The organism is Kribbella albertanoniae, assembly GCF_004348455.1.
Classification (GTDB): Bacteria; Actinomycetota; Actinomycetes; order Propionibacteriales; family Kribbellaceae; genus Kribbella; species Kribbella albertanoniae.
In genome coordinates this window covers 1-40,909 of the sequence record NZ_SMKA01000043.1, presented here as the reverse complement: position 1 = coordinate 40,909, position 40,909 = coordinate 1, and the positions used below count along the sequence as shown (strand labels likewise).

The window sequence follows — 40,909 nt, the reverse complement described above, 5'->3', positions numbered from 1 at the left end:
GGGTGCCTGAGGCTGAGGGGTATGGGGTTGTTTTGCGGCAGAGTGGCGATTCGACTGCGCGGGCGCGGCTGGTTGGGGCGCTGGTGCTGGTGGTGGCTGCTTTGACGGCTACTGCTCTGAGTGTCGGGTGGATCTGGACGCGGGCTGATGCGGTGATGCCGGTCGACCTGCCTTCCGGGAATCCGGGGCTGCGGACGGTGAACCCTTCGATCAAGCCTTCCGCGACGCCGCCTCCGAAGGGGCAGGTGCTCGGGTCGCTGATCGTTGCTGCCAACAAAGACACGATGCCGATCATGGGGTCGGCGTGGACGACGACCGGGGAGCGGTCCGGCCAGTACGGCGGGGCTGCGATCTGGCTGACTGTGCACGACAACTACAACAACAGTGCCGACTGGGGGAACTTCGTCTCGTTCGGGCAGCTGATACCGACGTTCAAGTTCGCCAGTACGCCGGCCGGGCTGAAGTCGGCTGCGACGCAGGCGGGGTCGCGCGCGATCGTCGGGCTGTACGGCGAGGGCGCGAAGATCTCCGGTACGACGCACAAGGCGATCACCGTGGACGGGCGCAAGGGGCACGAGATCACCACGCGGGTGGCGGTCAGTGCGCCGAAGCTGAAGGAGACGTTCTCGACCGTGCTGATCGCGGTCGTCGATCGCGGTGACGGTACGGCGGCGGTGTCGATCGGTGACATCGCCGGTACGACGCCGACCTGGATCCAGGTGTGGCGGACGAAGGTCAGCCAGATCAAGATCAGTCGTTGAGAGCCGGCGGGATGCTCATCCCGCCGGCCCCAGCAAGCAACAGCTAGCCGCGCACGGTTGCGCAGGCCGTGATCCAGCGCTCCAGGACGTCCTTGGCCGCGCCCGAGTCGATCGCCTCGGCGGCGCGGTCCATCCCGGCCCGGATCCGGGCGGTGATCGGGCCCTCGACCGGGGTGTAGGCCGCGAGTGCGGCGCCGGCGTTCAGCAGGACGACGTCGCGCACCGCGCCGGCCTCGCCGTCGAGCAGGGACCGGACGACCTTGGCGTTGAACGGCGCGTCCGCACCCTTCAGCGCGTCCGCCGAGACCGGCTCGATGCCGAGGTCGCGCGGGTCGACCGTGAACGGCCCTTCCACCTCTCCGCCACCGACGTTCCACACCTGCGACGTCGTACGGGTGGTGAGCTCGTCCAGTCCGTCGTCGCCATGGAAGACCAGTGCGTCGATGCCGCGCCGAGCCAGTACGCCGGCCATCAGTCCGGCGACCCGGGCGTCGCCGACGCCGACCGCCTGGGCGGAGGGATCACCTGGGTTCGCCAGGGGGCCGAGGAAGTTGAAGGTGGTCGGTACGCCGAGCTCCCGGCGCGGTACTGCGGCATGCCGCAGCGCGGGGTGGAACGCGGGCGCGAAGCAGAAGGTGATCCCGACCTGCTCCCCCACTTCGGCGACCTGCGCCGCGGTGAGGTCGAGGGGAATCCCGAGCTCCTCCAGTACGTCGGCCGCTCCGCACGCCGATGATGCGGCGCGGTTGCCGTGTTTGACGACCTTCGCACCGGCGCCGGCCGCAACGATCGCGGACATCGTGCTGATGTTCACCGTGTGCGCCTGGTCGCCGCCGGTACCGACGACGTCCAGGGTCCGGCCGGGGACCGTGATCCTGGTCGCGAAGTTGCGCATGGTCGTGACCAGGCCCTCGACCTCGCTGACCGTCTCGCCCTTGGCGCGCAGCGCGATCACGAAACCGGCCAGCTGGGCCGGGGACGCGGCCCCGGACAGGATCTGCTCCATCGCCCACGCGGTGGCGGTGGCCTCCAGGTCCTCGCCCCGCAGCAGCGGGTTGAGAACGACAGGCCAGGTGTAGGCGGTCATCGCCGGGATCAGGTGGTGGCGGGCAGCTTGGCGACCACGGCGCGGAGCAGCTCCGCGGTGACCTCGGCGAGCCGGACCGGGTCGATCGGGTGCGAGACCGCGGCCTCGGCGCGCGACCAGGTGGCCAGCCAGGCGTCCTGCGGACGGCCGGTGATCACCAGGATCGGCGGGCAGTTGAAGATCTCGTCCTTGAGCTGCCGGGCGATGCCCAGTCCGCCGGCCGGCACCGCTTCGCCGTCCAGGATGGCCAGGTCGATGCCGCCCTTGTCCATGGTCTTGATCACGGCCGGCTCGGTCGCGCACTCGACGTACTCGAGGGCGGGCAGATCGGCAGCCGGGCGCTTGCCCAGCGCCAGCCGGACGGACTCCCGCGTCGTACGGTCGTCGCTGTAGACGAGAACCTTCAGCGGACGCTCTGAGCTCATCGATTCATCCCAAGCTGTGAAAAAGACGACTGGACAGCTGAATGCTACCGGGGTGCCTGTTCGGCCCGGCGCGCCTGCTCCTCCAACCGGTCCAGCCGGCGGTCCTCACGGCGCGCCTCACGCTGCGAGTCGCGCACCCATTGGACGAACAGAACCGCGAAGAACACCAGGCCGACGATGTCGCCGGAGCCCCACAACAGGCCGCCGGCGATGAACTGGTCGTGCAGTGGTGACGGCGGCCAGGAGCGTTCGAAACTCGTGTACCAGTCCTCGGCGATCAGCGTGTTCGCGGACATGATCGTGATGCCGAGGAACGCGTGGAACGGCAACGTGAGGAACGTCATGATGAGCCGGAACGGGTAGATCACCCGCCCGGGGACCGGATCGACGCCCAGCAGCGGCCAGAAGAACAGTGATCCGACCAGGATGAAGTGGAAGTGCAGCAGGTCGTGCAGCACGGTCGAGCGCAAGGTGGCGTCGTAGATCCCGCTGAAATAGAGCACCCAGGGGCTCAGGACGAACAGCGTGAAGCCGATCAGCGGGAAGCAGGCGACCTTCGCGAACCGGGAATGCAATACGGAGAGCAACCATTTCCGGGGCCGCTGGGGCAGCGTCCGGAGCGCCAGCGTGACCGGGGCGCCGAGCGCCATCATCAGCGGCGTCAGCATCGACAGGATCATGTGCTGGGCCATGTGCACGCTCAACAGGACCGTGTCATAGGTGCCTAGCGCCGATTGGGTGGCGATCACCGCACTGCCCAGCCCCAGTCCGACGAAGGCGACCGTGCGCCCCACCGGCCATTTGTCACCGCGTTTGCGGAGCTGGCGGACGCCGTACAGATAGAGCGCGCCGGTCGCGATGATCACGGCGAGTAACACCGGCTCGAAGGTCCAGGCCGTCAGCAGACGCAGTGGTGTGAACGGCGCGATCTGGTCACCGGGCGCGGCGTGGAGGGGAAGCACCTGTCCACAGTAGAAGCATCGTTGTGCGACATGCATGGGGGTGGTCGTAGTAGTTCGCAGATGGACCGACATAATGACGGCGTGGCCACTGCAACTGCGCTCCCAGCGTCTCGTGAACACGGACACCACGACCGTCCCAGCATGGTCAGTGTCGGCACGATCGTCTGGCTAGCGAGCGAACTGATGTTCTTCGCCGCTCTGTTCGCGGCGTACTTCACGATCCGGTCGGTGACGACCGCGACCGCGGCGCCCGGGACGGAGACGCTCTGGGACGCGTCGACGGAGATGCTGAACATCCCGTTCGCGCTGACCAACACGCTGATCCTGGTGCTCTCCTCGGTGACGTGCCAGTTCGGCGTCTTCGCGGCCGAGCACGGCCGGGTCGGCCGGGTCGGTTCCGCGGCGAACTTCCTCAAGTGGGGGATGCGTGAGTGGTTCATCCTCACGTACCTGATGGGCGCGGTCTTCATCGCCGGCCAGGTGACGGAGTACGCCACGCTGATCCACGAGGGCATCACGATCTCGTCCTCGCCGTACGGTTCGGTGTTCTACCTGACCACCGGATTCCACGGCCTGCACGTGACCGGCGGCCTGATCGCCTTCGTCTTCGTCCTGGCCAGGACCTACATGGCCCGCAAGTTCACCCACGAACAGGCCGTCTCGGCGATCGTCGTGTCGTACTACTGGCACTTCGTCGACGTGGTCTGGATCGCCCTGTTCGCGACCATCTACCTGCTCAAATGAGTGAGAAGAGAACCTCCTTGTCACCGGCGCGCTTTCTCTCCGCGCGACGACGGCACCGGTCCGCCGGCCTCGTCGTGCTCCTGTTCGGCCTCCTGGCAGTGGGCTCGGCGTACGCCGCGTTTGCCCCTGGCAGCGCGGTGGCCGACAACTCGGCCCAGTCCCAGCAGATCGAAGAGGGCAAGAAGCTCTTCGCGGTCGGCTGCTCCAGCTGTCACGGCCTGAACGCCGAAGGCAGCGGGAACGGCGAGGGCGACATGGCCGGCCCGTCGCTGATCGGTGTCGGCGCGGCCGCCGTCGACTTCCAGGTCGGTACCGGCCGGATGCCCGCGATGCAGCCGGGTGCCCAGGTCCCGCGCAAGACTCCGACCTACACGCCGGAGGAGATCGAGGCACTGGCCGCGTACGTCGCCTCGCTCGCCCCGGGCCCGGCGGTTCCGGCGACCGACTCGTACGACATCAGCAAGGTCACCGACGAGCAGGTCACCCGTGGTGGCGAGCTGTTCCGGACGAACTGCACGGCCTGCCACAACTTCGCCGGCAAAGGTGGCGCGCTGCCCAACGGCAAGTACGCGCCGTCGCTGATGAACGTCGACCCCAAGCACATCTACGAGGCGATGCTCACCGGTCCGCAGCAGATGCCGGTCTTCTCCGACCAGGTGATGCTGCCGGAGGACAAGCGCGACATCATCGCCTACCTGCACGCGCTGCAGGAGCAGAAGGACCCGGGCGGCTTCGGCCTCGGCCGGCTCGGCCCGGTCTCCGAGGGTCTGTGGGGCTGGCTGGTCGGTATCGGCCTGCTGGTCGCGGTGGCGGTCTGGATCGGCGCCAAGGGTGTGAAGGCCAAGGGCCACGGTGCACCCGGAGCCAAGGCTGAGGGGGCGAAGGCCGAATGAGTGACAAGAATCTGCCCGTGAAGGCGGACGACGAGCAGCACGGCGCGGTCGAGGTGGCCGAGCCGATCGCGGATCCGGGTCTGGAGCCGCACGAGTACCGGATCACCGATATCGACCCGAAGGCCGCCGACCGGGCGGAGCGTCAGGTCGCGACGATGTTCACGCTGGCCGGCCTGCTCTTCCTGGGCGCCTGCGTCGGGTACTTCGCGATCCCGCGGGACGCGATCCTCGAGTTCGGGCCGCTGACCGGCAACGCGAACAACATGACGCTGGGCCTGTGCCTGGGCCTCGGGCTGTTCCTGATCGGCGCCGGCGCGATCCAGTGGGCCAAGCAGCTGATGGTCGACACCGAGGTCATCGAGCTGCGGCACGACGCGAACTCCTCGCCGGAGCAGAAGGCCGACATCATCGAGGGCTTCAACGAGGGTGCGGCCGAGTCCGGCTTCGGCCGGCGCAAGCTGATCCGCCGGTCGCTGCTCGCCTCGATGGGTCTGCTCGGTCTGCCGGCCATCGTCCTGCTCCGTGACCTCGGTCCGCTGCCGGGCCGCAGCCTCTACAACACCATCTGGGCCAAGGGCGTCCGGGTCGTCAACGACGTCACCGACCGCCCGATCAAGCCGTCCGACCTGGTGGTCGGGCAGCTGGTCAACGCGCAGCCCGCGAACCTCACTCCGATCCAGGAGGAGAGCCCGGTCGAGTACCAGAACGCCAAGGCCAAGGCCGCGGTGATCGTGGTCCGGATCGAGCCCGCCAAGATCCGTACCAAGCCCGGTCGCGAGAACTGGGGGATCGACGGCATCCTGTGCTACTCCAAGATCTGCACCCACGTGGGCTGCCCGATCTCCCTGTACGAGCAGACCACGCACCACGTGCTCTGCCCGTGCCACCAGTCGACGTTCGACCTGGCCGACAGCGCGAAGGTGATCTTCGGGCCTGCGGCTCGGCCGCTGCCTCAGCTACCGTTGGCAGTGGACGCAGAGGGCTACCTGGTCGCGCAGAGCGGCTTCACCGAGCCGGTCGGCCCGAGCTTCTGGGAACGAGGGTGACACCAGTGTCTGATACCAAAGAGAAGGCTCCCGCGACGGCGGAGTTCCCGCCGCCGGTCAAGTGGCTCGACGACCGCCTCGGCGTCGGCAAGATCGGCCGGAAGAACCTGCGCAAGGTCTTCCCGGACCACTGGTCGTTCATGCTCGGCGAGATCGCGCTGTACAGCTTCATCATCCTGATCCTGACCGGCATCTTCCTGACCTTCTGGTTCAAGCCGTCGATGGCCGAGATCGAGTACCAGGGCTCGTACAGCCTGCTCAAGGGCCTGCACATGTCCGAGGCGTACGCCTCGACGCTGGACATCTCGTTCGACATCCGGGGCGGTCTGCTGATGCGGCAGATCCACCACTGGGCGGCCGTGCTGTTCATCGCCGCGATGATGGTGCACCTGCTCCGCACCTTCTTCACCGGCGCCTTCCGCAAGCCGCGGGAGCTGAACTGGGTGGTCGGCTTCGGGATGCTGTTCCTCGGCATCATCGAGGGCTTCATCGGCTACGGCCTCCCCGACGACCTGCTGTCCGGGACCGGGTTGCGCATCACCCAGGGCATGATCCAGGCCTCACCGGTGATCGGGACGTACCTGAGCTTCTTCATCTTCGGCGGCGAGTTCCCCGGCGACGACATGGTGTCGCGGTTCTTCACCGTGCACGTGCTGCTGATCCCGGGCCTGATCCTGGTGCTCGTCACCTTGCACCTGTTCCTGGTCGTGTACCACAAGCACACCCAGTACGCCGGTCCCGGGCGGACCGAGAAGAACGTCGTCGGCTACCCGCTGATGCCGGTCTACATGGCCAAGGCCGGTGGCTTCTTCTTCGTCGTGTTCGGCGTCACCGCCCTGATGGGCGCGCTGCTGCAGATCAACCCGGTCTGGCTGTACGGTCCGTACAACCCGGCCGAGGTGACGGCGGGTTCACAGCCGGACTGGTACATGGGCTGGCTGGAAGGCTCGGTCCGCATCATGCCGGGCTTCGAGTCCCATTTCTGGGGCGTCACGCTCAGCTGGAACCTGCTGATACCGGCGCTCCTGATACCACCCGCGTTCGTCACACTGGTCGCGCTGTATCCGTTCATCGAGAGCTGGATCACCGGCGACAAGCGGGAGCACCACATCCTGGACCGGCCGCGCAACGTGCCGACCCGGACCGGTATCGGTGCCGCCTTCATCACCTTCTACGGCCTGCTGTGGATCGGTGGCGGTAACGACCTGGTGGCCACCCACTTCGACGTCTCGCTGAACAAGGTGACCTGGTTCCTGCGGTTCGCGGTGTTCCTCGGTCCGGTGCTCGCCTTCTGGGTGACCCGGCGGATCGCGATCTCGCTGCAGCGCGCCGACGAGGAGCGGCTGCTGCACGGTCTGGAGTCGGGCATCATCGTCCGCTCCCCCGACGGCGGCTACTCCGAGCGGCACACGCCGATCTCGAACTACGAGGCCTACGAGCTCACCGCGCACGACCGCCTCGTCCCGTACGAGGTCGGTCCGGAGACCGACGACAACGGGGTTCGCGCCCCGCGCCGCGCACTGAACAAGCTCCGCGCGAAGCTGAGCCACTTCTACTACGCGGACGCGGTGCAGAAGCCGACCGCGGCGGAGATCGAGGACGCGCACTCGCACGGTCACGACGACGACGTGCACGAGCTGACCGACACGGAAGCCTTCCACGAGGTCACGCCGGACAAGCACTGAACTCAGTAGCTCGAGAAACGCCCTGGCTTCGGTCAGGGCGTTTTTCGTTGTGGTCTAACTGGTTGCGAGTCATTGCGGTGTGCCGAACTCTTCTTACATGCCGCCCCAAGTATCTCGACGACGTGCTCTCCAGCTGGCCGGTGCTGCGACTGCTGCCGGCCTGACATCCAGTACTGCGTCCTCCAGTACGGCGGCCGCCGCGGCCGCCGCGCCTGCCCAGGCGCAGGCTCAGGCTCAGGTGGCGGGTGTGCTCGGGGAACCGAGTATTCAGGAGGCGCTGCGCTGGTGGGCGCCTCAGCGGGGTGTGTGGACGCCGGTGGGGTGGAAGTCGCACCTGTTCCGGTTCGACATGTTCTACAACGGCACCATGGTGTGCCAGCCGGCGGTGGCGTTGCCGGTCGGTCATCCCAAGCCGTATCTGGACGTCTACAAGGGCAAGGACTTCCAGGTGACGCCCGTGATGCCGGATCGCGGGAAGATCCCGCCGATGCCGACCGGGCAGTACTACCTGTACAAGGGCGACTTCGGGGTCGGCATCCAGGGCTGGCAGCAGGACAAGCACACTCCAGTGCTGTGGACCGAGCACCGGCGGCAGGAGGGCGTCGTACTGCGTCAGTCGGTGTTTGCGCATCTGCGCGGTGCCCCTGACGTTCAGACCGCGCTGGAGCCGATCTACGCGTGGACGCGGTTCTCGATCGAGCAGGTGAGTGAGGTGCGGCCGCCTGCGTCGTTCACGTTCGTTCTGCGGCTCAGCAAGGCGTACATCAAGCACCGGATCGATCCGCCGCAGCAGCAGGACGCCTTCGTCACTATGGAGGTCATCCCGTCCGCAGCGCCGCTCGACACCAGTCTGCGGATCGAGCAGGTCTTCAACCCCGGACCGGAGCCGGTGCCCGCCAGGGTCTTCGACAGCGCCGGACTGGTCCGGATGGCAGTCAGTGTGCCGGGTGCGACCACGCTGACCGGGGCCAACGGGGTCTACGACCTCAAGGTGGTCATCCAGGCTCGCAAGGGCGCGTACGTCGACGTACTGGTGCCGATGCTCCCCCAGCCGCGCGCTGAGATCGACGCCGAGCTGGCACTCGGGTACGCCGGTGCTCTCGCACAGGCGGAGACGTACTGGGCGAAGAAGCCGGCCACCGCCGCGACCATCAGCACGCCGGAGCCCTACGTCGACCAGTTCTTCCGTCGCAGCGTGCAGCTGGCCGAGATCATCGGCGAGAAGAGCCCGGACACCGGCAAGCACACCTTCCTGTCCGGCTCCTACGGCTACGACATGCTGTGGAGTACGCCGACCTCGATGGTCAGCCACATGTTCCTGGACCTGCTCGGCTACCACGACGTGGTGGCGTCGCATCTGGAGCTGTATCTGGCGGTCCAGGACACGGTGGAGCCGCCAGGCGATGACTACCGGGAGTTCTCACATGAGGGCTTCTTCGCGACCCCGGCGCAGCTCCAGCCGTTCCACTGGCTCAGTGACCACGGCGCGATCCTGGAGGCGGCGGCCCGGCATGTACTGCTCAGCCGGGACCAGGCGTTCCTGAACCGCTGGCTGACGCCGATCGTCAAGGCCTGCGAGTTCATCCAGAGGGCCTGTCGGTACGAGGGACATGAGGCGGTGAAGGGGCTGATGCCGCCGGGCAAGGCGAACGACACCGCCCAGGTCCAGCAGGCGGTCTCGAGTCAGGCCTGGATCCACCGCGGTCTCCGGACTGCGGTCCAGCTGCTGCAGCAGATCTCGCACCCGCGGGCGACCGAGTTCGCACAGCTCGCCGACGCCTTCCGGACGACCTATGTGAACACGCTTCGTCAGGAGGCTGCGACCGCGCCGCGCTGGACCGATCCCAACGGCGTCAAGCAGCCGATCCTGCCCAGCAAGTTCTACGGCAACGAGAGCGCCTGGCCGGACCTGGAGGCGTTCGACGGTGGTGCGCTGATGTCGGTCTATGCCGATCTGCTGCCCGCCGACGATCCGCTGATGAAGTCGTTCGTCGACTTCTTCCGGGTCGGTCCCAATGTGGCCAACTTCGACCCCGCGCACCACACCGCGCTCGACCGGGTCGTGCTGGACCACGAGCAGAGCAGCGGTGAGCCCTGCTACAGCTGGAACCTCTTCCACAGCTGGCAGCTAGGCGATCGCGCGCACTTCCTCGAAGGGCTGTACGGCCTGCTCACCGGCGCGATCTCGCCGGACACGTTCATCTCCGGCGAGCACCGGCACGGCATGTACGGGACGCTCTTCACCCAGCCGCTGATCACTTGGGCGGCCCGGCACGCGGTCATCGACGACGCGGTGACCGCCGGCGAACTGCACCTGCTCCGGATCTGTCCGCTCGCCTGGATCTCGAAAGACTCCGAGACCGTGTTCGACAAGATGCCCACCCTGTTCGGGCCGATGTCGCTGCGCTTCCGGCTGTCCGCGGACGGCAAGACCCTCAACGTCACCCACTCGACCAGCTGGGCCCAGAACCCGGCCAAGATCACGGTCCATCGCCCACCGGTCCCCGGACTCGAGCGGCTGGTCGTCAACGGTACGGAGGTCAACTGATGATCGACGTGACCGGTGACGGCTGGGCCGACATGGTGATCCGCCGCGGCGGCCGGCTCTTCGTGTACCCGCACAACAGGCAGCCGGGGAGTAACCCCTGGACGACCTCCTACGACACCAACACGACGGAGTGGGACATCGTCCGGGTCATGTTCCTGGCCGACGCGACCGGCACCGGGAAGGCGGATCTGGTCACGATCCGCAACGACCAGACCCTGCACGTGTACCCACACAACGGGCTGACCGGGAACGCGGCCGGCTGGAAGCCGCCGTACGCGACCGGCCTCACCGGCTGGGATATCGCCGACTGGATCGGGATCGGTGACCTGACCGGCGACGGCAAACCGGACCTGGTGGCGCGCTTCCGCGACGGCAGTATGTGGACCTACCCGCACAACGGCAAAGCCGGTACGGCGGCCAACTGGACCGGACCGTTCAGTGTCGGAGTGAACTGGAACTCGGCCACCGCCCTGCTCGTCGGGGACGTGACCGGCGACGGACGGGCCGATCTGGTGGCCCGGGACGGCTCCGGGAACCTGACCATCCATGTGACCGCCACCGGCGCTCAGATCGGCGCAGGGAGCGGCTGGGGGCTGGCCAACGTGATGCTGCTGCAGGACGTGACCGGGGACGGGCGACTGGACATCACTGTCCGTGACAGCAGTGGCGCCGCGTGGGTGTATCCCCACAGCGGCGCCACTACCAGCAATCCGTGGACCGTGACTCGCTACTCCGCCGGCGGCGGCTGGCAGGACGCGAGTCTGATGGCCCTCTGACGTCAGCTCAGCGCCGAGCCCTGCTTGTACTTCTCGTAGGGCAGGTTCCAGTCGGTCCAGCCGTTGCCGGCCGTCATGTACCGCTTGGTGCCGGTGACGATCACGGGGTCGCCACGCAGGGTCTGGTTGAAGAACCACTGGCCGTTGGCCAGGCTCATGCCGACGCAGCCGTGGCTGACGTTGGCGCTGCCCTGGCTGCCGCTCGACCACGGGGCGCCGTGCATGAACTCGCCGGAGCTCGTCACGCGCTGGGCCCACTTCACGTCGTGGATGTCGTAGTACTCCGGGTCGCCGGGCTTGATGCCGACGGTCCGGGCGTCCATCCGCTTGGTGGCGAACTTCTCCATGATCACCTTCACCCCGCTGCGGGTGGTGAAACCGGACTTACCGGCGGTGATCGGGATGGTGCGGGCCAGCTTGCCGTTGATGGTGACCGTCATGGTGTGCTTCGGTACGTCGACCTTGCTGATCACCGACTTGCCGATCGCGAACTTGATCTCGCGGCTGGCGGCACCCCAGGTGCCGTTGCCGGCGTTCACCCCGGCGGTCTTGATCAGCACCGTGACCTTGGTGCCGGCCGGCCAGTAGGCCTTCGGCCGGTAGTTGACCTGCTTGCTGTTCACCCAGTGCCAGCTGCCTTCGACCGGCACCGACGTCTTGATCTCCAGCCGCTTCTCGACCGCGGCCCGGTCGGTGACCGGGTTGTTCCAGTAGATCTGGATCGGGAGCGCGACACCGACGGTCTCGCCGTTCAGCGGGACGACCGAGGCCTTCAGGTTCTTGGTCGCCTTCAGCGTGCTGAAGGTCGAGGAGATCGGCACACTCGCGCCGTCGGTGCCCTCCGCCGTACCGGTCACCGTGTACGTCGCTCCGGGCTTGACCCCGGGTCCTGCCGTCCACTGGGTCTTCTCGGCGTTCAGAGTGCCGTCGACCGTGTCACCGTCGTCGTCCTTGAGGGTGACCGACTTGATCGTGCCGGCCGAGGTGGTCACGGTCACCGGCTTGTCCGGCGCGACCCCCTTGGCGCCCTTGGCCGGGACCACCGCGACATTGGCGGCGGCCGGGTCGTCCGAGGGTGTCGTCGAAGCACCGGGGGTCGTGGACGCTCCCGCCGAACCGTTGCTCTGTGTGCTGCTCTGCGTGGCTCCCGGGCCGGCGTTGCCGCCGCCCTCGGTGTCGCTGCACGCGGTGCCGACCAGCAGCATCGCCGCGATTCCCACCACGGCCAGGCCGTGTTTCCTGCTCACCATTCCCCAGTTCTCCCCTGTATGCGTCAACCGCCGCCCAGCGTAGCCCGTCGTTCATCAGACGCACGAAAACGCCGTCCGGTTGGCCCGGACGGCGCCCTCGCAAAAACTACTCAGTATGAGGCATTCGACGACTAGTGGGCGTGATCCCCGCGGTAGTACTCGAAGATGAAGCCCGACAGCGTCACGATCCCGAGCGCGCAGCCGGCGATGAACAGCCACCAGCCGAAGACCAGGCCGAGCACGACCACCGACAGCGTGAGGGCGCAGAACAGCGGCCACCACGAGTGCGGCGGGAAGAAGCCGAGCTCGCCGGCGCCTTCCACGATCTCGGCTTCCTTGCGGTCCTCCGGACGGGCATCCATCCGGCGGGCGGTGATGCTGAGGTAGAACGCGATCAGCAGTGCCAGGAAGAACGTCATCACCAGTGCGGTGGTCCCGGTCGGGTCCTCCGACATCAGCCAGTAGATCGGCGTGACGACCAGTACGAACACGCTCAGGATCCCGAAGACCCAGGCCTCGACCTTCACGCGCCGTCCTTCCCTTCGTTCTTCGCTGCGTTCTCCTCGAGGAGGGCGACCCGGCCCTGGTCCTCGCCGGCGTCCAGGAGATTGTCAGCGGAGGCCCGGTTGGCCGGGTACTCCGCGAGCGCCAGCTCCGGGTGGTGCAGGTCGAACGCGGGGCTCTCGGACCGGATCCGCGGCAGCCTGTCGAAGTTGTGCCGCGGCGGCGGCGAACTGGTCGCCCACTCCAGCGACCGGCCCCAGCCCCACGGGTCGTCGACCTTGACCAGCGGCGCCTTGCGGGATTTGTAGACGTTGTAGAAGAACGGCAGCATCGACAGGCCGAGCACGAAGGCGCCGACGCTGGAGACCTCGTTCAGCGTGGTGAAGCCCTCGTTCGCGCCGTACGACGCGTAGCGCCGCGGCATCCCCTCGACACCCAGCCAGTGCTGCACCAGGAAGGTCGTGTGGAAGCCGATGAACAGCAGCCAGAAGTGCAGCTTGCCGAGGCGTTCGTCGAGCATCCGGCCGGTCATCTTCGGCCACCAGAAGTAGAACCCGGCGAACATCGCGAACACCACCGTGCCGAAGACGACGTAGTGGAAGTGCGCGACCACGAAGTACGAGTCGGACAGCTGGTAGTCCAGCGCCGGCGAGGCCAGGATGATGCCGGTCAGGCCGCCGAACAGGAAGGTCGTCAGGAAGCCGATCGACCAGAGCATCGGGGTCTCGAACGAGACCGATCCGCCCCAGATCGTGCCGATCCAGTTGAAGAACTTCACCCCGGTCGGAACCGCGATCAGGAACGTCATGAACGAGAAGAACGGTAGATTCACCGCGCCCGTGACAAACATGTGGTGCGCCCACACCGCCACCGACAGGATGCCGATCCCGAGCGTCGCGGCGACCAGGCCGATGTAGCCGAACAGCGGCTTGCGGCTGAAGACCGGGAGGATCTCGGTGATGATGCCGAAGAACGGCAACGCGATGATGTAGACCTCTGGATGCCCGAAGAACCAGAACAGATGTTGCCAGAGCAGTGGACCGCCGTTCCCGGCGTCGAAGACGTGAGCCCCCAAGGCTCGATCCGCCTCCAGCATCAGCAGCGCGCCGGCCAGGATCGGGAAGGCGATCAGCACCAGGATCGACGTCACCAGGATGTTCCAGGTGAACATCGACATCCGGAACATCGTCATACCGGGGGCGCGCATGGTGATGATCGTGGTGACGAAGTTGACCGCACCGAGGATCGTGCCCAGACCGGCCATCCACAGACCCATGATCCACAGGTCGCCACCGATGCCCGGCGAACGGACCGCGTTCGACAGCGGGGCGTAGGCGAACCAGCCGAAGTCGGCCGCACCGCCCGGGGTGAAGAACCCGCTGATCGTGATCAGGCCGCCGAACAGGAACAGCCAGAAGCTGAACATGTTGAGCCGCGGGAAGGCGACGTCAGGAGCGCCGATCTGGACCGGCATGATCACGTTCGCGAACCCGACGAACAGCGGGGTCGCGAACAGCAGCAGCATGATCGTGCCGTGCATCGTGAAGAGCTGGTTGTAGACCTCTTCGTTGACGATCTGCAGACCGGGCTTGGCCAGCTCGGCCCGGATCAGCAGCGCCATCACGCCGCCGATCAGGAAGAACGCGAACGACGTGATCAGGTACAGGTGACCGATCAGCTTGTGGTCGGTCGTGGTCATCCACTTGACCGCGATCTGGCCCTTGCTGCGCCGCCGCGGCAGCGCAGCACTGGTCCCGATGGCGCCGGAGCGCTCGGCGAAGTCGGTCATTTCCCGCCCTCCTGCTCACCGTGACCAGGAATGGTGGTCGCGTCCTTGCCGCCGACGGCGGCACCGGTCTGGCCACGGTCGGCCAGTTCCTTGAGGTGCTGGTCGTACTCGGCGCGGGTGACCACCTTGACGGAGAAGATCATCCGGCTGTGGTAGAGCCCGCAGAGCTCCGCGCACTTGCCGGCGAACGTCCCGGTCTTGGTCGGCGTGACCTCGAACTTGTTGGTCCGGCCCGGGATGACGTCGAGCTTGAAGTAGAACGACGGGATCCAGAACGAGTGGATGACGTCCGGCGAGGTCAGGTCGAAGTGCACCGACTCGTTCACCGGCAGCCACAGCTCCGCGGGCTTGTCCAGCGTGCCGGTCTCCCAGACGCCTTCCTGCCCGTTGACCTGCTCCTTGTAGTTGAAGGTCCACTGCCACTGCTGGCCGACCACGTTCACCGTGTGCTGGGGCGTGCCCGACATCTTGGTGATCTGGTTGCCGTGCTCGACGGTGTAGAAGAAGAGCACCCCGATGATCGCGAACGGGGCCAGCGTGTAGAGCACCTCGAGCGGCAGGTTGTACCGCACCTGCTTGGGTGCCTCGTCGTTCCGCTTGCGGTACCTCACCACGACGTACAGGATCAGGGCCCAGACCGCGACGCCGATGATCAGCGCTGCGATCCACGCGCCGATCCAGAGGCTGCGGACAGCCTCGGTCCGGTCCGAGGCGGCCTCGGGGAGACCGAGTCGTTTCCACTGCTCAGTGGTCTCCGACGAACAACCGGTCAGCAGCACGGTGCCGAACACCGTTGCCGCGGCGGCCAGCAGCCGTCGTTTCGCCGGACGTGTGGCGCGGGCAGTATCTGCCATGCGCTCCTCCACTCCGGACGTGCCGTTCGAACCCACGGGGCGCCTTTCCCTTCCCAAGTGAGACTGACGACCAAACACTACTGGACACCAAACGCCGTCCTGCGCATAGGTAGCCCTTAGCGTTTCCCCTGTGAATGAGCGTGCGTACCTCGACGCCGCATCGGCGGAGCCTCTGCATCCGGCCGCGCGGGAAATGTTGCTCTCGGCAGTGGATTCCGGGTGGGCCGATCCGGTCCGTCTGCACCACGAGGGCCGGACGGCCCGGCTGCTGCTGGACAACGCCCGGGCGGTGCTTGCCGAGGGCGTCGGAGTGCGCCCGGACGAGCTCTACCTGACCACCTCCGGTACGGCGGCCATCCACAGCGGACTGTCCGCCGTACTGGCTGCTCGGCGGCGGGTCGGGCGGACTGTGGTCCACAGTGCGGTGGAGCACTCCGCCGTACTGCACACCGCTGGTGAGGCCGGGCTGGAGATCGGTGTGGACATGCTGGGCCGGGTGGACCTGGAGGCGTTCACGGAGGCGGTGCGGCAGCCCGGAGTGGCGGTGGCGGTGCTGCAGTCGGCCAACCATGAGGTGGGGACGCGGCAGCCCGTTAGGGCCGCTGCGGAGGCGTGCGGCTCAGTGCCGCTCTTTGTTGACGCCGCTGCATCGGTTGGGCGGGAGGTTTTAGACGATGGCTGGTCGGTGCTGACGGCAAGCGCTCACAAGTGGGGTGGTCCGGCCGGGGTCGGGCTGCTGGCGGTACGGAAGGGCACCCGGATCGCGCCGGCCTGGCCGATGGACGAGCGGGAGGACGGCCTCTCCCCCGGGTTCCCTGACGTTCCCAATCTGCTGGCTGCCGCGGCTGCGCTCCAGGCCCGGCTGGCGGAGGCTACGGAGCTGGACCGGCAGCACCGGGCCTGGATCGCGGAGATCCGGCAGCGGGTGGCCGCGGACGTGACAGATGTCGAGGTGGTGGGTGATCCGGACGACCGCCTGCCACATGTGCTCACGTTCTCGTGTCTCTACGTGGACGGTGAGGCTCTGGTCACCGCACTGGACGCTGAGGGCTTCTCCGTGTCCAGCGGCTCCGCCTGTACGTCGAGTACGTTGCGACCGTCACATGTGTTGGCAGCGATGGGTGTGCTCACCCATGGCAATGTCCGGGTCTCACTGGCCCGGACGACGACGTACGGCGAGATCGACCGGTTCTGCAGGGTGCTGCCGGGGATCGTGGCGCGGATCCGGGCGGAGGTGGGGATGTGAACGTGGAGCTGGACTGCCGGGGGCTGCTCTGCCCACTCCCGGTGATCAAACTGGCCAAGGCGCTGCCGGCCGTGGCCGTGGGCGACACCGTCACCGTGCTGGCCGACGACCCCGCTGCGGCGACGGACATCCCGGCCTGGTGCCGGATGCGGTCGCAGGAGCTGGTGTCGGCGGCCGAAAATGCTTATGTGGTGCGGCGGGTCAGCTGACACACTCCGCCGGTGACCGACTTCTCTGACAAGCCGACGCTGACCGGCGACCTGGTGATTCTGCGGCAGGTGACCGAAGCCGACTACGAGGCGCTCGCCGTCGCGATGGACGACCCGGACGTGAGGCGATTCACCGGGAGTCACGGTGAGATCCCCGAGGAGAAGGCGCGGGAGTGGTACCGGACGCGGCAGGACCAGACCGACCGGCTGGACCTGGCGATCGTCGACAAGGCCTCGGGTGAGGTGGTCGGTGAGTCCGTGCTCAACGACTGGGACCCGGACAACAAGTCCTGCAACTTCCGGATCCTGATCGGTCCGGCCGGCCAGGGCCGCGGGTTGGGCACCGAGGCGACCCGCCTGACCGTCGGCTACGGGATCGAGCAGGTCGGACTGCATCGGATCAGCCTCGGGGTCTATGCGTTCAACCCGCGGGCCCAGCGCGCGTACGAGAAGGCCGGGTTCGTGGTCGAGGGCGTGTTCCGGGACGCGCTGCTGTGGGACGGCGAGTGGATCGACGAGGTCATGATGTCGGTGCTGGCGACGGACTGGATACAGTCCAAGGCGTGATCGACGCCTCACGCATCGCCGTACTGACCGGAGCAGGCATCTCTACCGCCTCCGGTATCCCCGACTTCCGGGGGCCGCAGGGGTTGTGGACGAAGAACCCGGCGGCGCAGGCGATGTTCGACATCGACGAGTACGTCGCTCGCCCCGAGGTGCGCGTGGAGGCGTGGAAGTTCCGGCTGGCCGCACCGGCGTGGACGGCCGAGCCGAACGCCGGCCACCTCGCACTGGTCGAGCTGGAGCGGCAGGGCCGGCTGACCGGGCTGGTCACGCAGAACATCGACGGGCTGCACCAGAAGGCTGGGTCGACGCCGGAGCTGGTTCACGAGCTGCACGGCACGGTCTGGTTCGTCGACTGTTTGCAGTGCGAGCGGCGGATCCCGATGGCCGACGTACTCCCCCGGCTGGACGCAGGTGACGAGGACCCCGCGTGTGAGATGTGTGGCGGCATTCTGAAGTCCGCCACGGTCTCGTTCGGCCAGTCGCTCGATGTGGCCGTCCTGGACGCAGCAGTCGCCGCGACGGAGGCCGCTGAGGTGTTCATCGCGATCGGCACCTCATTACAGGTCTACCCGGCCGCAGGACTGTGCGACATCGCCCTGCGAGCGGGCAAACCACTCATCATCCTCAACGCACAGGAGACCCCATACGACGAAGAGGCGACCACCGTGCTGCGCACTCCGATCGAGACGACACTCCCGGCGCTGTTCAGCTGAGCGAACCGCCCAGGTCTGCCCAGGTGGTCCACAGCGCGCCGAACATTGGTTGCCAGGCGGTGTGGAGCTTGCCGTTGGCATCGATTGTGAAGGTTGAACCTGCTCCGGTCAGACTGTCGATCACGCGGACGTCGGAGTGGGCCACCTGCTGGTCGTTGATCCAGCCGTGGTTCCAGTCGCCGCCAGGTGTCTTCTGCCACATCGTCCAGGCTCGGTTGTCGGAGCCGCGGACCGTGAGGGTGAGTCCGCCGAGGTTGTCGAGAGTGGCGCGCGGATTGCCTTGTGCGGTGATGCCGCTGAGCCGGACCGGCGGGGTGAACTTGGCACCACGGCTGGGCTGCCAGCTCGTGTAGACGCCGTTGTCGGTGCCGCGGTAGAAGAGGCTGAACGATCCGGTGTAACTCATCACCAGGTCCGGGTCCGAGCCGATCGAGCCCGGCAGGTCGAGCCAAGGCTGCACCCAGTCGCCGCCGACGCTCGACTGCCAACTGGTCCGCGGGACGTTGTCGGCGCCACGCACCACAGCAGTCAGGACGCCGTCCAGACTGACGTCGACAGCGGGCTTTCCGACCATGGCCTTCCCGCCCAGCGAAGCCATCCGCCAGCCGTCGCCGCTCTGCCAGAGCGTCTGCAGGAGACCGTCGGTGCCACGAACGAACAGACTGATCAGGCCGTCGTCGCCGACGATCGCCGTCGGGTCGCCGCCGACCGTGGCATCCAGCACCAGCTCCCATCCGCTCCACGCAGCACCCGGTGCGGTCTGCCGGCTGGTCCGGATCCGGTTGTCCGTCCCCCGCACGAACGCGGTCAGCCCGCCGTCGCGTCGTACGACGACCTCCGGCTTTCCGGCTGCCGCTACTGGCGGTAGGTCGACGAAGGCGTCCCACCTGCTCCCCGCGGTCTGCTGCCGCGCGGTCTGGACGGCGCCGGCGCGGCTGCGCTCATAGACGGACATGGTGCCGTCGTCATGCCGCACCACATCGGTCCCCCGGCTCACACCAGCCAGGTCGAGCAGGTCGTCGAGGGTGCCCGGGACGGCGTAGCGGAACGAGGTGTTGCCGTCGGCAAGGGCGGCGTACATGACCTCCCGCTGTGCCCGGTAGCCGACCAGGTCACCGGCTGCCTTGGCCTGCAGCGCACGCACCGCGGCGATGCCGGCGCGAGCTCTCTTCTCGGTGCGATCGAGCCACGGCCCGGAGTCGTCCTTGAACGACTGATTGTCGAGCTTGTCCCGCAACTCGGCCGGCGCTGCGCCCAGACGCTCGAGGAACCCAGTGAGCGCGGCGGCGGAAGCAGTCAGATCCCCGCCGCTCCGATAGGTCGTCATGAACGCCCGGACGAGCGGAGTGAGTGGTGCCGACGGGTCAGCGAGGACTGCCGGTCCGGTGTGCACCTCGGCGTACCGGCGGAGTGAGTCAGCCGCCGGACCACCGAGCTCGGTGATCATCCGAGACCACGCCTCCTGCGGCTGGTACGCAGTGGGGTTCCAGGCGTACTCCGCCGCCGTACCGAGTGCGATCAGCGATGGCTCTGCCTCCTGCATCTCGTTGATCATGAAGGCGGTCGCGTACTGCGGCAGTCCGGCGTCCCGGCCGACCAGCGGGCCGAGGTGCTGTGACATCGGGGCGAAGTCGTTCACCGGGTAGTTGTCGAAGATCAGCAGCTTCCGGCCACCGAACGCGGCCGACGCCCGTGCTGCGTCCGTCGTGGTGATCTGCGGCGACACCACCTCCGGGCCGGTCCAGAAGATGTCCACCTCGGCCGGGATCAGAGCGCTGAAGCGAGTCCGGTACGGCGACTCGTCGTTCCCCCAGTACTCGCTGGGGACTGTGACGAGGCGGGCGCCGGGATGCGTTCTGACGAACCGGTTGTAGACGTCGTTCACCACATGCGCCTGGGCGGCGGCCAGCGGGCTGGCGTCGGAGCCGAAGGTGTCGTGGTCCAACTGGCAGCGGAAGATGCCGTTGACGTCGTCCCAGCCGACGGAGAAGATCCGCTCACCCAGGTCCCAGAGCTGCTGGTACCGGGCGATCAGCGCGTCCTTGTCGGCCGGCTTCGCGTGGCAGATCACGTCTTCCGGGCCACCGGCGTTCGCCTCCGGGTTGACCCGGTAGATGAACTCCACGTGGTTCGCCTTGGCGCGCTGGATCGCCTCTCGCATCCGGTCCAGGGGCTCACCGGTGTAGAGCTGCCGCCAGGCGGACCCGGCGGTGTGGGGGTCGCCGCTGACCGTGTACTGGAAGGCATTCAGCCGGTGGCGTCCCATGAAGTCGAGGTGGTTCAGCAGGTCGGCCTGTCGCCAGGGCTGACCGTAGAAGGACTCCATCCCACCGCGCAGTGCGAACGCGGGCTCATCAACGACCGCCACACTGGGCGCAGCGCCGGACCGGGTCAGCTGGGCCAGCGTTTGCTCGCCGTAGAAAGTGCCGGCCGAGTCACGGCCGACCAGGACCGCCAGGGGCTCGCCTTGGTAGGAGCCGATGCCGAGAACATAGCCACCGGGCTTCAGAGTGGCAGCGGATGGCAGAGACCAGGCGGACAGGGCAGCGGCGGCGCGCGTGCTCGCCGTACCGGTCTCTTTGAGGACTGTGGGGACTGAGCGCAGGTCGGCGCCGAGTCGGCGGATCGACTGCGGGGCCGGGCTCAGCGCGGGCAAGTCATCGGCCGTGGCGGCCGGAGCGGTAGTCGTCAGCGCGCCGATGGCGAGCGCGGCAACCAGTAACCAGCGGATGGTCATGAGCGGACATCCCTTCGAGGCGGTGGGGACGACCTCAGAAAATACTGGTCTAGTCCATTTGGCAACCCTTTCGATCAGGGCTGTCGTTTTGTGACGTTCGAAGCCTTCCGTGGCTCTGGAGCGCGGGCTAGCGTCCCCGAAGACCGGCACGGGAGGGGACAGCGATGCGTGGGTTCAGGCGTTGGACAGCAGGGGTAGCGGCCGCAGCGATGGTGGTCCTGGGGCTGGGGGCTCCGGCGCAGGCACAGGTATCAGCAGAGCGTTTGATCACGCTCGCCGGCTCACTGCAGAGTGAGCTGGGCTGTCCGGGCGACTGGGACCCCGCCTGTACGGCGAGCAGTCTCGGTACGGCGGCGCCGTACACGAAGGTGTTCGACGTACCGGCCGGGTCCTACGAGTACAAGGTCACCGTCAACGGCGGGTGGGACGAGAACTACGGCGCCGGTGGGGTCCTGAACGGGCCGAACATCCCGCTGCGGATCGAGGGTCCGGCGAAGCTGTCGTTCAGCTACGACGACAAGACGCATGTGGTGTCGGTGCGGCCGGTGGACGTGGCTGGGCCGACTGTGACGGCAGCCGACAGAGCGCTGGCCACACCGAGCCTGCGGCAGGACCTGACCAAGGAGCGGTTCTACTTCCTGATGGCGGACCGGTTCGCCAACGGGGACCCGAGCAACGACGCCGGTGGTCTGACCGGTGACCGGCTGCAGACCGGGCTGGACCCGACCGACAAGGGCTTCTACCACGGTGGTGACCTGACCGGCGTCATCCAGAAGCTCGACTACATCAAGGCACTCGGTACGACGTCCATCTGGCTCACGCCGTCGTTCAAGAACCGGCCGGTGCAGGGCGCCGGTGCTGATGTCAGTGCGGGCTACCACGGCTACTGGATCACCGACTTCACCCAGATCGACCCGCACCTGGGCACCAACGCGGACATGAAGCGGCTGATCGACCTGGCGCACGGCAAGGGGATGAAGGTCTTCTTCGACATCATCACCAATCACACCGCCGACGTGATCGCCTACCAGTCGGGGCAGTACGGCTACATCCCGAAGTCGACGGCGCCGTACAAGGACGCGTCCGGGAACGTCTTCGACGACAAGACCTATGCCGGTGGGGACACCTTCCCGGCCCTGGATCGCAACACCTCGTTCCCGAACGTGCCGGTCTTCAAGACGCCGGCCGACGAGACCGTGAAGGTCCCGGCCTGGCTGAACGACCCCACGCTCTACCACAACCGCGGTGACTCGACCTTCGCCGGCGAATCGGCCGAGTACGGCGACTTCGTCGGGCTGGACGACCTGTTCACCGAGCAGCCGCGGGTGCGGGACGGGATGATCGACGTCTACAAGACCTGGGCCGAGCTGGGGATCGACGGCTTCCGGATCGACACCGTCAAGCACGTCAACCTCGAGTTCTGGCAGAAGTTCTCGCCGGCCGTTCTGGATGCCGCGCGTAAGGCCGGGTCGAAGAAGTTCTTCATGTTCGGTGAGGTGTACGACGCCGATCCGAAGTTCATGTCGACCTACACGACCGCCGGCGCGCTGCAGGCGACGCTGGACTTCGGGTTCCAGCAGAACGCGGTGACGTTCGCCAAGGGCGACCCGGCGACCAAGCTGCGGGACTTCTACGCAGGTGACGACTACTACACCGATGCGGACTCGAACGCGTACCAGCTGCCCACGTTCCTCGGGAACCACGACATGGGCCGGGTGGGCACGTTCCTCAAGCAGGGCGGTGCCAACGGGCCGGAGCTGCTCGCCCGCGACAAGCTGGCGCATTCACTCATGTACCTGACGCGCGGCCAGCCGGTCGTGTACTACGGCGACGAGCAGGGCTTCACCGGTCCGGGTGGTGACAAGGACGCGCGGCAGGACATGTTCGCGACCAAGACCACGGACTACGCCGACGACGAGGTGGTCGACGGGTCCGGTACGACGACGATCGGCAGCAAGGACCGGTACGACGTCAACGCGCCCATGTACAAGCACATCGCAGCGCTGGCCAAGCTCCGGTCGCAGTACCCAGCGCTGGCCGACGGGCGGCAGGTACACCGGTACTCGTCGAACTCCGGTGGGCTCTACGCGTTCAGCCGGGTCGGTGCGGACAACCGCGAGTACCTGGTGGTCGCCAACAACTCGACCACGGCGAAGTCCGCGACCATGCCGACGTACGGGCCGAACACGTGGCTCAAGCCGGTCTATGGCGGCTCGCGGCCGGTCCGGACGGACCGAGAGGGTCGGGTGCTGCTCAGCCAGCCGCCTCTGTCGGTCACTGTGTACGAAGCTGTCAGCAAGGTGCCTGCGCCTTCCAAAGCACCTGCGGTCTACCTGTCAGCGCCTGAGCCAGGTGGCGTGGTCGGTGGGCGTGCTGAGATCAGTGCGGCCGTTCCGGCGAACACACCGGTCACGGTGACCTTCGGCTACCGCCCAGTGGGTACGTCGGCCTGGCAGCGGCTCGGCTCCGACGACAACGCGCCGTACCGGGTGTTCCAGGATGTCAGCGGAGTGCCGAAGGGGACGCTGCTCGAGTACCGGTCTGTACTGCGGGACTCGGCGGGGCGCTACTCGGTGTCGGGCTCGTACGGCGTGGTCGGCGACGCACCGAAGCCGGGTGGCGGCGGCGAGACCGGACCGGTCGTTCAGCCGGCCAACGTGAGCGTGCCTGGTGATCACAACAGCGAGATGGGCTGCCCGGCGGACTGGTCGCCGGACTGCGACCAGGCGCAGCTGGTGCTCGACCCGAAGGACAAGGTGTGGAAGGGCACGTACACGATCCCGGCCGGTGAGCACGCGTACAAGGCGGCGCTGAACAAGAACTGGGATGTGAACTACGGGGCCGGGGGCAACCAGAACGGCGCCAACATCTCCTACACGGCACCGGCCGGGCCGATGACGTTCTACTACGAGCAGGGACGGCACTTCGCCACCTCCACTGCGGAGGGGCCGATCATCACGGTGCCTGGTTCGTTCCAGTCCGAGCTGGGGTGTCCGGCGGACTGGGATCCGTCCTGCATGCGACCCTGGCTGACGGACGCCGACGGCGACGGTACCTACACCTGGTCGACGAGTGAGATCGGAGCGGGCAGCTATGAGGCCAAGGTCGCACACAACCTGTCGTGGGACGAGAGCTACCCGGCACAGAACGTACCGATCACTGTGCCCGGTGACGGGCTCGTCGTCACGTTCTCGTACGTGCTCGCGACCCACGCGCTCACTGTGACGACCGCCAAGCCCGGTGCGCAGCCGGACCTGAGTCAGGCCAAGGCCTACTGGCTGTCCCGCGACACCCTCGCCGTACCGGCGGTTGCACATCCGGAGCGGTCGCGCTGGCGGCTGCACTGGTCGGCAACGGGCGGACTGAAGGTCGACGCGGACGACATCGGCGGCACGTCGGTGGGGCTGCGCTACGACCCGCGTGAGGTCCGGCCGGGCTACACGACACTGCGGCTCGACCAGGCCGACGTACGGAAGATTTTGACCGGACAGCTCGGACTGGCCCAGTACGACGATGCCGGCCGGCTGCTGGATGCGACCGGCGTACAGATCCCTGGTGTGCTCGACGATGTGTACGGTTCGGCCACCCAGCGGAGCTATGGGGTGAGCTGGAGCGGCGGCACTCCTACCTTCACTCTGTGGGCACCCACCGCGCAGAACGTCGCTCTGCTGGTCGGTGCGCAGCGGCTGCCGATGCAGCGCCACGAGGACGGCTCCTGGTCAGTCAAGGGCGTCAGGTCGTTCAAGAACGCGTCGTACCGGTATGAGGTGCAGGTGTATGCGCCGAGCACCGGCAAGGTGGAGACGAACGTCGTCACCGATCCGTACTCGGCCGCACTGACCACGGACTCGGCGTACTCGGTCGCAGTGGACCTGGACGACCCAGCGGGCAAGCCGGCGCTGTGGTCGAACACTGCAGCGCCCAAGCTGGCTCAGTCCGTCGACTCGACCATCTATGAGCTCCATGTGCGCGACTTCTCGATCGGCGACCCGACAGTGCCGGCTGCGCACCGCGGGACCTACTTGGCCTTCGCGGACAATGGCAACGGCACTAAGCATCTCAGGAAGCTTGCGGATGCTGGGCTGAACACCGTCCACTTGCTACCGACGTTCGACATCGCGTCGATCCCGGAGACCGGTCAGCAGACACCCGCCTGCGATCTCAAGTCGTTCCCGGCGGACTCCGAGCAGCAGCAGGCGTGCGTGAGTGCGGTCGCTGCGAAGGACGGCTTCAACTGGGGCTACGACCCCTTCCACTGGCTGGCGCCGGAGGGCTCTTACGCGACACAGAAGGACGGTCTCGCGAGAGTCGCCGAGTTCCGCACCATGGTCGGCGGACTGCACCGCTCCGGGCTACGCGTCGTACTGGACCAGGTCTTCAACCACACACCTGCAGCTGGGCAGGCGCCGACGTCCGTGCTGGACAAGGTCGTGCCCGGGTACTACCAGCGGCTGAACGCGACCGGGAAGGTCGAGACCTCGACCTGCTGCAGCAACATCGCCACCGAGCACGCCATGGCCGAGAAGATCATGGTGGACGGCACTGTGAGCTGGGCGCGCAACTACCGCGTCGACGGGTTCCGCTTCGACCTGATGGGGCACCACACCAAGGCGAACATGCTCAAGGTGCGGGCCGCACTCGACAAGCTGACCCTGACCAAGGACGGTGTCGACGGCAAGGGCGTCTACCTGTACGGCGAGGGCTGGAACTTCGGTGAGGTCGCCAACGACGCCCTGTTCGTGCAGGCGCGCCAGGGCAATCTCGGTGGCACCGGAATCGGTACCTTCTCCGACCGGCTGCGTGACGCGGTCCGGGGCGGCGGTCCGTTCGACGACAACCCGCGGGTGCAGGGCTTCGGCTCCGGAGCGGCCAGTGACCCGAACGGCGACCCGATCAACGGCTCAGCGGCGGACCGGGCCAAGCGTCTTGCGCACGACACCGATCTGATCCAGCTGGGGCTGGCCGGCAACCTGCGGTCGTTCAGCTTCCACTCTGCCGAGACGGGTGCGACGGTGCGCGGCGATGCGGTCGACTACAACGGCTCCCCCGCCGGGTACGCCGACCAGCCGGATGAGGTGGTCACGTACGTCGACGCACACGACAACGAGACGCTCTGGGACACGCTGACCTACAAGCTGCCAACGGACCTGCCGATGGCGGACCGGGTCCGGATGAACACACTGTCGCTGGCGACGACCGCACTCGCGCAGACGCCGTCGTTCTGGCACGCCGGAGCAGACCTGTTGCGCAGCAAGTCGCTGGACCGGAACTCGTACGACTCCGGTGACTGGTTCAACACCCTGGACTGGACGGGGGCCGACAACGGCTTCGGGCACGGTCTACCGCCGAAGACGGACAATGAGGAGAAGTGGCCGTACATCAAGCCGCTGCTCGGCAATCCGGCGTTGAAGCCCAGCGCTACCGACGTACAGACTGCTTCCGCGGCTGCTGCTGACCTGCTGAAGCTGCGCTTCTCCACACCGCTGTTCCGGCTCGGTTCGGCAGACCTGATCAAGGCCAAGCTGAGCTATCCGCTGAGTGGCTCGACGCCTGGTGTTGTCACGATGCGCATCGACGACACTGTCGGTCCGAACGTCGACCCGGCGCTCAAAGGCGTGCTGGTCGTCTTCAACAGCACCGGGTCGACAGTGACGCAGACGGTGCCCGGACTGGCCGGGCAGTCGGCGGCGTTGTCGCCGGTGCAGGCGAACGGCTCGGATCCGGTGGTGAAGCAGACGACCTGGACCGCCGCATCCGGCACGATCCAGGTGCCGGCGCGGACGGTCGCCGTACTGGAGGTTAGGTAGTCGGAATTCGAACCAGCACCGACGCGGGATCGACCTCGGCGATGAGAACACGGCCGGGGTCGATCGTGTCGCCGTCCAGTTCCCGGCGGGCCGGCGCGCGGGTCTCGATCGTGATCCGGCGGCCGGTGAACCGCTCGAGATGGCGTTCCCGCCAACGCTTCACGACCAGACCGAGGACGAGCCGCGGCCAGTGGCTGACCCGGCGCGGAGCCAGTACGACGACGTCGATGATGCCGTCATCCGCGCGGGCATCGGGTAGCAGCGGAATGTTCGCCTGGAGTGTGCCGACGTTGCCGATCACCACCGTGCGCGCCCGGCGCCGGATCGGCGGCCGGTCGTCGATCGTGAGCTCAACCCGGATGACCGGATGATTGAGGTGCTTGAGGGTCGACAGCACGTACGCCGCCCAGCCGACGCGCTTCTTCAGTTCGTCCGGTGCATCGTCGATGATCGCGGCGTCCAGCCCGACCCCGGCCATCACCAGGAACCGGTCGTCCGGTAGGTCGCCGGAGATCCGGACGCTGTCGATGCGCTGTTCGGTGCCGTCCAGTACTTCGTCGAGCGCCGTCTGCAGGTCGAGCGAGATGCCGAGGTTGCGGGCGAGCAGATTGCCGGTACCGGCGGGCAGGACGGCCACCGGAATGTCGCTCGCGGCGAGCTCGGCGCAAACCACTCGGACGGTGCCGTCACCGCCGGCCACCAGCACCAGATCGACGGCGGCCGCGATCGCCTGCTGGGCCATCGCCGCGCCGGCGTCGTCGGCAGTGGTCTCGAACCAGGAGATCTTCTCGACGCCCCGCGCCTCGAGGGCATCGGTGACGGTCCGGCGGAACGTTGCGAGGTCGACCTGCTTGATCGGATTGACGATCACGGCCGTGTGCGAAGAACTCAAATGCTTTTTGTCCGTCCGGGAAGATAGCGTGCCTGGGGTGAGCAGCCTTCCACGCAGTACCCCAGACGACCAGGGTCTATCCGCCGCCGCGATCGACGCGTTCGTCGCCGCGCTGGATACGTCCGAGCAGGAATTCCAGACCGTGATGCTGCTGCGGCACGGGCACGTCGTGCTGGAGGCGGAGTGGACGCCGTACCGGCGGTCCGACCTGCATCTGCTCTACTCGGTCTCGAAGAGCTTCACCTCGACGGCGATCGGGCTGGCCGTCGACGCCGGGCTGTTGTCGATCGACGACAAGATGGTCTCGTTCTTCGGGCCTGAGGACCTGCCGGAGACGATCAGCGACAACCTGGCCGCGATGTCCGTGCGGCATCTGCTGACGATGAGCACGGGACATTCCGAGGACACGGTCCAGCGGATGAGCCGGGGCGAGCGGATGACGCAGGCGTTCCTCGGTCTTGAGGTGGAGAACGAGCCGGGTGCTCCGTTCGTCTACAACAGCGGCGCGACGTACATGCTGTCGGCCATTCTGCAACGGCTCACCGGGGAGACCCTGCTGGAGTTTCTGCAGTCCCGGCTGTTCGCGCCGCTGGGGATCACGGAGGCGACCTGGGGATCGTCGAAGGAGGGCATCAGCTTCGGCGGCTGGGGGCTGAGTCTGAGCACCGAGTCGATGGCGAAGTTCGGGCAGCTCGTGCTTCAGCGTGGGGTCTGGGAGGGCGAGCAGCTCGTTCCCGCCGAGTGGTTCGAGGCGGCCACCTCCAAGCAGGTATCCAACGAGAGTGAGACCAACCCCGACTGGCGGCAGGGGTACGGCTTCCAGTTCTGGCGCGGCCGGAACAACACCTATCGCGCGGACGGAGCCTTCGGTCAGTTCATCGTCGCCATCCCCGATCACGACGCGGTGCTGATCGTGACCAGTGCTACCTCCACCATGCAGGCGGAGCTGGATCTCGTCTGGGATCACCTGCTGCCTGCTCTCGAGGGCAAGGAGGTGCCGCTCGTGCCGCGGCCTGAGGTACTGGAGATTCCGGCTCCGACCGGCCCGGCGCCGCAGGGTGGCGACGGGCAGACCTACACCTTCGGGGAGAATCCGGGACTCTTGCAGTCGGTCCGCTGGGACGCGGACGGGAGTGCCTACCTCACCTTCTTCGAGTACGGGCAGGCGACGGCCGAGGGCAAGGGTTACGTCTTCGCGGCGGGCGATTGGCGCGAGCATCCGGGACCGGCGTCCAACGACCGGGTGGTCACCCACGCCTACGGTGACGGCGATGCGCTGGTGGCGACGGCCCGCTGGCTCTCCGGACCGCATGCCGCCGAGTTCCGCTGTCGGATCGCCGACGGGCGGATGACTGTCGACGGCCGGCTGAACGTGTCGTTCGAGCCGACGGAGTTCACTGTCACGTCCGAGTGAGGGCCACGGGCAACGGGTGCTGACCTGATCGGGCACCGCGGCCGCGCCGAACATGCACGATCAGGTCGATCCCCGCCGGGGGTGGGCTTCGGCTGTCTAGCGTTACCGGCAGCCAAAGTCATCACCACCTGAGGGGACCTCCATGCGCTCCACCCTGTCGTTGCTCGCGGCAACGGGCCTGCTCGCGACCGGCCTCGCCGCCGCCGTACCCGCCCAGGCCGCTGCACCCGTCGCCGCGAAGGCGGTGGCGTTGCCGACCTGCTACCCGGCGGTGCCGGCGCGGCTCGTCATGAACAACCGTCAGACCCACTACACGATCGGCTACGGGAAGGGCTGCCCGGCGACCCTGTACAACGCCGACTGGCACGGCCGCCAGAAGGGCGACCCGGACAACATCCTGATCGAGTTCGTCAACGGGAGCAAGCAGTCCAAGTTCACGCTGTACTCGGAGGTCTCGCCGGTCGGCGTCGTGACCTTCACCGGTGACGAGGACGGTGAGGACAGCGAGGGCAACGCGGTCGCGACCCTGGCATCGTTCAACCGGATGAACAAGTACGTCTCGGCCGTCGACCTGACAGTCAGCAAATCGCGCGGCACCTACACGCTGAACACCGCGGCCGGCAACTACCGTCCGGCGATCAACAAGTTCGTCCCGTGGGGCGGCAAGGAGATCGTCCTGCAGTACAAGCAGGCCGGCACCTCCACCTGGAAGCAGCTCACCAAGGTGAAGGCCAACTCGAACGGCAAGGCCAGCTACAAGTGGGCCTCGGCCGCCACCTTCAGCTTCCGCGCCTACATCGCCGGCAACAGCGTCGTCTGGGACGACTACTCCCCCGTCCGCTGATCTAGGCTCGTCGGTATGACGACCGCCGAGGAACAGCGTCTGCTCGCCCGGATCGACGAGGACCTGCTGCTCAGGGTCTGTACGGCGTTGGTCCGGGCGACCGGCCAGAACCCGCCCGGCGAGGAGGCCGCGACCGTCGCCGTGCTCGACGCGGTCGGCCGCGAGCTCGGGCTGACCGTGACGACCACGACGGTCGAGCCCGGGCGGGACAACATCAGCCTGACCGTCGGCAACGGCACCGGCCCGGGACTGCTTCTGCTCGGCCACACTGACGTCGTACCGGTCGGTGCCGGTTGGACCACTGATCCGTACGGCGCCGAGATCCGCGACGGCCGGATCTACGGACGGGGCGCCACCGACATGAAGGGCGGGCTGGCTGCCGCGGTGGCCGCACTCGCCGCGTTGCGCGAGGTCGAGCTGAGCGGCCCGGTCGAGCTGGCGGCCTTGATCGACGAAGAGGAGACGGGCAAGGGGATCCGGGCCTTCGTCCAGGACTCACCCCGGGCGTACGTCGGCTGTATCACCGCCGAACCTACCGATCTGCAGACGATCATCGCGGCGCGGGGTGACTCCTATCTGCGGGTCGCCGTGCACGGGCGCGCGGTCCACGCCAGCAACGCGGAGGCCGGTGCCAACGCGATCTACGGCGCGACCGCGATCATCGCCGAGATCGAGCGCCTCCATGCCGAGCTGGCCACGAATCAGCACCCGCTGCTCGGACCGGCGACCTGGAGCGTCGGCCAGATCAACGGCGGGACCGGTGGTTCGATCGTGCCGGCCGAGTGCGTCGTGATCGCCGACCGCCGGCTGCTGCCGGGTGAGTCGCCCGCGGCCGTTCTCGAGAATCTGCGCGACCGTGTCGCCGCCCTGCACCTGGAGGACCGCGGACTGACGATCGACCTCGACATGCCGATGGAGATGCCGCCCTTCGAGACGCCGGCCGACGCCGAGCTGGTGGGAATCACCGAGGCTGCTCGCCGCGACGCGGGTGGTCCGGACGTTCCGCTGGCCGGGTGGGCCGCAGCCTGCGACGGCGGGTACGTCGATCGCGACCTCGGCATCCCTGTCGTCGTCCTCGGCCCGGGTTCCGTGGCGCATCAGGCGCACCGGGCCGACGAGTCCGTCCCGATCGCCGAGCTCGCGATCGCCGCCCGGGCCTACCTATTGGCCGCTGTCCGGCTGCTGGGCTGATCCGGACACCGCGGGTGAGGCTGCTCACACTGCCAGTAATTCATCACGTATTGAATTCCTGGTCCCGCTGCCGTTAACCTCCTGGTAAGGCTCGGGAAGGGGCGGACATGACCGACTGGGTGATCGAACTGGGGCAGATTGACGCCGGCGCCTTGGAATCGGCCGGCGGCAAGGCGGTCAATCTCGGGATTCTGCTCAGGGCAGGGTTCCCGGTGCCGGGCGGCTTCTGCGTGACGACACCGGCGTACCGGCAGGTCGCTCGGGCCGACGGTGACGCCGCATCGAGGCGGGAGACGATCCTCGCGACCGAGGTGCCCGCCGATATCGAGCTGGCCATCCGCGCGGCCTACGCGGAGCTGGGGACCGACATTCCGGTGGCCGTGCGCTCGTCGGCGACCGCCGAGGACCTGGGCTTCGCGAGTTTCGCCGGGCAGCAGGACACCTACCTCGATGTGGTCGGGGCCGACGCCGTACTGGACGCCGTACGGCGTTGCTGGGCGTCGCTGTGGACCGATCGGGCCTGGAGTTATCGCGAGACCAACGAGGTCGACCAGGACACGGTCGCCCTCGCCGTCGTCGTGCAGCGGATGGTCGACGCCAAGGCCGCCGGGGTGTTGTTCACGGCGAACCCGCTCACCGGTCGGCGCAACGAGGCCGTCATCGACGCCGCGCCCGGGCTCGGGGAGGCGGTCGTGTCCGGGTCGGTGAACCCGGACCACTTCGTCGTCGACACCGCCACCGGCGCGATCCACGAGCGGACACTCGTCCACGACTGCCTGACCGACGAGCAGGTGCGCGCCCTCGCAACGCTCGGCGGGCAGGTGCAGGAGCACTACGGCACGCCGCAGGACACCGAGTGGGCATTAGATGCCGAGGGCAAGCTTTGGCTGACACAGGCGCGCCCGATCACCACGCTCTACCCGATTCCGCCGCAGCGGATGGACGGATCGACCCCGCGGATCTACCTGTGCGCCAGCCTCACCCAGGGGCTGGTCCGGCCGATCACGCCGATGGGGCTGGCCGGGTTCCGGTTGATCGCGACGTCGGTCGCCGAGCTCGTCGGTGCCCGGGTCGACGAGCCGCTCGACGGACCGACGGCGTACACGGAAGCCGGGCAACGCTTCTTCGTCGACCTCACCCCGGCCGTGCGCAGTACGGTCGGCCGCGCGCTCGTACCGCGGGTGTTCGGCGTGATGGAGGCCCGGTCGGCCGCAGTACTGCGCCATGTCTTCGACGATCCGCGGTTCGCCGTACTGACGTCGTCGCGGCGGGAGGCCGGCGGCCGGCTCGCACGAGTGGTGCTTCGGAGGGGTGTACCACTCCGCGTGCTGGCCGCCGTCCTGACCCCGCGTCTCGCCCACTTGCAGGTACGCCGGACCTCCCGGCGACTGGATTCGTTGCTGGCAGCCGCTTCGCGCTCCGCGACCGGGCGGCTGGACTTCGTCGAGCGGATGCTCCGGACCGAAGTCATCCCGTTGATGCCGCGACTGCTGCCCGCGCCCGCCGCGGGGTTCCTGATGCTGGGCCTGGCCCAGAAGGTGCTCGGCATGGCGGTCCAGCCGGGTGAGCTGCAGACCGTCCTGCGCGGGTTGCCGCACAACGTGACGACCGAGATGGACCTCGAACTGTGGTCGCTGGCGCAGCGGATCCGTGTCGACGAGGCGTCGGCCGAGGCCTTCGAGGAGCCGGCCGAGGTCGTTGCCGAGCGCTACCGATCCGGCGGGCTGCCGAAGATCGCGCAGGACGGACTGGCTGATTTCCTCGGCGTCTACGGTCATCGAGCCGTGGCGGAGATCGACCTCGGCCTGCCGCGCTGGTCGGAGAACCCGGCGCACCTGATCGGCGTACTGGCCAACTACCTGCGGCTCACCGATCCGGCACTGGCCCCCGATCTCCAGTTCAAGGCCGGTTCGGCGGCAGCCGCGGCGAAGATCGCCGAGCTCGCGTTGCGGGTCAGCCCGCTGCGCGGCCGGATCGTCCGGTTCGCCCTCGGCCGGACCCGCGAACTCGCCGGTCTGCGCGAGGCCCCGAAGTACCTGCTGGTCCGCATCCTTGCCGCGGCCCGCCGCGAGCTCCGCCAGGTCGGCGCCGAGCTGGTCGAGGCCGGCCGCCTCGACTCCCCCACCGATGTCTTCTTCCTCGACCTGCGCGAACTCCGGTCGCCGGGCGACCTGCGCGCGATCGTCACCGAGCGCCGGGCGGCTTACAACCAGGAGCTGCGCCGCCGCCGGGTGCCGCGCCTGATCCAGTCCGACGGCGTGGAGCCCGAGACGCTGGCGATCCCCGCGGCCGTCGACGGTGCACTGCTCGGCAGCCCGGCCTCGGCCGGCACGGTGACCGCGAAGGCCCGGGTCATCCTCGATCCGGTCGGCGCGCACCTAGAGCCCGGCGAGATCCTCGTCGCGCCCTCGACCGATCCCGGCTGGACCCCGTTGTTCCTGACCGCCGGTGGGCTGGTGATGGAGATGGGCGGTTCCAATTCACACGGCGCGGTGGTCGCCCGGGAGTACGGGATCCCGGCGGTGGTCGGCGTACCGGATGCCACCGACCGCCTGGCGACCGGCGACCTGGTCACCGTCGACGGCGCCGCGGGAACAGTGCTGAAGGTCGAGAGCTAGAACTCCCCAGCATCAGCTTCTGGGCAGGCGGCGGTTGAGTGAGAAGAGCCGGCCGAGGACCGGCATCAGGACGATGTTCAGGCCGTGCAGCACTCCGATGATCAGCAGGATGCCGCCCAGCCGGGCCGACTCGAAGGCCACCTGGTCTGGCAGTACGTTCAGTCCCCAGGACTCGCGCGGCTCGAAGTTCGCCGTGAAGAGGATGTACGCGGTGAAGATCAGGTAGTAGACGGTGTCGGTCAGCACGATGTAGCTCTTCCCTGTCTGCGGGTTGTCGTGGAATACATCCGCGGCATATGCCCGGCCGAACCGTTTGATGAACGGACCGAGCCAGAGCGCCAGCCCGATCAGGGCGGCCGTCATGAACAGTTCGAGAATCCACCACTCCATCAGCACGTGTCCGTTCTTTCGCGGGAAGGCCAGGACAATTGCCGTCAGCACCGAAGCGACGGCAGCCACGACCAGGACGCCGTACCGGACCTGCCGACGCCTGGCCCGATCGTGCGCGATGCTGCCGAGCACCCGGTCGAACAGGTCGGGTGAGGTGCTCGGTTCCTGCGTCGGCCCGAGTGCCTCGCGGAGTCTGCGCTCGACCGGCGTCGGCTCGGCGGGCGACTGGTCAGTGGTCATCCGGTTCCTCCAAATGCAGCTTGAGCGAGTGCAGACCGCGGCGCAGATGGGTCTTCACCGAGTTCGGGGAGACGCCGATGGTCTCGGCGATCTCTCCGATCGGCAGCTCGAGGTAATACCGCAGTACGACGCAGTCGCGTTGCCTGCGCGGCAGATCGCGGAGCGCCTCGATCACTTCGCGGCGGCTCTCGTCCTCGGCCGCATGGTCCTCGGCGGAGCGGTCGTCCACCTCGGCCGGCGGCCGGTGCCGCAGCGAGACGAGCCCGCGCCGGTTGTGGTCGCGTGCCAGGTTGATCACGATCGACCGCAGGTACGCCGCCGCCCGGTCCTGGTCGTTGATCCGGTGCTGGTTGCGGGCCAGCCGCAGGAACGCCTCCTGAACCAGGTCCTCGGCCGCCGTCCGGTCGTCGACGAACCACCGGGCAAGCTGAGTCAGCCGCGCGCCCTCGGCCCGGAACAGCGTGACGACCAAGGCGTCGGGCCACGCTCCGACGCCGGGCAGTCTTGCGGTTTCATCCATAGCCCCCATCACTTTGACGGACGAGTGAGTCGATGAACCGGGTGACAGCGCGCGGAGCTTATTTTCCGTGTCACCCGGACCGGCCCGCGGTCCGTCTGTAGAAGTGATCCCTGCTCCAGCATGGACCCGATAGGGGGAGTCATGACAGTACCGAGGTATCTCGCAGCGGCAGCAGTGGTTCTTTTGACCACGGCCGTCGTCAGTACGGCGCCTGCCCAGGCCACCGATGCGGCTGAGGTGGTGCGAGCTCGAGGCAGTCTCCACGATCTGCAGCTCAGCACGACCGGGCCGTTCGACGACGCCCGCGCCAGGTTCCTGATGGTGCAGCGCCAAGGCAGCAGCGTTGTGATTCTCAAGGTGCGAGGGATCGACCAGTCGGTGGCCGGCCGGACCTTCGGCGCCCACCTGCACACTGGGCCGTGCGTCACCGGCAACGGCGCCGCGGCCGGTCCGCACTACAACGCCGACACCGTCGCGGGACACGTCCCACCGAGAGTCGACGCAAGCACCGAGGTGTGGCTCGACTTCGAGGTGACGCCCGCCGGAAAGGGGTTCGCGATCGCCCGCGTCCCGTTCACACCCCTGCCGGGCAACCGCTCCGTCGTGATCCACGAGATGCCGACCGACCACCACGGCGCCGCTGGTCCACGCCAGGCCTGTCTCCCCGTGTCCTGGTGACCATTCCCACGAGCCGGTACGACGTTGAGCACGGGCCAACCATGTGCGCGGCCGGCAGGTGGTCGATCCGTGCTCAAGGTGCGCCGGCCGGACGACCTTGAGCACCGTTCGACCGCTTCGGCGGACGGCACGTAGTTGATGGATGCTCAAGGTGACTCCTGCCTGCCCGGTCTCGGATCTCGGCGACCGTTCGCTGCGGGTTCCCCTAACGTCCGAAAGACCGGAGGCCGGTCCTCCGATCGTTCGGACGTTAGCTGGGAGCCGCGGATAACGTCCGAACATCCGGAGGCGGGTTCTCCGGTTTTTCGGACGTTGTGGTGGCGGGGAACGGGATGCCGCAGAGGTGAACCTTTGGCTGGCTGGCCTTGGCGTTAGTCGCGCAGTACGAATCCTTCTTTGACCAGCCAGTCCATGGCGACGTCGGCGGGCTCGCGGCCGTCGACGTCGACCTGGGCGTTCAGGTCGATCAGCACCTCGTCGGTGAGCTTGTCGGACACGGGCTCGAACAGCTTCGGCAGTTGCGGGTACTGGTCGAGCACCTTCTTGCTCACCACCGGCGCCACGTTGTACGCCGGGAAGTACTTCTTGTCGTCCTCCAGGACCACGAGATCCAGCGACTTGATCCGGCCGTCGGTGGTGAAGATCTCGCCGAACACGCAGTCGCCGTTCTGCGTCGCGACGTACACGGCGCCGGTGTCGAGGGTGCGGATGTCGTTGCGCCGGACGCCGGTGCCGAGCGGGATGCCGTAGTGCTTGAGCATCGGCTCGAAGCCGTCGTTGCGGTTCGCGAACTCGGACTCGACGCAGAACGTGCGCTCCTTCGCCGGGAGCGATTCAATCTGCGAGAGCTTGCTGATCTTCAGCCGGTCGGCGGTCTTCCGGGTAACCGCGAATCCGTAGCTGTTGTTCATCGGCGCCGGCTTCAGCCAGATCAGTCCGTGCTTCTCCCGGTCCTCCTTGGCGACCGCGTCGTACTGCTGCTGCTTGTCCGGGATACCGCTGTCGTGGCCGAGATAGGAGATCCACGCGGTCCCGGTGTACTCCCACGCGAACTGGATCTGGTCCTGCAGCATCGCCTGCCGGGAGGTGTCGCTGCCCGGCATGTTGGTCAGGTCCTTGACCTCCGCGCCCGCCGACTGCAGCAGGATCGCGGCGATCTTGCCGAGGATCAGTTGCTCCTGGAAGCTCTTGGAACCAATCCCGATGGACAGCCCGTCGAGGCCTTGCACGGACTTCAACGGACCGTTCAGCGAGCCGGTCGGCACGAAACCACCGCTGGTCCCGAGACCACAGCCCGCGAGGACGAGCGCCATACCGATGGCCAGAAGCCTTCTCATCCCAAACCCCCTCATCCCAGGCCCCTCGGACGGGTGATCTCTTCGAGGACGCGGCCGGCCCAGTCGATCAGCAGCGCTAGCGCGGCGACCAGGATCGCGCCGCTGATCAGCACCGGGTATCTGAGCAGCCGGATGCCGGTGGTGATGAGGCTGCCGAGTCCACCGGCGTCGATGAACGTGGCGAGCGTCGCGGTCCCGACGACCAGGACGAGCGCGGTCCGGATACCGGCCATGATCACCGGTACGGCGAGCGGCAGCTCGATGCGGCCGAGGACCGACCGGTTCGACATGCCCATCCCCCGGCCGGCCTCGACCAGGGTCCGATCCACACCTTGCAGACCGACGATCGTGTTCCGCAGTACCGGCAGGATCGCGTACAGGCAGAGCGCGAGGATCGCGGTCCAGAAGCCGAAGCCGAGCCAGATCGCGAGCAGCACGATCAGCCCGATCACCGGCGCGGCCTGACCGGCGTTCGCCACCGCGACCACGATCGGCGCGGCTCGTCGCAACCGCGGGCGGGTCAGCGCGATCCCCAGCGGTACGGCGACCGCCAGCACGATGACCGTGGCCACCACCGTCAGCTTCAGGTGCTCGACGGTCAGCCGCCCGAGCAACCCCCAGTCCAGCTGCCGCTGCTCGATCGAGTCCAGCTCGGCCTGCGACCGCCAGATCGCCCAAGCGGCCAGCACGACCACCACGGACAACGGCTGCCCGATCATCAACCCCAGACTCGGCCGGCGGTGCTGGCTGCTCGCCAAACTCGCCGCGGCCGCCTTAGCATCGGCGATCCCCGCGGGCGGTTTGGTGTCGAGAACGCTCATGCGACGACTTCGGGGGTCGGGTTGTGTTCGTCGTGGGTTTCCTGGATCCGGGTCAGCACTGCCTGGAAGTCGACGACGCCGAGGTACTCGTCCCGGCGGCCGGTCACCACTGCGCTGCCGTGACTCGAGACGAGCATCAGGTCGAGTGCGTCGTTCAGCGTCGCCCGCCGGTCGATGGTGACCAGGTCGGTGTCGTCGCGCGGTGCGGGAATCCGGTCCAGGTCCAGCAGGTCGCGGGTCCACAGCCAGTTCACCGGCCGCCGCTTGGCGTCCAGGACCACGATGCAGTCGTCATCGGCCGCCTGCGCGGCCCGCAGTACGTCGGCCGCCTTGGCACCGATCTCACCGACGGTCCGGCGACCCAGCTCGATCTCGCTGACCCGGCTCAGGGTGAGCTGCTTCAGGGCGGCGCCGGCCCCGACGAAGTCCGCGACGAAACGGTCGGCCGGATTGGCCAGGATCGCCTCCGGTACGTCGTACTGGGCGATCTTGGCGCCCTCGGTCAGGATCAGGATCCGGTCACCGAGTTTGACCGCCTCGTCGAAGTCGTGGGTGACGCAGACGATCGTCTTGCGCAACTCCTCCTGGATGCTGAGCAGCTCGTCCTGCAGCCGCTGCCGGGTGATCGGGTCGACCGCTCCGAACGGCTCGTCCATCAGGATCACCGGCGGATCGGCGGCCAGGCCGCGCGCGACGCCGACCCGCTGCTGCTGCCCGCCGGACAGCTCGCGCGGGTAGCGGTTGCGGTACCTGGCCGGGTCGAGGCCGACCAGCTCGAGCAGTTCGTCGACGCGTTCCGCCGTACGGCGTCGATCCCAGCCGAGCAGCCCCGGGACCAGCGCGATGTTCTGGGTGACCGTCATGTGCGGGAACAGGCTGCCGCCCTGGATCACGTACCCGATCCGGCGGCGCAGGTCGTCGTCGTGCTGCCGGCCGACCTCCTCACCGCCGATCCGGATCGTGCCGGAGGTCGGCTCGATCAGGCGGTTGATCATCTTCAGCGAGGTCGTCTTGCCGCAGCCCGACGGGCCGACGAACATGACGATCTCCCCGGCCGGGATGTGCAGGCTGAGGCTCTCGACCGCCGCGCGCTTCTGGCCCGGGTACCGCTTCACGACATCGATCAGCTCGATATCGACGCCGGTGGTTTCAGTAGTGCTTTCAGGCACGGATACCCCTTGAGGTGGTCAGGCGGCCGGCGAGCAGCAGCAATGCGTCCAGGACAAGAGCGAGCAGCACCACTCCGAGGGTGCCGACCAAGGCCGAGTTGAGCGCGTTCGCGCCACCGATCTGGGTGAGCCCGGTGAAGATGAAGCTGCCGAGCCCAGGCCCGAGCACGTACGCCGCGATGGCGGCGATGCCCATCGACATCTGCGCGGAGACCCGGACCCCGGCCAGGATGACCGGCCAGGCCAGCGGCAGCTCGATCCGCAGCAGTGTCCGGATCGCACCCATGCCCATTCCGCGGGCCGATTCGATCAGGGAGTTGTCCACACCGGCCAGACCGACGACCGCGTTCCGCAGGATCGGCAGGGTCGCGTAGAAGGTCACCGCGATCACGGAGGTCGCCGTACCGATGCCGGCGATCGGGATCAGCAGGCCGAGCAGCGCGAACGACGGGATGGTCAGACCGATCGCGCTGACCCCTCCGGCGAGCGCGACGACCCGTGGGTTGCGGTGCACGAAGACCGCCAGCGCCACGGCGAGCACGGTCGCCAGCAGCACACACTGGATCACCAGACTCAGATGCTGGTAGCTCTGATAGAGCAGCTGGGCGTGCCGCTCGGTGATGTAGTCCCACATATGTGGCTCCGTACCCATCAAGTGTTCGCTTCACACGGTGGGACATCAGGCCGCGTGCGGAAACTTCCGAGCAGGCCGAAGCCCCCGTTCACCGGGGGGTGAACGGGGGCTTCAGAGGTAGATCAGTTGAACGAGTCCCCGCAGGCGCAGGAACCGGTCGCGTTCGGGTTGTCGATCGTGAAGCCCTGCTTCTCGATCGTGTCCACGAAGTCGATCGACGCACCCTTGAGGTACGGCGCGCTCATCCGGTCCGTGACGACGCTCACACCGTCGAAGTCGGCGACCACGTCACCGTCGAGGTTGCGCTCGTCGAAGAACAGCTGGTACCGGAGCCCGGAGCAGCCACCCGGCTGTACGGCGACCCGGAGCGCGAGGTCGTCGCGGCCTTCCTGGTCGAGCAGCGCCTTCACCTTGGCTGCGGCCCCGTCGGTGAGGAGCACACCACTGGCGACGGTCTGCTCGGTCTGCGCTTCAGTCATTCCTGACTCCAGTCATCTCGCAAAAATCCTGTCAACACCGGTCAACCTCACCCGGTCCGCGAACATTCCCATGGTCGCACACCTAATTTGAGGATCAAGAATCTTGCTCATCGTGCCCACGTCTTGGCCACCCGCTCGGCCACCGTGGCCAGCGACCCGTGCGGGTCCGCGAAGGCCTGTTCCTCGCCCACCGCGTCGACCAGCGAGTACGCCGATTCCACGCCCATCGTGCGCATTTCCCGGGCTCCGATCAGCACCTTGCCGGCCAGCACCACACACGGCCGCATGGCGTCGTTCGCGACCTTGGCCACGCCGGCGATCACCTTCCCGTCCCGGGACTGGAAATCGAACGCGCCCTCACCGCTCAGCACCAGGTCGACCATGGCCGCCTTCTCCTTCAGCCCGGTCAGCTCCGCGACCAGGTCGATTCCGGAAACCCGCTCAGCGCCCAGCAGCAACAGTGCGTAACCGAGTCCACCGGCCGCACCTGCGCCCTTCTGGTCGGCGGTCTTCCGCCCGGCCAGCTCCGCGAACTTGGTCAGGTACCCGTCCACCGCAGGCTTGCGCTCGTCGGTGATGCCCTTCTGGGTCCCGAAGATGTTGGTCGCGCCACGCAGCCCGAGCATCGGGTTCTCCACGTCACTCGCCGCGATGAACTCAACCCCGGCCACCCTGCTTAACGCGGGCTCCAGGTCCACCGCGGTCAGCTCGGCCAGCCCGGCTGCCCCAGCCGCGAGGTCGCCGTCCACGGCCGTCGCGCCGAGCGCGGCCAGCAGCCCCGCACCCGCGTCGTTCGTCCCCGAACCACCGAGCCCCAGGATGACCCGCTTCGCCCCAGCATCGACAGCCGCGGCAATGAGCTGCCCCACCCCGTACGTCGTACCGTCCTCAGGCCGCCGATCCGCCGGCTCCACCAGGTGCAGCCCACATGCCTGCGCCGTCTCGATGTACGCCGTCTCCCCCGCAACCAGCACGGTCGCCGGAGTCTCCGCGCCAAGCGGCCCACGCACCGTCACCGCCAGCAGCGTCCCGTCCACCACCGCGGACAACACGTCGATGAACCCCGGCCCACCATCAGC

General features: G+C 67.6%; 34 protein-coding genes. 17 read left to right on the top strand and 17 right to left on the bottom strand.

What is annotated here, in order from left to right; all coding sequences use genetic code 11:
- On the top strand, window positions 1-761 hold a 761-nt coding region (locus E1261_RS13030; protein ID WP_338033929.1), incomplete at its 5' end, for a hypothetical protein.
- Between the two features lie 43 nt (window positions 762-804).
- On the opposite strand, the gene trpD is transcribed toward E1261_RS13030, so the two are convergent.
- The 3 genes from trpD to E1261_RS13015 are packed head-to-tail and all read right to left on the bottom strand — an operon-like array spanning window position 805 to window position 3,235.
- The gene (trpD, locus tag E1261_RS13025; RefSeq protein ID WP_132406235.1) at window positions 805-1,848 is read right to left on the bottom strand and encodes an anthranilate phosphoribosyltransferase; all 1,044 of its coding nucleotides are present in this window, start codon (window positions 1,846-1,848) and stop codon (window positions 805-807) included.
- Between the two features lie 8 nt (window positions 1,849-1,856).
- Entirely contained in the window at window positions 1,857-2,273 is a 417-nt protein-coding gene (locus E1261_RS13020; RefSeq protein WP_132406233.1) for an Rv3143 family two-component system response regulator, read from the bottom strand.
- A gap of 44 nt (window positions 2,274-2,317) precedes the next feature.
- On the bottom strand, window positions 2,318-3,235 hold the full coding sequence (locus tag E1261_RS13015) for a cytochrome c oxidase assembly protein (protein WP_132406231.1): 918 nt from the start codon (window positions 3,233-3,235) through the stop codon (window positions 2,318-2,320).
- A gap of 30 nt (window positions 3,236-3,265) precedes the next feature.
- Here E1261_RS13015 and ctaE point away from each other — a divergent pair, with 30 nt between their 5' ends.
- The 6 genes from ctaE to E1261_RS12985 all read left to right on the top strand — a co-directional run bounded on the left by ctaE (window position 3,266) and on the right by E1261_RS12985 (window position 10,927).
- Window positions 3,266-3,979 carry an aa3-type cytochrome oxidase subunit III gene (ctaE, locus tag E1261_RS13010; protein WP_476703258.1) on the top strand — a complete coding sequence of 238 codons (714 nt, stop codon included), beginning with the start codon at window positions 3,266-3,268 and terminating at the stop codon, window positions 3,977-3,979.
- On the top strand, window positions 3,976-4,872 hold the full coding sequence (qcrC, locus tag E1261_RS13005) for a cytochrome bc1 complex diheme cytochrome c subunit (RefSeq protein WP_132406227.1): 897 nt from the start codon (window positions 3,976-3,978) through the stop codon (window positions 4,870-4,872). Before ctaE ends, qcrC begins: the two co-directional genes overlap by 4 nt.
- Window positions 4,869-5,918, top strand: coding sequence for a cytochrome bc1 complex Rieske iron-sulfur subunit (gene qcrA, locus E1261_RS13000; RefSeq protein WP_132406225.1), 1,050 nt, complete (start codon window positions 4,869-4,871; stop codon window positions 5,916-5,918). Before qcrC ends, qcrA begins: the two co-directional genes overlap by 4 nt.
- 5 nt (window positions 5,919-5,923) lie before the next feature.
- On the top strand, window positions 5,924-7,603 hold the full coding sequence (gene qcrB / locus E1261_RS12995) for a cytochrome bc1 complex cytochrome b subunit (RefSeq protein WP_132406223.1): 1,680 nt from the start codon (window positions 5,924-5,926) through the stop codon (window positions 7,601-7,603).
- Between the two features lie 97 nt (window positions 7,604-7,700).
- Window positions 7,701-10,151 (top strand): hypothetical protein, encoded by a 2,451-nt coding sequence (locus E1261_RS12990; RefSeq protein WP_132406221.1) that lies wholly within the window; start codon window positions 7,701-7,703, stop codon window positions 10,149-10,151.
- Window positions 10,151-10,927, top strand: a complete 777-nt coding sequence (locus tag E1261_RS12985; protein WP_132406219.1) for an FG-GAP repeat domain-containing protein — start codon at window positions 10,151-10,153, stop codon at window positions 10,925-10,927. Before E1261_RS12990 ends, E1261_RS12985 begins: the two co-directional genes overlap by 1 nt.
- Before the next feature lie 2 nt (window positions 10,928-10,929).
- Here E1261_RS12985 and E1261_RS12980 read toward each other — a convergent pair whose 3' ends face one another.
- From E1261_RS12980 to ctaC, 4 genes are all read right to left on the bottom strand, one after another.
- The gene (locus E1261_RS12980; RefSeq protein ID WP_238176179.1) at window positions 10,930-12,177 is read right to left on the bottom strand and encodes a L,D-transpeptidase; all 1,248 of its coding nucleotides are present in this window, start codon (window positions 12,175-12,177) and stop codon (window positions 10,930-10,932) included.
- A gap of 131 nt (window positions 12,178-12,308) precedes the next feature.
- Window positions 12,309-12,704, bottom strand: a complete 396-nt coding sequence (locus E1261_RS12975) for a cytochrome c oxidase subunit 4 (protein WP_132406217.1) — start codon at window positions 12,702-12,704, stop codon at window positions 12,309-12,311.
- Window positions 12,701-14,470 carry an aa3-type cytochrome oxidase subunit I gene (gene ctaD, locus E1261_RS12970; RefSeq protein ID WP_132406215.1) on the bottom strand — a complete coding sequence of 590 codons (1,770 nt, stop codon included), beginning with the start codon at window positions 14,468-14,470 and terminating at the stop codon, window positions 12,701-12,703. The genes E1261_RS12975 and ctaD overlap by 4 nt, the downstream gene beginning before the upstream one ends.
- Window positions 14,467-15,324 (bottom strand): aa3-type cytochrome oxidase subunit II, encoded by an 858-nt coding sequence (ctaC, locus tag E1261_RS12965; protein ID WP_238176177.1) that lies wholly within the window; start codon window positions 15,322-15,324, stop codon window positions 14,467-14,469. The genes ctaD and ctaC overlap by 4 nt, the downstream gene beginning before the upstream one ends.
- 130 nt (window positions 15,325-15,454) lie before the next feature.
- On the opposite strand from ctaC, the gene E1261_RS12960 reads away from it, so the two are divergent.
- Genes E1261_RS12960 through E1261_RS12945 form a run of 4 tightly spaced genes read left to right on the top strand, consistent with a single transcriptional unit; the run spans window position 15,455 to window position 18,059 of the window.
- On the top strand, window positions 15,455-16,570 hold the full coding sequence (locus E1261_RS12960) for a cysteine desulfurase family protein (RefSeq protein WP_132406211.1): 1,116 nt from the start codon (window positions 15,455-15,457) through the stop codon (window positions 16,568-16,570).
- Complete coding sequence (locus E1261_RS12955; protein WP_238176176.1) at window positions 16,567-16,779, top strand: sulfurtransferase TusA family protein; 213 nt, start codon at window positions 16,567-16,569, stop codon at window positions 16,777-16,779. Before E1261_RS12960 ends, E1261_RS12955 begins: the two co-directional genes overlap by 4 nt.
- Window positions 16,780-16,791: 12 nt before the next feature.
- Entirely contained in the window at window positions 16,792-17,346 is a 555-nt protein-coding gene (locus tag E1261_RS12950; protein WP_132406209.1) for a GNAT family N-acetyltransferase, read from the top strand.
- Window positions 17,343-18,059: an SIR2 family NAD-dependent protein deacylase gene (locus tag E1261_RS12945; protein ID WP_202874655.1), complete on the top strand. Its 717-nt coding sequence runs from the start codon at window positions 17,343-17,345 to the stop codon at window positions 18,057-18,059. The genes E1261_RS12950 and E1261_RS12945 overlap by 4 nt, the downstream gene beginning before the upstream one ends.
- On the opposite strand, the gene E1261_RS12940 is transcribed toward E1261_RS12945, so the two are convergent.
- Entirely contained in the window at window positions 18,052-20,796 is a 2,745-nt protein-coding gene (locus E1261_RS12940; RefSeq protein WP_132406207.1) for a beta-N-acetylglucosaminidase domain-containing protein, read from the bottom strand. The two genes, E1261_RS12945 and E1261_RS12940, sit on opposite strands and share 8 nt — an antisense overlap.
- A 164-nt stretch (window positions 20,797-20,960) precedes the next feature.
- Here E1261_RS12940 and pulA point away from each other — a divergent pair, with 164 nt between their 5' ends.
- A complete protein-coding gene (pulA, locus tag E1261_RS12935; RefSeq protein WP_132406205.1) occupies window positions 20,961-26,603 on the top strand; it encodes a pullulanase-type alpha-1,6-glucosidase in 5,643 nt (1,880 codons plus the stop codon).
- Here pulA and E1261_RS12930 read toward each other — a convergent pair.
- Window positions 26,596-27,495, bottom strand: coding sequence for a diacylglycerol/lipid kinase family protein (locus E1261_RS12930; RefSeq protein ID WP_132406203.1), 900 nt, complete (start codon window positions 27,493-27,495; stop codon window positions 26,596-26,598). The genes pulA and E1261_RS12930 overlap by 8 nt on opposite strands.
- Before the next feature lie 37 nt (window positions 27,496-27,532).
- Between E1261_RS12930 and E1261_RS12925 the strand changes: the two genes are divergently transcribed.
- The 4 genes from E1261_RS12925 (at window position 27,533) to E1261_RS12910 (ending at window position 33,562) form a co-directional block, all read left to right on the top strand.
- Window positions 27,533-28,909: a serine hydrolase domain-containing protein gene (locus E1261_RS12925; protein WP_238176175.1), complete on the top strand. Its 1,377-nt coding sequence runs from the start codon at window positions 27,533-27,535 to the stop codon at window positions 28,907-28,909.
- Window positions 28,910-29,051: 142 nt separating this feature from the next.
- Window positions 29,052-29,753, top strand: coding sequence for a hypothetical protein (locus E1261_RS12920; protein ID WP_132406199.1), 702 nt, complete (start codon window positions 29,052-29,054; stop codon window positions 29,751-29,753).
- Window positions 29,754-29,768: 15 nt separating this feature from the next.
- Window positions 29,769-30,944 (top strand): M20 family metallopeptidase, encoded by a 1,176-nt coding sequence (locus E1261_RS12915; protein ID WP_132406197.1) that lies wholly within the window; start codon window positions 29,769-29,771, stop codon window positions 30,942-30,944.
- A 107-nt stretch (window positions 30,945-31,051) separates the two neighbouring features.
- Window positions 31,052-33,562 carry a PEP/pyruvate-binding domain-containing protein gene (locus tag E1261_RS12910; protein ID WP_132406195.1) on the top strand — a complete coding sequence of 837 codons (2,511 nt, stop codon included), beginning with the start codon at window positions 31,052-31,054 and terminating at the stop codon, window positions 33,560-33,562.
- Between the two features lie 12 nt (window positions 33,563-33,574).
- On the opposite strand, the gene E1261_RS12905 is transcribed toward E1261_RS12910, so the two are convergent.
- Window positions 33,575-34,192 carry a hypothetical protein gene (locus tag E1261_RS12905; RefSeq protein ID WP_132406193.1) on the bottom strand — a complete coding sequence of 206 codons (618 nt, stop codon included), beginning with the start codon at window positions 34,190-34,192 and terminating at the stop codon, window positions 33,575-33,577.
- Window positions 34,182-34,712 (bottom strand): RNA polymerase sigma factor, encoded by a 531-nt coding sequence (locus E1261_RS12900; protein WP_132406191.1) that lies wholly within the window; start codon window positions 34,710-34,712, stop codon window positions 34,182-34,184. The genes E1261_RS12905 and E1261_RS12900 overlap by 11 nt, the downstream gene beginning before the upstream one ends.
- Before the next feature lie 141 nt (window positions 34,713-34,853).
- Between E1261_RS12900 and E1261_RS12895 the strand changes: the two genes are divergently transcribed.
- Window positions 34,854-35,390 (top strand): superoxide dismutase family protein, encoded by a 537-nt coding sequence (locus tag E1261_RS12895; protein ID WP_165952481.1) that lies wholly within the window; start codon window positions 34,854-34,856, stop codon window positions 35,388-35,390.
- Window positions 35,391-35,761: 371 nt separating this feature from the next.
- Here the strand turns inward: E1261_RS12895 and E1261_RS12890 are convergent, their stop codons facing one another.
- The 6 genes from E1261_RS12890 to E1261_RS12865 form a co-directional block, all read right to left on the bottom strand.
- Window positions 35,762-36,727: a glycine betaine ABC transporter substrate-binding protein gene (locus tag E1261_RS12890; RefSeq protein WP_132406188.1), complete on the bottom strand. Its 966-nt coding sequence runs from the start codon at window positions 36,725-36,727 to the stop codon at window positions 35,762-35,764.
- Window positions 36,728-36,738: 11 nt separating this feature from the next.
- Window positions 36,739-37,548 (bottom strand): ABC transporter permease, encoded by an 810-nt coding sequence (locus E1261_RS12885; RefSeq protein WP_165952480.1) that lies wholly within the window; start codon window positions 37,546-37,548, stop codon window positions 36,739-36,741.
- Complete coding sequence (locus tag E1261_RS12880; protein WP_132406186.1) at window positions 37,545-38,717, bottom strand: ABC transporter ATP-binding protein; 1,173 nt, start codon at window positions 38,715-38,717, stop codon at window positions 37,545-37,547. The genes E1261_RS12885 and E1261_RS12880 overlap by 4 nt, the downstream gene beginning before the upstream one ends.
- Window positions 38,710-39,351, bottom strand: coding sequence for an ABC transporter permease (locus E1261_RS12875; RefSeq protein ID WP_132406184.1), 642 nt, complete (start codon window positions 39,349-39,351; stop codon window positions 38,710-38,712). Before E1261_RS12875 ends, E1261_RS12880 begins: the two co-directional genes overlap by 8 nt.
- Window positions 39,352-39,473: 122 nt before the next feature.
- Window positions 39,474-39,830 carry a HesB/IscA family protein gene (locus E1261_RS12870; protein WP_132406182.1) on the bottom strand — a complete coding sequence of 119 codons (357 nt, stop codon included), beginning with the start codon at window positions 39,828-39,830 and terminating at the stop codon, window positions 39,474-39,476.
- A 107-nt stretch (window positions 39,831-39,937) separates the two neighbouring features.
- The coding region (locus tag E1261_RS12865; RefSeq protein WP_132406180.1) for a glycerate kinase family protein at window positions 39,938-40,909 on the bottom strand (972 nt) is incomplete at its 5' end.

Bases quoted from the DNA above. Each gene is read 5' to 3' on its own strand.
- E1261_RS12890 (WP_132406188.1), bottom strand. From the start codon at position 36,727: ATGAGAAGGCTTCTGGCCATCGGTATGGCGCTCGTCCTCGCGGGCTGT.
- qcrC (WP_132406227.1), top strand. From the start codon at position 3,976: ATGAGTGAGAAGAGAACCTCCTTGTCACCGGCGCGCTTTCTCTCCGCG.
- E1261_RS12910 (WP_132406195.1), top strand. From the start codon at position 31,052: ATGACCGACTGGGTGATCGAACTGGGGCAGATTGACGCCGGCGCCTTG.
- E1261_RS12905 (WP_132406193.1), bottom strand. From the start codon at position 34,192: ATGACCACTGACCAGTCGCCCGCCGAGCCGACGCCGGTCGAGCGCAGA.
- E1261_RS12870 (WP_132406182.1), bottom strand. From the start codon at position 39,830: ATGACTGAAGCGCAGACCGAGCAGACCGTCGCCAGTGGTGTGCTCCTC.
- trpD (WP_132406235.1), bottom strand. From the start codon at position 1,848: ATGACCGCCTACACCTGGCCTGTCGTTCTCAACCCGCTGCTGCGGGGC.
- E1261_RS12885 (WP_165952480.1), bottom strand. From the start codon at position 37,548: ATGAGCGTTCTCGACACCAAACCGCCCGCGGGGATCGCCGATGCTAAG.
- ctaC (WP_238176177.1), bottom strand. From the start codon at position 15,324: ATGGCAGATACTGCCCGCGCCACACGTCCGGCGAAACGACGGCTGCTG.
- E1261_RS13020 (WP_132406233.1), bottom strand. From the start codon at position 2,273: ATGAGCTCAGAGCGTCCGCTGAAGGTTCTCGTCTACAGCGACGACCGT.
- pulA (WP_132406205.1), top strand. From the start codon at position 20,961: ATGCGTGGGTTCAGGCGTTGGACAGCAGGGGTAGCGGCCGCAGCGATG.
- E1261_RS12895 (WP_165952481.1), top strand. From the start codon at position 34,854: ATGACAGTACCGAGGTATCTCGCAGCGGCAGCAGTGGTTCTTTTGACC.
- qcrA (WP_132406225.1), top strand. From the start codon at position 4,869: ATGAGTGACAAGAATCTGCCCGTGAAGGCGGACGACGAGCAGCACGGC.
- ctaD (WP_132406215.1), bottom strand. From the start codon at position 14,470: ATGACCGACTTCGCCGAGCGCTCCGGCGCCATCGGGACCAGTGCTGCG.
- ctaE (WP_476703258.1), top strand. From the start codon at position 3,266: ATGCATGGGGGTGGTCGTAGTAGTTCGCAGATGGACCGACATAATGAC.
- E1261_RS12990 (WP_132406221.1), top strand. From the start codon at position 7,701: ATGCCGCCCCAAGTATCTCGACGACGTGCTCTCCAGCTGGCCGGTGCT.
- E1261_RS12915 (WP_132406197.1), top strand. From the start codon at position 29,769: ATGACGACCGCCGAGGAACAGCGTCTGCTCGCCCGGATCGACGAGGAC.
- E1261_RS12875 (WP_132406184.1), bottom strand. From the start codon at position 39,351: ATGTGGGACTACATCACCGAGCGGCACGCCCAGCTGCTCTATCAGAGC.
- E1261_RS12940 (WP_132406207.1), bottom strand. From the start codon at position 20,796: ATGACCATCCGCTGGTTACTGGTTGCCGCGCTCGCCATCGGCGCGCTG.
- E1261_RS12920 (WP_132406199.1), top strand. From the start codon at position 29,052: ATGCGCTCCACCCTGTCGTTGCTCGCGGCAACGGGCCTGCTCGCGACC.
- E1261_RS12980 (WP_238176179.1), bottom strand. From the start codon at position 12,177: ATGGTGAGCAGGAAACACGGCCTGGCCGTGGTGGGAATCGCGGCGATG.
- E1261_RS12985 (WP_132406219.1), top strand. From the start codon at position 10,151: ATGATCGACGTGACCGGTGACGGCTGGGCCGACATGGTGATCCGCCGC.
- E1261_RS12900 (WP_132406191.1), bottom strand. From the start codon at position 34,712: ATGGATGAAACCGCAAGACTGCCCGGCGTCGGAGCGTGGCCCGACGCC.